The organism is Actinomadura geliboluensis (assembly GCF_043197915.1).
In the GTDB taxonomy this organism is placed as follows: Bacteria; Actinomycetota; Actinomycetes; order Streptosporangiales; family Streptosporangiaceae; genus Spirillospora; species Spirillospora geliboluensis.
Map to the genome: position 1 here is coordinate 817,062 of NZ_JBICUA010000003.1, position 53,694 is coordinate 870,755.

Here is a 53,694-nt window from a genome sequence, read left to right on the forward strand (position 1 = left end):
AGGCGCCGCTGGTCTACCAGGGCGACGAGTCCGACCATGTGATCGTCATCGAGCGCGGCTGGGCGAAGGTCACCTCGTCCACGGCCGACGGCCACGACGTGGTGCTGGCCGTCCGCGGCCCCGGCGACCTCATCGCCGAGAGCGCGGTGCTGGGCGGCCGGCCGCGCGCCGCGACCGTCACCGCGCTGTCGCCGATCCGCGCGCTGGTGGTGCCCGCCGCCCGCTTCACCGGCTTCCTCGACGAGCACCCGGACGTGTGGATGCTGGTCACCGGCACCTTCGTGCAGCGGATGGACGACTCCGACCGGCGCCTCACCGCGCACGTCGCGAGCCGCGGTCCGCAGCGCCTCGCCGCGCTGCTGACGCATCTCGCGGAGCTGTCGGCCCACCACGCCCCGCCCGCGCCGGACGGGTCGATCGAGATCGGCCCGCCGCTGTCGCAGGAGGAGCTCGGCAGTTGGATGGACGCGTCCCGGGAGACCGTCGCGCGCGCCCTCAACGGCCTGCGCCGCCAGGGCCTGATCCGCACCGGCTGGCGCAAGATCACCGTGGTCGACCTGCCCGGGCTCCGCGAGTTCGCCAAAGAAGAAGACTGACGCGGGGCAATCGGGGCCGGTGGGGGCGCGCGCTCTAGGATCTCCGGCGTGAGCGGCGACGGGTACCACCACGGGGATCTGCGGCGGACGGTCATGGCCGCCGCCGTCGCGGCGATCGCCGAGTCGGGCCCGGCCGGGTGGAGCCTGCGCGAGCTGGCCCGCCGCGCGGGGGTGTCGCACGCCGCGCCCGCGCACCACTTCGGCGACAAGACGGGCCTGCTGACCGCCGTCGCCGCCGAGGGGTACGCGCTGTTCGCGGACGCCCTCGAAGCGGCCGGCGACGACCTGCACGCGGTCGGGCTGGCCTACGTCCGCTTCGCCGTCGAGCACCGGGCGCACTTCGAGGTGATGTTCAGCCCCGGCCTCTACCGCGCCGGCGACCCGGAGGTGACCGCCGCCCGCGACCGGGCGGGCCGGGTGCTCGCAGCGAGCGTCCGGGGCACCGCACATGGCGGAGAACAGGACGGCGAACAGGACGGGGCACAGGGCGCCGCGCCCGGGGACGGGGACGACCGGACGCGGGGCATCGCGGCCTGGTCCATCGTGCACGGCTTCGCGCACCTGTGGCTGAGCGGCGCGCTGCCGCCCGAGCTCGGCGACGACCCGGTGGCCGCCGCCGCGCCCGTGATAGCGCACCTCTTCCGTCCCTGAGCGCGGCCCCGCCGCGCCGGTATCAGTGCCGCGAGGCGGCTTCGTCGACGGCCCGCCGGTCGCCATCGCCGTCGCCGTTGCCTGCGTTCAGCTCGGGACGGCGTTCGGGGACGACGGCCAGGTCGGCCCTGAACCGGCGGTTGAGCGCGGCGCGCAGCCGGCCCCGCGAGGTGCGGCCGCGCGGGCTGTCGATCCCGTCCACCGGCGGCGGGACGTCCAGGTCGACGGCCACCGCCGGGCGCGGATCGGTGATCGCGGCGATCGCCTCGTCCGGCATCGGCCGCTCCACCTCGCTGTACCCGCCCTCCACCGACCGCCGGATGATGCCGGTCTCCAGCCCGTGCCGGGCCAGGCCGAGGTCGCGGCGCTGCAGGCCGACGCAGATCCGGTAGGTGATGATGTAGGCCAGCACCGGGCCCAGGATGATCAGGCCGCGGAAGAACCAGGTCGTCCAGAACAGCGAGACGTGGAACCGGTCGGCGAGGACGTCGTTGCCGCCCGCGAGCCACAGCGTCCCGTAGAAGACGACCCCGGCGACGCCGATGCCGGTCCGCGGCGGGACGTCGCGCGGCCGGTCCAGCAGGTGGTGGATCCGGTCGTCGCCGGTCACCCAGCGTTCCAGGAACGGGTAGGCGGCGAGGCCCGTGAACAGCACCCCCGGCACCACGAGCGCGGGAACGAGCACGCTGAGCGCCACGGTGTGGCCCCAGAGGGTGATCTCCCACGACGGCATGATCCGCAGCGCGCCCTCCAGCCAGCCCATGTACCAGTCGGGCTGCGAGCCGGAGCTGATCGCGCCCGGATCGTACGGGCCGAACAGCCAGATCGGGTTGATCTGGACGAACGCCGCCAGCAGCGTCGTCACGCCCAGCAGCCACAGGAAGAACGCGGTGGTCTTGGCGATGAACACCGGGAAGAACGGGTAGCCGTGGACGGTGCCGTTGGAGCTGCCCTTGCCGGGGAACTGCGTGTGCGTCTGCCGCCAGGTCAGCACGATGGCGTGCAGCGGGATGAGCGCCGCGAGCAGGCCCGGGATCAGCAGGATGTGGATGACGTACAGGCGGGGGATGATGTCGGTCCCGGGGAACTCCCCGCCGAACAGGAACATCACCGTGTACGACCCGACGAGCGGGATGGAGGCGGTGACGCCCTCCAGGATGCGCAGGCCGGTGCCCGACAGCAGGTCGTCCGGCAGCGTGTAGCCGAACAGCCCGTTGAACATGACGAGCACGAGCATGAGGACGCCGATCAGCCAGTTCAGCTCGCGCGGCTTGCGGAACGCCCCCGTGAAGAAGTTCCGCAGCATGTGCACGAGGATCGCGGCCATGAACAGCAGCGTCGACCAGTGGTGCAGCTGCCGGACGAGCAGCCCGCCCCGCACGTCGAAGCTGATGTTGAGCGTCGACGCGTACGCCTCGCTCATCTCGACGCCGCGCAGCTTCGTGTAGGAGCCGTTGTAGACGACCTCCTGCATGCTCGGCTTGTAGAACAGCGTCAGGTAGACCCCGGTGAGCAGGATGATCACGAACGAGTACATCGCGATCTCGCCGAGCAGGAAGCTCCAGTGGTCCGGAAACGCCTTGCGCAGCGCCCTGCGCGCGAAGCCGGTGGTGCCGAGCCGATCGTCCAGGGCTCGCGCCGAGCGGTCCACTGCCCTGCCCCGGGCCTGGGGCCTCGTCGTCCCCGCCATCGTGAGCATCCCTCCGTCGCACATTCGCGGATGTTCCGCATCTGCGAATAAGACGGGGATTTGATGGCGGATGTGACATCCCGGGATGTGCACCGCGTCACAGCGCGCCGGTGTCGACCGGGGCGCTCCGCCCGGAGGTCAGCAGGCGGGCACGGCCAGGTGGGTGCGCCGCTGGTAGCGGGGCCGCCAGGTGGTCCGGTAGGCGAGCCGGATCGGCGGCGGCAGCAGGCGCAGCACCGCGCGGCGGGTGGCGTCGGGGGCGCCGTCCAGCAGCCAGGGCAGGAACGTGCCGAGCCCCCGGACGCCCAGCTCGCGGCGCAGTTCGACGTCGTAGGTGCCCCACTCGTAGGGCGTCAGGGTCTCCTGGATCAGCGGCAGGACGTCGGACTCCTTGAAGTCCAGCAGGGCGCCGAGCCGCGTGCGGAGGTCGCGCGCGCACTGCGTGAACGTGCGGAGGTCATGGTGCTCCAGCGCGGCGTCCAGGCCGTCGATCAGCGGGACGACCCGCAGCGTCCGCAGCGCCAGGTCGTCGAGGACGGCGCTGACGCGCCCGAGCCGGCCAGGAGAGCGGACGCCCGCGTCCTTGGCGTACATCACCGTCCAGAGGGCGCGCTTCTCCGCGTTGTCCTGGAGCTGCCAGTGGTGGGCGAACAGCGACCAGCTGTTCGCGACGGCCGCCCCGTTCGGCCCCGGCGCGGCCTCCAGGCGGGCCGCGTCACGGCGGAACGCGTCGTCCACGGCGTACAGCATCGTCAGGTCGTACTTCCTGGCCACGCCTTCCATGCCGCCTCCTCGACCTCCGCACCGGTGCCGTCGCGGACGGCCGTCCCACAGCCGGCCGTCGCACAGATAGACGCGCGGGACGCCTCCGAACGTGACGTGATCTGGAGTCTGACCCTTGTGACGTGCCCCACGCCGGCCGATCTATGCGGTGCGGACGGCGGTGAGCGGAGGGCCGCCGGAGCCGGGCTCCCGGCGTTTCCGAATCTCCTGGGGCTTCCCTTCGGGAGTTCGGGGCCTGTACTGATGGGTGCCGACATGGTGGACCGGCTGACCTGGGGCGAGATGCGGACGGGATGAGGAAGGCCGTCCGGAGGGTTGGCACCGGTACGCGTAAAGCGCAGATCGTCCGTACGGTGCGGGAACGGCGGAGGGAAGGGCCATAAATGGCTGTTGAGGCGGTTGGTGGCGATATCGCGGCGCTGGTGCTGCGGGTCTCCGTGGGCGGCACCCTGCTCGCGCACGGCTGGAACCACGCGTTCGGCGGCGGGAAGATCGAGGGCACGGCGGGCTGGTTCGAGTCGATGGGGCTGCGGCCGGGCCGCCTGCACGCGCTGATGGCGACCGGCACCGAGCTGGGCGCCGGGATCCTGCTGATCCTCGGCCTGCTCACGCCGCTGGCCGCGGCCGGGGCGGTCGGCACGATGGCGGTCGCGTTCATCACCGCGCACCTGCGCAACGGCTTCTTCATCTTCCGGCCCGGGCAGGGCTACGAGTACGTCCTGATGATCATCATGGTGGCGTGCGCGGCCGGCGCGCTCGGCGGCGGCGCCGTGTCCCTGGACCGCGCGCTCGGCGTCGACGGCGACCTGTCCGGCTGGACGGGCCTGGCGGTCACCGCGCTCGCCGGCGGCATCGGCGCCGCGCTGCTGCTGGCGGTCTTCTGGCGCCCGGCCAAGGAGCCGGCCGGGGAGTCGGATGGGGAGTCGGATGGGGCGTCGGTCGGGGAGCCTGCGGGAGAAGGCGCCGCGGAGTAGCGGGCGGTGAGCCGGCGGTGAGTTGGGCGCGGCCGGCCTCCGCATACGAGGAGGCCGGCCGCGCGCCGCGGGGGCGGCTATCTCCAGGTGTCGTTCGCGATGTGCGGGGACGTCCCCGTCGTGTAGCTGCGGTTCGCGCCGTTCTCCCAGGTGACGGCGCCCGCGTCGGTCTTCTTGATGTACTTGTACTCGATCCTCGTACCGGTCGGCAGCGACACCGTCCCGCTCCAGGTCGGGTACCGGTCGGGGGAGAGCTTGACGGCCTTGGAGGTGTCCCAGGAGCCGAGCGCCGGGATGTCGCCGACGATGTAGACGCTCGTCCCCCATGTGGTGGTGGCGTAGACGTTGAACGCGTCCGACACGGTCGCGGGCGTCGTGGTGGGTGTGGCTGTGGGCGTGGCGGTGGGTGTGGCGGTGGGGGTGGCGCCCGTCTTGGCGTCCGCGTGGATCGCGACCGCGCCGTGCGCGGGGACGGTCACCGTCGCGGTGCCGCCCGACACCGGCACCGCCGTCCCCGCGCAGCCGTCCCCGGTGACCGGTGAGGCGCCGCCGGTGATGACGTCGCAGTAGACGCCGTCCGCGAGCCCGGTCCGGTAGGAGGCGGTGGACGGGCTCGCGGTGTCGTTGAGCCCGACCCAGCCCCGGTCGCCGCGCCGGAACCCGATGACGCCGCCGGCGGTGGCGGTGAAGTCGGAGACCACCGTGGCGGACGCGGTCGCGTTGTGCCAGGCGACCATGCCCTTCATCCCGGTCGACTGCGTGAGGCACTGCCAGCCGCCCGAGCAGGAGGCGTCCGTGACGAAGCCGCGGGAGTCGGCCGGCGGCGACTGCCCGGCCGACGACCACGCGAACCCGTCGTACAGCGACGGCCTCCCGTACGGGTAGGCCAGCAGGAAGTAGTTGGCCAGCACGTAGTCGGCGCCGTTCTTGTAACTGAGCGTCGACCCGTCCCGCTCGGTGTCATGGTTGGTGATCATCGTGAATGTGCGGTCGCCGCTCGCGTCCAGCGACCACGACGGGATGCCCGCCAGGTTCGCCAGCGTGCCGTTCTGGAACTGGGTCTTCAGCCCCCGCGCGTAGGAGAAGCCGAGCACGTCGCCGTTCTGGGTGAACGCGGACGGCTTCAGCGCGTCGGTGGTCGCCCCCGGGACGACCTCCTGAGCGATGTAGGGCGCCCTGCCCTCGGCGGTCGTTGTCCTTAGCGCGCCCTTGATGGCGGCGAAGTCGCTCTGCGCGATGTGCTTGGCGGCGTCGATCCGGAACCCGTCCACGCCGAGCCCGATCAGGTCGTTGAGATATCCGGTGATCTTGTCGCGGACGTAGGCCGACTGCGTCTTGAGGTCCGACAGCGACACCAGTTCGCAGTTCTGCACCTCGGACGTGTCGTTCCAGTCGTCGATGCCCGCGTCGTCGTCGTTGCAGTACCCGTCGTTCGCGTGGTGGAAGTCGCCGTACCCGTACGGGACGGCCGGGTAGGAGAAGCCAGCGGGATCGAACGACGATCCGCCGTAGGTGGTGCTGACCGTGTTGTTGTGGCCCGCCATGTGGTTGATGACCGCGTCCACGTATACGCGGACGCCCGCGCCGTGGCAGGCCGCGACCATCGCGGCGAACTGGGCGCGGGTGCCGAGCCGGCCGGTCAGGCCGTAGGAGACGGGCTGGTACACCTCCCACCACGGGTGCGCGCCGTCGCTCGTACTGGCGAGGCTGACCGATTCGGCGGGCGGCGCGACCTGGACGGCCCCGTACCCGGCGGGACCGAGGTGGCCGGTGCAGGCCGCCGCGACCGACGGCCAGTTCCATTCCCAGAGGTTGGCGGTGACGTCGCTCGCGTTGAGCGCGGCGGCGGCGCGGGCCTCTGAGCGGGGGAGCACGGAGTCGGGGAGCAGGGCGGCGGCGGGCGCCAGCCCGCCGAGGACGAGCGCACCGGCGGCGAGCAGGGACCGGCCGCGGGGTAGGCGCGGGTGTCGTGTGGGCGGGCGTGGGGCGAGTGCGCGTTGCATGGCGGCGAACTCCTGACACGAGGCGCCTCGGCGGGCGCCTGAGGGGGTGGGGGACGGCCGTCCGCGAGCAAGCCGAGAATGCTCTCTTCTTGCAGTCAGGTCAAGAGCTTGCGCAAGATTTCAATTGACTTGCAGAAAGATGGCAGGGTCGCGCACGGCAGATGCCCGCATGGCGACTGCCGGCACTGCAGGTGTCAGCACTGCAGGTGTCAGCACTGCAGGTGTCAGCACTGCAGGTGTCAGCACTGCAGGTGTCAGCACTGCAGGTATGAGCACGGCAGGTGTCAGGTGTGCTGCGACTCCGCCTCGCGTGCGTTCACGCGTTCGCGCTGGGGGATCACGGTGTACTTGGGGTCCCGCGCCGACTGCATGCCCGCGTGGAAGATGCCGAAGCGCGTGCAGGCCGAGCCCGCCAGCAGTGCCGTCCCGCTGAGCGCCGCCGCCGCGCGGCTGCGCCCGCCGAGCAGGACGGCTCCGGCGGTGCCCGCGGCCGACAGGATCTCGCCTGCGCGCATGAACCGGCCGGCCTTGCCCACCTTGTACGGTTCGGCGGCCAGTCCGGCGCGGCGCTCGATCGTCTTCGCCGCGGCCAGTTCCAGGGCGCCGCCGATCAGCGCAGCGGTGCGCATCGGCCCGGTCTCGCGGACGGGTGCCACGGCCAGCGCCATGCCGGCCGCGGCGGACGTCGCCGACCCGGCGAACACGAACGGCAGCTCCCGCCGCCCCTCGTGCCAGGCCGGCACCGCGGTGTCGGCGATCAGCACGGCGGTGTAGGTGGTGACGGCCGGGCCGAGCGCGGCGGCCGCGGCGGTGGCGGCGGCGCCGAGGCGCGGGAACCTGCCGGTCGCGTCGAGGACGGCGGCGGCGCCCGCGGCGGGTCCGTAGCCGGCCAGGATCCAGGAGCCCATGCTCATCGGCGACGTCGGCTTCATGACCCGCAGCATGTTGGCGAACCGCTCGGGCCGCCCGAGGTCGTGGATGAGCGCCGCCGTGGACCCGGTGATGGCGGCCAGCGAGGAGATCTTCAGGGCCCGCGCCGCGGCCGGGCGCCCGGTGAGCTGCGCGCCCGCGGCCAGCACCGACCCGGCGCCGGCGAGCCCGCCGAGGAACAGGTAGGCGGCCACGTCGTACGCCTTCCAGGTCGGCGGCTTCAGAATCGGCCTGCCGTAGTAGGAGGAGAACTCGGCCTCCGGCACCATCGCCGTCTCGCCGCGCCGGCCGCGCCGCCTGCGCCCGCCGCCGCCCCCGCCCGGCAGGCCCTTGCCGACCAGCGCCTCCCGGTCCGGCCGCGCGCCGTGCACGCCGTCCTTGCGCACCTCCGACTCGCTCATCGTGCTCCTCCCTCGCGGCCGTGCGCGGCGAAGACGGCGGCGAGGCCGCCGAGCATGGCGGCGGCGGCCACCCCGGCGTGCCGCCACATGGAGGGCATGTCGCGCGTGGTGACGACCGGGTCCGGCGGCAGCCCGTACACCTCCGGTTCGTCCAGCAGCAGGAAGAACGCGCCGTCGCCGCCGACGCCGTCGTCCGGGTCGTGGCCGTAGAGGCGGGCGTCCTCCACACCGATGTCGTGCAGCTGCTCGACCCGCAGCGCGGCCCGCTCGCGCAGCTCGTCCAGCGGCCCGTACTGGATCGAGTCGGTCGGGCACGCCTTCGCGCAGGCCGGCTCCAGCCCGCCGCCGATCCGGTCGTAGCACAGCGTGCACTTCCAGACCCGCCCGTCCTCCTTGCGCTGGTCGATGACGCCGTACGGGCAGGCGGGGACGCAGTAGCCGCAGCCGTTGCAGATGTCCTCCTGGACGACGACCGTGCCGAACTCCGTGCGGAACAGCGAACCGGTCGGGCAGACGTCCAGGCATGCGGCGTGCGTGCAGTGCTTGCACACGTCGGACGCCATCAGCCAGCGCATGTCCGTGCCGGTCCCGTCCGACGCGGCGCCCGGGGAGCCGCCGTGGTCGGTGCCCGGTTCGGCCCGCCCCATCGGCTTGCTCTGCTCGATGAACGCGACGTGCCGCCAGGTGTCGGCGCCGAGCTGCTGGGTGTTGTCGTAGGACATGCCGGTGAACTCCAGGCCGTCCTCGGGCACGGAGTTCCACTCCTTGCAGGCCACCTCGCACGCCTTGCAGCCGATGCACACGGACGTGTCGGTGAAGAAGCCCATCCGGGGCGGCGGGTCGGTGTAGCCCGCGTCGGCCGCGACGTGCGGCTCGGCTCCGGCGAGCAGGTTCCGTCCCACCAAGCCGCTCATCCCAGGCCCTCCCATCCGTGCCGCCGACCCTTCTCCGACTTCCCGGCGAGGCGGCTCCTACACACCTCTCCCGCCCGTTGACGCGGATTTCGGCGCATCGATAGCGTCAGGGGATGACCGCTGAGTTCACCGGTTACGCCGGCCCGCTGGACCAGACGCTCGGGCTGCTGGTGACCGAGGCGTCCGAGCAGGGGGTCGTGGCCGAGCTGGAGGTCACCGACAAGCTCATGCAGGCGTACGGGATCGTGCACGGCGGCGTGTACTGCGCGATCACCGAGACGGTGTGCAGCATCGGCGCGGCCCTCACCGTCGGGCTCGACCAGCAGGTGGTCGGGGTCAGCAACCACACGCGGTTCATCCGCGCCGTGCGCGCCGGGCGGCTGACGGCCCGCGCCCGCCCGGTCGACCGGGTCGGCGACCACGTCACCTGGCAGTCGACGATCAGCGACGAGCGCGACCGCGTCGTCGCCGAGGGCACCGTGAACCTGCTGCGGCTCTCCCCGCCCGCCCAGCCCGCCCCGCCGGCTTAGCCCGGCCGCCCGGCGGGACTCCGCTCACTCGCCGGACATCGCCTTCCACTGCCGGTCGGCGGCGGGACGCCAGGCGTCGTGGCGCTCGTGGAACAGCGCGAACGCCTGCGAGCCGCTCCAGTCGTCCGGCAGCAGCTCCGCCGGAAGGGCCGGGTCGAGGAACGGGAACCGGCGCCACTCCTGGACGAGCCTCGTGTGCGCGGCGAACGTGCCCGGCTCGTCGGCGGGGCGCAGCGCGCGGACGGCGTCGAGAAAGTCCTCGTAGGCGAGCTCGATCTCGTCGAGGTCCCACGCCTGGCGGGCCACGCGGCGCGCCTCGGCCAGGTCGCCGAGGCCGCCGGTGAACAGCGTGGAGGTGTCGGCGACGCCGATCTCGGCGAGGACGCCGCGCACCTCGGGCTCGCGGCCGGGGTGCGGGCTCACCCACACGCCGGGGGACAGGTTGCCGAGCCCGCTCCAGGCGAGCCGGGTGCGCAGCAGGTGCCGGAGCCGCCGGCTGGTCTCCGGGACGGTCGCGAGGACCAGCAGCCACCGCCCGTCCCACGGGCCGACCGGGCCGCCGAACCCGTAGATCCGCTCGGTGCCGTCGGTCAGCAGCCGCTCGCCGGCCGGGGTGAGCCGCCAGGCGGTGCGGCGGCCGCGCCGCTCCCCGGCGAGCCAGCCCTCGGCGGCGCTGCGCGCGAGCGCCTGCCGGACGGCCTTCTCCTCCACGCCGAGCAGCCCGAGCGCGCGCAGGAACGTCGCCGTCCAGACCGCTTCGCCGCCGGGCAGGACGAACTCGCCGAGCACGGTCAGCAGCAGCGACCGGGCGCTCGCCGCGCCCAGCTCGCGCCGGCGCCGGAACTCGGGCCGGGGCGGCGCCGCGTCCCCGCCGGATCGGGCCATGTGCTTCTCCTTCTGAGCCCTTCAGGGGCGCGGCGGTCCATGGAACGCTGTCCAGTATCGCGCCACCGCCGCGCGCCTCGTGCGCGGTCCGCGCGACCCGAGCCTCATTCCACAAGTCTATTGACTGGCGTTTCATCCATGTAGAGCATAAGTGCCACGGTTCCCGGCGACTGGAGACCCCGATGACCGCTGAAACGGCGACCGCACCGGCCGCGTCCGACACGTTCAACGCATCCGACTACCTCCTCCAGGCGGCCGGACGGGCCGACACCGCCGGCCGGACGGCGCTCACCGGGCCCGGGGGCGACCTCGCCTACGCGGAACTGGCGGAGCTCGCCGGGCACGTCGCGGCCGGGCTGGCGAGCCGGGGGCTGCGCGGCGAGGAGCGCGTGGTGCTGTTCATGGCGGACGGGCCGCTCATGGCCGCCGCGATCCTCGGCGCGATGCGGCTCGGCGCCGTCCCGGTGCCGGTGTCGACGATGCTGACGGGCGGCGAGCTGGCCGCGCTGCTCAACGACGCGCGGGCCAGGGTGCTGCTGGTCAGCGACGCGTTCGCGGTGACGGCGGAGGCGGCGCTCGCGCTGGCGCCGGGCGTGCGGCACGTGGCGGTGGAGGGCGGCGCCGCGCTCCAGGCGCCGCCCGGCGTGCGGGTGACCACCTTCGACGCGCTGGTCCGGGACGGCCGCGAGCGCGGCGGCGAACCGCCCGAGCCCGACGCGACCCCCTACGCGACCTCGGACGACTCCAGCGCGCTGTGGCTCTACACGTCCGGGACGACCGGCAAACCGAAAGGCGCGATGCACCGGCACGCCAACATCCGGCACGTCGTGGAGACCTACGGCCGCCAGGTCCTCGGCATCACGCCCGAGGACCGCTGCTACTCGGTCGCCAAGCTGTTCTTCGCCTACGGGATCGGCAACTCGCTGTTCTTCCCGCTCGCGGTCGGCGCCACCGCGATCCTGGACCCCGACCGGCCGACGCCCGCGTCCGTCGCGGAGCGGCTGGCCGAGTACCGCCCGACGCTGTTCTTCGCCGTCCCGACCTTCTTCGCCGCGATCCTGAACGCGGACGTGCCGGTGGAGGCGTTCGCGTCCGTGCGGCTGGCGGTGTCGGCGGGCGAGCCGCTGCCCGCCGAGCTGTGCCGCCGCTTCACCGCCCGGTACGGGGTGGAGATCATCGACGGGATCGGCTCGACGGAGTGCCTGCACATCTTCCTGTCGAACCGCCCGGGCCAGGTGCGGCCGGGCACGACGGGCACCGCCGTCCCCGGGTACGAGCTGCGGGTCGTGGACGACGACGGGGCCGACGTGCGGCCGGGCACGCCCGGTTCGCTGCTGGTGAAGGGCGAGTCGATCGCGACGGGCTACTGGTGCCGCACCGACACCACCCGCAAGGTGTTCCAGGGGGAGTGGCTGCGCACCGGCGACACCTACGTGGTGGACGAGGACGGCTACTACACCTGCCTCGGCCGGACCGGCGACATGCTCAAGGCCGGCGGGATCTGGGTGTCGCCCGCCGAGGTCGAGGCGCGGCTGCTGGAGCACCCGGCGGTGGCGATGGCCGCGGTCGTGGGGCTGCCGGACGCCGACGGCCTGGACAAGCCGGTCGCCGCGGTCGTCCTCAAGGAGGGGGCCGTCGCCGAGCCGGCGGAGCTGATCGGCTTCTGCCGGGCCGGGCTCGCCTCGTTCAAGCGCCCCCGCGAGGTGCTGGTCGTGGACAAGCTGCCGACCACCCCCACCGGCAAGCTCCGCCGCTTCGCCGTCCGGGACCTGGCCGCCGCCCTGCTGGCCGCCGACTAGCCCCGGCCCGGAGTCACGGTGCGGAGGCGTCCGCCGTGCGGTTGGGCGGGCTGGTCGGCGCCGCGGCCGGTCTCTGGTTCTCCTCGGCCCTGGGGTGACCCGGGGGTGACGGGTCCGTCCATGTGCTACAAACTCTTGACGTACTGACCGTGTTCTGTGGAGCATGTGGGTACGGACAGAGCGGAGGAGCGCGCATGCACGTCGAGTTCCGGACGGACCCGGCCCGCTACCGGCACTGGCGCCTGGACGTCGACGGGCCGGTCGCCACGCTCACCATGGCGGTGGACGAGCGGGGCGGCCTGGTTCCCGGCTACGAGTTGAAGCTCAACTCCTACGACCTCGGCGTGGACATCGAGTTGTACGACGCCGTCCAGCGGCTCCGGTTCGAGCACCCCGGCGTCCGCACCGTGGTGATCACCAGCGGCAAGGAGAAGGTCTTCTGCGCGGGCGCCAACATCCGGATGCTGGCCGCGTCGCCGCACTCCTGGAAGGTGAACTTCTGCAAGTTCACCAACGAGACCCGCAACGGGATCGAGGACGCGACGGAACACTCGGGGCAGACCTACCTCGCGGCGCTCAACGGCACCGCGTCCGGCGGCGGCTACGAGCTCGCCCTCGCCTGCGAGCACATCATGCTGGTGGACGACCGGTCCTCGGCGGTGTCGCTGCCGGAGCTGCCGCTGCTCGGCGTCCTGCCCGGCACCGGCGGCCTGACCCGGGTGTCGGACAAGCGGCACGTCCGCCGCGACCGCGCCGACTACTTCTCCACCAAGGCCGAGGGGCTCGGCGGCAAGAAGGCGGTGGCGTGGCGGCTGGTGGACGAGGCCGTACCGCGCACGGCCTGGGACGCGACGGTCGCCGAGCGCGCGCGGGAGCTGGCGGCGCGCTCGTCCCGTCCCGCCGATGCCGAGGGCGTCGCGCTGGTGCCGCTCGCCAAGGAGCGCACCGACACCTCGATCTCCTACCGGCACGTGACGGCGGCGCTCGACCGCGACGCCGGCACCGTCGAGATCACCATCGCCGGTCCGGAGGCGCCCCCGGACGGCGGCTTCCACCGGGAGGACTTCTGGACGCTCGCCATGACCCGCGAGCTGGACGACCTGATCCTCGACCTGCGCACCAACGAGCTCGAACTCGGCACCTGGGTGCTCCGCACGCGCGGCGACGCCGAGCACGTCCTCGCGCACGACCGGCTGCTGCTCGACAACGCCGGCGACTGGCTCGCCAACGAGATCGTCCTCTACCTCAAGCGGACCCTGAAGCGCCTCGACGTCACCAGCCGCAGCCTCATCGCCCTGGTCGAGCCGGGGTCGTGCTTCGCGGGCTCGCTGCTGGAGGTCGCGCTCGCGGCCGACCGCACCTACCACCTCGACGGCGTCTTCGAGGACGTCGACCCGGACGCCGACCCGGCCGCGGTCACCGTGGCCGCGATGAACCTCGGCCCGCTGCCGATGGCCAACGGCCTCACCCGCCTGGAGACCCGGCTGCTCGGCGACGAGGAGACCCTCGCCGCCGTCCGCGACGCCGCGGGCAAGCCCCTGGAGGCCGCCGACGCCGAGCGCCTCGGCCTGGCCACCTTCGCGCCCGACGACATCGACTGGGACGAGGAGGTCCGCATCGCGATCGAGGAGCGGGCCGGCTTCAGCCCCGACGCGCTGACCGGGCTGGAGGCCAACTACCGCTTCCCCGGCCCGGAGACCCTGGAGACCAAGATCTTCGGACGGCTCACCGCCTGGCAGAACTGGATCTTCACCCGCCCGAACGCGTCCGGACCCGACGGCGCGCTGCGCCGCTACGGCACCGGCCGCCGCGCCGACTTCGACCGAAAGCGAGTCTGACCCCATGCCGACCACGGCCGACTACGGCGAGAAGATCCCCAACAACGTCGGCCTGCATGAGGACCGGCGCCTCCAGCGGGCGCTGGAGTCGTGGCAGCCCGACTTCCTGAACTGGTGGGAGTCGATGGGCCCGACCCTGCCCACCCAGGACGTCTACCTGCGGACCGCCGTGAACGTCGGCCGCGAAGGCTGGGCGCACTTCGGGCACGTCGCCATGAAGGACTACCGCTGGGGCATCTTCCTCGCCGAGCGGGACGGCGACCGGCGCATCGGCTTCGGCGCGCACAAGGGCGAGCCCGCCTGGCAGAAGGTCCCCGGCGAGTACCGCGCGGACCTGCAGCGCCTCATCGTCATCCAGGGCGACACCGAGCCCGCGTCCGTGGAGCAGCAGCGCAACCTCGGGGCGACCGCGCCGAGCCTGTACGACCTGCGCAACCTCTTCCAGGTGAACGTGGAGGAGGGCCGCCACCTGTGGGCGATGGTCTACCTCCTGCACGCCTACTTCGGACGCGAGGGCCGCGAGGAGGCCGAGGAGCTGCTGCACCGCAACTCCGGCAGCGAGGAGTCGCCGCGCATCCTCGGCGCGTTCAACGAGGAGACCCCCGACTGGCTGTCGTTCTTCATGTTCACCTACTTCACCGACCGGGACGGCAAGTTCCAGCTCGGCACGCTGAAGGAGTCGGGCTTCGACCCGCTGTCGCGGACCTGCGAGTTCATGCTCAAGGAGGAGGCCCACCACATGATGGTCGGCACCACGGGCATCGACCGCGTCGTGGAGCGGACCGTCCAGCTGATGAAGGAGCACGACACCGACGACGTCACGGCGCACGGCGCGATCTCGCTCGACGTCGTCCAGAAGTACCTGAACTTCCACTACTCGGTGTCGCTCGACTTGTTCGGGTCCGAGACGTCCAGCAACGTCGCCAACTACTACACGGCCGGGCTCAAGGGCCGCTGGATGGAGGGCCGCCGCAAGGACGACCACCGCCTCACCGACGACGCCGCCCTCGTGGACGCCCTGGTGGACGGCGCCGTCGGGCAGACCGAGGTCGCCGCCCTCACCGGCCTGAACACCGACCTGCGCCGCGAGTACATCTCCGACTGCCAGAGCGGCGTCAACCGGTGGAACCGCATCCTGGCGGACGCGGGCCTGCCGCAGCGCCTCTACCTGCCGAGCGTCGCGTTCAACCGCAAGGTCGGCGCGTTCGCCGGCATCGAGGCCACCCCGGACGGCGAGGTCGTCCCCGCCGAGGAGTGGGAGCGGCGCAAGGGCGCCTGGCTGCCGACGGAGGTCGACAAGACCCATGTCCGGTCGCTGATGCGGCCCGTCCACGAGCGCGGCAAGATCGCCGCCTGGATCGCCCCGCCCCGCAACGGCATCAACGGCAAGCCCTTCAACTACGAGTACGTCCGCCTCTAGGACGCGCCGTTCACGAACGCGACGCCGCCGCGCGCCCGTCCTGGGCCGGCCCGTCCGATGTCAGCGGGCGAGGTGGCGGGAGATGACCAGGCGCTGGATCTGGTTCGTGCCCTCGAAGATCTGCATGACCTTGGCCTCGCGCATGTAGCGCTCCACCGGGAAGTCGCGGGTGTAGCCGGCGCCGCCGAGGACCTGGACGGCGTCGGTCGTCACCTTCATCGCGTTGTCGGTGGCGACCAGCTTGGCGATGGACGCCTCGCGGCCGTAGGGGAGGCCGGCGTCCTTGAGGCGGGCGGCGGACAGGTAGGTGGCGCGGGCCGACTCGACGGCGGCGGCCATGTCGGCGAGGACGAACGCCAGGCCCTGGTGGTCGATGATGGCCTTGCCGAACGCCTCGCGCTCCTTGGCGTAGGCGACGGCGGTGTCCAGCGCGCCCTGGGACAGGCCCGTGGCGACGGCGGCGATGCCGAGGCGGCCCGCGTCGAGGCCGGCGAGGGCGATGGACAGGCCCTGGCCCTCGTGGCCGATCAGGTTCGCGGCCGGGACGCGGGCGTCCACCAGGCGGACGGTCGCCGTGGTGGAGCCCATCAGGCCCATCTTGTCCTCGGGCTCGTCGAACTCCAGGCCCGGGGTGCCGGCGGGGACGTGGAAGCAGGAGATGCCGCGGGAGCCGGTGTCGGCGGTGCGGGCCATGACCGTGTAGAAGTCGGCCTCGCCGCCGTGGGTCGTCCACGCCTTGGCGCCGTTGAGGACGTAGGAGTCGCCGTCCCGGACGGCCTTCGCGCGCATCGCGGCGGGGTCGGAGCCGGCGTGCGCCTCGGAGAGGCAGTACGCGCCGAGCTGCTCGCCCGACAGCATGCCGGGCAGCCACTCCGCGCGCTGCTCGTCGGTGCCGTAGGCGAACAGGGGGAAGCAGGAGAGGGCGTGGACGCTGACGCCGACGCCGACGCTCGCCCACACCGCGCCGATCTCCTCCAGCACCTGGAGGTAGACCTCGTACGGCTGGGCGCCGCCGCCGAACTCCTCCGGGTAGGGGAGGGTGAGCAGCCCGGCCCGGCCGAGCGTCGCGAACACCTCGCGCGGGAACGTCTCGGTGCGCTCCGCGTCGGCGGCGTTCGGGGCCAGCTCCTTGGTCGCGATCTCGCGGGTCAGCGCGATCAGGTCCGCGGACTCGGGGTTCGGCAGGTGCCGGGTGGCGGGCATGGGCGACTCCTTTCGGCCGCTCCAGAGTACCAAGACCGGTACCGGCGAACCCGTTTCGGTACTGCCCTTTGGTAGCGTCTCCCGCATGGACGAGCGGGTCACCCGGGCGGCGCGGCGGCGGGAGGCGCTGATCGGGCGGCTCATGGACGTCTTCCTCGACCGCGGGTTCGCCGAGCTGAGCGTCGCCGACCTCGCCGCGCTGCTGCGCTGCTCCAAGAGCACGCTGTACGCGGTCGCGGCGAGCCGGGAGCAGATCATCGTCGCCGTGGTGCGCGCGTTCTTCCGGCGGGCGACCGAGCGGGTGGAGGCCGCGCTCGACCCGGCCGCCGATCCGCGCGAGCGGGTCGGCGCCTACCTGCGGGCGATCTCGCGGGAGCTGGCCCCGGCGTCGCCCGCGTTCTTCGCCGACCTGGACGCGTTCGCGCCCGCACGGGAGATCTACAAGCAGAACACCGGGTTCGCGGTCCGCCGGGTGCGGGGGCTCGTCCGGGAGGCCGACGGGCGGATGCCCGGCGCCGACGCGGACTTCGTCGGCGTCGTCGCGGGGCAGGTGATGGAGTCCATCCACCGCGGCGAGATCAAGGCGCAGACCGGTCTGGACGACTCCGCCGCCTACGCCGCGCTGGCCTCGCTGATCGTCGCCCGGATGCGGCCGTCCGGCGCCGGCCCCGAGTAGCGCCGCCGGCTAGCGCCGCGCCGTCTGGAGCGCGTGCTCCACGAGGGCGACCAGCACGCCGCGCGCCACCTCCCGGCTCCGCACGTCGCACATCAGGACGGGCACGTCCGGGTCGACGTCGAGGGCGTCGCGGATCTCCTCGACGGCGTAGCGGCGGGCGCCGTCGAACTGGTTCGCGGCGACCACGAACGGGATCTCCCGCTGCTCGAAGAAGTCGATCGAGGCGAAGCTCGACGACAGCCGGCGGGTGTCGACCAGGACGATCGCGCCGACGGCGCCGTAGGCGATCTGGTCCCACATGAACCAGAACCGCTCCTGGCCGGGCGTCCCGAACAGGTACAGCCGGACGCCGCCGGAGAACGTCAGCCGGCCGAAGTCCATCGCGACGGTCGTGGTGGTCTTGCCCTCGACGCCGCCGAGGTCGTCCACCCCGATCGAGGCGTCGGTGAGGGTCTCCTCGGTGCGCAGCGGGCGGATCTCGCTCACCGCGCCGACCAGCGTCGTCTTGCCGACGCCGAAGCCCCCGGCCACCAGCACCTTCAGCGTGTGCATGGGGACGTCGTCGGCCGGCGCGTACGGCGTCGCGGACGGGTCAGAGGCGGCGAAGTTCATCGAGGACTCTCATCAGGATGCGGGGGTCGGGGCGTTCGGACGGTTCCGCCGCCTGCGGGACCTCCTCGATCAGGCCGTACTGGTGCAGGTCCTCCAGCAGGATCTGCACGACCCGGAACGGAAGGTCGGTCTCCGAGGCCAGGTCGGCCGGCGTCGACGGCCGCCGGCACAGCTCCAGCAGCCGCCGCTGCTCGCGGGACAGCCACACCCGGTCACCCGGGGTGCGGCCGGTCGCGACCAGGATCGTCACCAGGTCGACGACGAGCCCGCGCGGGCGGGTGCGCCCGCGGGTCACCGCGTACGGCCGGACGACCGGGCCGGCGTCCCGGCCGATCCAGCGCTCTCTCGGCGTCTCCACGGTCGCTCAGCCCGACGCACCCGGCCGTACCGACGCGTCCTCGGCCTCGGCGCGCGGCGACGCCGACAGCGCCCGCCGCACCCGCTTGATCAGCATGGTGGTCTCGTAGGCGACGAGCCCGGCGTTGCCGCCCGCGTCGCTGAGCACCGCGAGGCAGCTGCCGTTCCCGGCCGGCATGACGAAGAACAGCCGGTCGTCGAGCTCCACCACCGTCTGCCGCACCTGCTTGGCCTGGAAGTGCTCGCGGGCGCCGTTGGCGAGGCTGTGGAAGCCCGACGACAGCGCCGCGAGGAACTCGGCGTCCTTGCGGGTGACGTCGCCCGAGGCGCCCATGACCAGCCCGTCGCGGGACAGCAGCACGGCCTGGCGGACCTCGCCGACCCGTTGCACCAGATCCTCCAGCAGCCAGTCGAGCTCGCCGGTGGCGTGGCCCTGCCGAGTCATGCTTCCCCCCATTCATCGCGTGGTTCGAGATCGCCCGGTTCGTCGTCGGCGATCCTGCCGCGCAGCCATCCCGACTGTAGCGAGGCCATCAGATCGCGGCTGAGCTCCGGACTCGGCTCCTCGAAGTCCTCGTCCGCCGGGGCGGCCTCCTTCGGCCGCCCGTTCAGCGGGCGTTTGCGCAGCTGAGGAGCGAGGTTGCGCTGCCGGACGCGGCGCGGGAGCCGCCCGGTGACCTCGCTGTCCTCGACCGCGCCCGGTTCCGGATCCTCGTCCAGCGGCCGGGTTCGGCCATTGGCCCGCCCGGGCGGGTCGAAGGACACCGGCGAATCGGCGGCCCCGTCGGAGGAGACCTGCGCGTCGTAGGAGACCCGAGCTTCGTAGGAGGCTCGCGCGTCGGCGGCGGGCGGTGCGAAGGCCGGCGGCGTCTCGAAGGAGACCGGCGTGTTGAAGGCGACCGGGGCGGGCGGGCCGTCCGGCGGCCCGGTGCGCGCCGGCGGGCTCGCCGGGCCGGGCAGTGCGCGGCGGACCGGGCGGCCGAGCCGCGGCGCGCCCGCGCCGACCGGCTGCGCCGCGGCGGTGCCCTCGCCGATCGGCTGCCACTGCTCGTCCAGGACCACCAGGGCGTGCGGGACGAGGACGATCGCGGTCGTGCCGCCGTACGCCGAGGGCTGCAGCGAGACCTTGATGTCGTGCCGGGCGGCGAGCCGCGCGACGACGAACAGGCCGAGCCGCTCGGTGTCGACCAGGTCGAACTCGACGGCGCTGGCGAGGCGCCGGTTGAGCGAGTCCAGCTCCTCCGGGGCGAGGCCGATGCCGCGGTCGACGACCTCCACCGCGAGCCCGTTGGCGACGGTCTCGACCTTGACGGTGACCTCGGTGGTCGGCGGGGAGTAGGCGGTGGCGTTCTCGATCAGCTCGGCGAGCAGGTGGATGACGTCGGCGACCACGTCCCCGCTGACCGCGGCCGACGTCGCGCCGGTCACCTCGATGCGGGTGTAGTCCTCGACCTCGGCGATCGCGGCGCGCACCACGTCCTCGGCGGCGACGGGGTGGTCCCAGGCGCGCACGGTGGGCGACCCGGACAGGATGACCAGGCCCTCGGCGTGCCGCCGCATGCGGGTGGTGAGGTGGTCGAGGCGGAACAGGTCGTCCAGCTCCTCGGGGCTGGACGCGCGCCGCTCCATCTGGTCCAGCAGCCGCAGCTGCCGGTGCAGCAGCGACTGGCTGCGCCACGACAGGTTCACGAAGACCCGGTTGATGCTGGCGCGCAGCTCCGCCTCGCCGATCGCGGTGCTGATCGCCTGCCGCTGGACGGTCTCGAACGCCTCGCTGACCAGCGCGACCTCGCGGGTCTTCCCGGAGGCGGGGCGGGGCGTCTCGGCGTCCAGGTCCACCCGCTCGCCGCGCCGCAGCCGCGCCACGACGCGGGGCAGCCGCTCGTTGGCCAGCTCCTGCGCCGACCGCTGCAGCCGCCGCAGCTCGCCGGCGTGCCGGCGGGCGAACAGCAGCGACAGCACGATGGACGCGATCACGGCGAGCAGCCCGACGCCGCCCGCGAGGTAGACCCGCAGCATGATCCGGTCGCCGGCGGGCTCGACCTCGTCATGCTGGAGCTGCTGGCCGGCCTTGTAGGTGGTGCCGAGCCACAGCTGCCCGGCGGCCTGGACGGCGGCCTGCCACCGCTGCGGGGCCGGGGCGCGGCCCTGCCGCACGATCGCGGTCTCCAGCGCGACGAAGTCGGCGTAGGCGGGGGAGTTCACGAGGCCGCTCATGGTCTTGGCGACCGAGCCGCTGAGCCCGGCGTGCCCGAGCTCGATCAGCTCGGCGCGGGCGCCCGCCCACTCGGAGAAGGCGGCCCGGCCGCCGGCCTTCAGCCGACCGCCGCCGAGCCCCGTCAGCAGCAGGTCCTCGCGGAGCATGAAGTCGCGCGCCCAGTACATGTAGAGGACGCCGTTGGTCTGCTGGTAGACGTCGACGTCGTCGATGGTGACCAGCGTGGTGAGCAGCCGGACGGTCTTGTCGAAGGCGTCGCTGTAGGCGTTGATGGCCTCCAGCGCCGTGACGTTCCGCGCGGTGATCTGCGACCGGATACTGGCGAGCTGGTCGAACTGGTTGCCGACGTCCCGGGTGCGCTGGATCCCGCCCTCGGCCATGTGCTCGGTGGCCTGGGGCGAGAGCCCGAGCTTGCGGAACAGGGCCACCGCGCGCTGGGTCTTGGCGACGGCGTCATGGAACTTCCGCTCGTTCGCCGCCGACGGTGCCACCAGCGCGGCGACGGCCGCGCCGCGCTCCTCCTGCACCGCCTGCATGGCGAGGTTCGCGGGCTGGCCGACCCGGTCGTGGTTGTCGGCGTACTGGTTGCGCAGGAGCGCGTCGTTCAGCGCCGGGACCGCCGAGTACGTCCACAGGGCCACGAGCGAGACCAGCGGGATGGCGAGGAGCAGGACGATCCGCCGCCCGATCGGGCGCGTGCGCGGGCGCCCGTGGGATCTGGGCTCCTGTTCGGGACTCGACAACGGCCCACTCCTGATCGTCGGCGGCCACCTTCAAGGGTGACGAAGCATACTCACGCCGATTTGTCCGGGGCCAGTGCCCTCACCTGCTGGAACTCGCGTCCAGTGGAATGCGGTTCGGGTCGCCGGAGCGAATCGGCGGACGGTGCGCGCCGATGCCCCCGCAGTGCCGGGCTTTTCGGTGTCTTCGCAGGTCAGCGCGTTCTGATTGGCGCCATTCCGGGCTGACCTCGCGGAATGCGTTCCGGTTCTCCCGGTGATGATCGACACGAGCCGTGCAGGCGGTCGGGACGGACCGTGATGGCGCGCCGAAAGTCGATCTTGTAAAACGAGGGGAGAATGAGGCCAATATTGGCCGTTTTGATGCAGAGTCGTGTCTTGTTGCGGGAATTGACGCGTGTCAGGCTTCGGGTTGCTTCGTCCCCCCACAAACGGAGACCTGGTATGCGCAGAGCCGCGCTCGCAACCCTCACCGGGCTGTCGCTCGCAGCCGCCACCCTGGCCGCGGTGCCGACCGCAGCGGCGGCCGGACCGGCCGACGCGAAACTGGCCCGGCTGGTCACGCTGAAGAACGTCCGCCACCACCAGCTGAACCTGCAGAAGATCGCGGACGCCAACGGCGGCAACCGGGCCGCCGGGCTGCCCGGCAACACGGTCACCATCAAGTACCTCGCCGACCAGCTCAAACGGGCCGGCTACAGCCCGGTCGTGCAGAAGTTCACCTTCGATTTCTGGCAACAGACGGCCGAGCCGGTCTTCGCCGAGACCGCCCCCGAGCAGAAGACGTTCGCGCCGGACACCGACTACGCGACCCTCCAGTACTCCGGGTCCGGCGACGTCACCGCGCCCGCCGCCCCCGTCGACAGCGGGGCCACCGGGCTCGGCAGCGGCTGCGAGGCCGACGACTTCGCGGGCTTCCCGGCGGGCGCCATCGCGCTGATCCAGCGCGGCGGGTGCTTCTTCTCCGTCAAGGCCGACAACGCCGTCGCGGCGGGCGCGTCCGCCGTGGTCATCTACCAACTCCCCGACCAGCCCGGACCCGTCGGGGGCACGCTGACCAAACCGTACGGCATCCCGGTGGTCGGCCCGACCAACGCGGTCGGCAAGGCGCTCGTCGACCAGGCGAACAACGGCGGCGTGACGCTGCGGGTGAAGACGCAGACGCTCAACGAGAAGCGCGAGACCGCCAACGTCATCGCCGACACCAAGCGCGGCAGGCCGGGCAACATCGTGGTCGTCGGCGCCCACAACGACAGCGTCACCGACGGCCCCGGCATCAACGACGACGGCTCCGGCACCGCGACGCTGCTGGAGATGGCCAAGCAGATCAACAAGCTCGGCTCCAAGGTCCGCAACAAGGTGCGGTTCGCGTTCTGGGGCGCCGAGGAGGAGGGCCTGCTCGGCTCGCAGTACTACGTCGACACCCTCCCGCAGGCCGAGCGCGACAAGATCGCGCTGATGCTCGACTTCGACATGCTCGCCTCGCCCAACTACGTGAACTTCGTGTACGACGGCGACGACAGCGCGGGCGAGAACAACGTCGAGCCGCCCGCGGGGTCCGGCGCGATCGAGAAGGCGTTCACCGACTACTTCGCGGGCCGGGGCCTCGCCACCGACCCGACGCCGTTCAACGGGCGGTCGGACTACAACGCGTTCATCACCGCGGGCATCCCCGCCGGCGGCGTCTTCACCGGCGCCGAGGGCATCAAGACGCCCGCGCAGGCGGCCGTCTACGGCGGCACCGCCGGGGTGGCCTACGACCCCTGCTACCACGCGGCCTGCGACCGCTACGACAACGTGAACCTCAAGGGCTTCGACCAGATGATCGACGCCACGGCCGCGGTGACGCAGCTGTTCGCGCACAGCACGCTGACGGTCAACGGCAACGAGCTGGCCAGACGCGCTCCTGCCCAGGCCGCCAAGCGCACCGTGCCGGACGAGATCGGCACCTACGCGACCCGGTGACCCGGTAGCCGAGTCTCGGTGAGGGGCGCGCCCGGCAGCGGGCGCGCCCCTCTCACGTCCGCTCCCTCAGCCGAGCGCCTCGGCGATCTCGCGCAGCGCCGGGCGCGGGTCGTCGTCGCCCAGGACCTGTACCGCCACTTGGTCGGCGCCCGCGTCCAGGTGCCCCCGCACCCGCGCGGCCAGCGCCGCCGCGTCGCCCTGCGCGACCAGCGCGTCGATGAGCGCGTCGCTGCCGCCGCCGGCCACGTCGGCGTCGGTGAAGCCGAGCCGCTTGAAGTTGCCGACGTAGTTGCGCAGCCCCAGGTACATCTTCGCGGCCTCCCGCGCCGTCGCGCGGGCGCGCGCGGCGTCGGTGTCGAGCACGACCTTCTGCTCGGGGACGAGCAGCGGCCCGGCGCCGAGCGTCTCCCGGGCCTGCTGGGTGTGCTCGGGCGTCGTGAAGTACGGGTGCGCGCCCGCCGTGCGCTCCGCCGCCAGCCGCAGCACCTTCGGCCCGAGCGCGGCCAGCACCCGCCCGCCGGCCGGGACGCCCGCGGCGTCCAGGTCGTCCAGGTAGCGGACGATCGTCTCGTACGGGCTGCGGTACTCCTGCGTCGCCTCCGGGTGGCCGATGCCGACGCCGAGGAGGAACCGGCCGCCGTGCGCCTCGTTCAGCCGGTGGTAGGACGCGGCGACCTCCGCGGCCGGCGTGGCCCACATGTTCACGATGCCGGTCGCGATCACGAGCCGGTCGGTGCCGGCCAGCAGCCGCTCGGCGATCTTCAGGTCGCCGCGCGGCGACCCGCCGATCCAGATGGCGCCGTAGCCGAGGTCCTCGACGTCCTTGGCCAGCTCCGGATCCAGCATGCTCCACGGCCGCCAGATCCCGAGCCGGCCCAGTTCGATCTTGTCCATGTCGCCCCCAACACTCGCCGCGGCCGTTTCATGCCCCCTTCCCCGGTGCCAGGATGTGAACATGACCGACCGGCCGCTCCTGCTGCTCCTGGACGGCCACTCGCTGGCCTACCGGGCGTTCTACGCGCTGCCGGTGGAGAACTTCACCACCACGTCCGGGCAGCCCACCAACGTCGTGTACGGGTTCGCGAACATGCTGGCGAACGTGCTGCGGGACGAGCGCCCGACGCACGCGGCCGTCGCGTTCGACGTGGGGCGGCGGACGTTCCGCGCCGAGGCGTTCCCGGAGTACAAGGCGACCCGGACCCGGTCGCCGGAGGAGTTCGGCGCCCAGCTGCCCGTCCTGGACCGGCTGCTCGGCGCGATGAGCGTCCCGGTGCTGCGGGCGCCCGGCTACGAGGCCGACGACGTGATCGCGACGCTCACCGCGGCGGCGGTGGCCGACGGCATGGCCGTGCTGATCGTCACCGGCGACCGCGACGCGCTCCAGCTCGTCGGTGACGACGTCACCGTCCTGTACTTCTACCGGACGGCCGCCGAGATGGTCCGGTACACGCCGGAGGCGGTGCGGGAGAAGTACGGGCTGACCCCGGCGCAGTACCCCGACTTCGCGGCGCTGCGCGGCGACCCGTCCGACAACCTGCCGAGCATCCCCGGCATCGGGGAGAAGACGGCCGCGAAGTGGGTCCGCGAGTTCGGCACCCTCGACGCGCTGCTGGAGCGGGCCGGCGAGGTGAAGGGCAAGGCGGGGGAGAGGCTGCGCGGCGCGCTCGGCACGGTGCGGCTGAACCGGCGGCTCACCGAGCTCGTCCGCGACGTGGACCTGCCGGTCGGGCCCGCCGACCTGCGGCGCCGCCCCTACGACCTGTCCGCGTTCACCGCGCTGCTGGACGAGCTGGAGTTCCGCAACGCCAGCCTCCGGCAGCGCCTGTTCGCCGCCGACCCGGGCGGGGGACGTCCCGCGGAGGCGGCGCGGCCCGAGCCGGTGAAGGGCCGCGAGCTGGGCCCGGACGAGCTGCCCGGCTGGCTGCGCGCCCATGGCACGGGCCTGATGGGGCTGGCCGCCGACTGGACGTGGGCGCGCGGCGCCGGCGACATCGCGCGGATCGCGCTGGCGTCCGGCGACGACCACGCGGCCTCGTTCGAGCCGTCCGCGCTCACCGAGGCCGACGAGCGCGCTTTCGCGGACTGGCTCGCCGACCCGTCCCGCCCCAAGGCGCTGCACGATGTGAAGGCGCTGCTGCGCGTGTTCGGCGAGCGCGGCTGGCGCCTGGACGGCGTGGCCACCGACACGGCGATGGCCGCCTACCTGCTGCTCCCCGGCCTGGCCGCCTACGGGATCGCCGACCTCGCGGGCCGCCACCTCGGCCGCCGCCCGCCCGCCGAAGGGGCCGCCGGGCTGATGCTCAGCGCGCGCGCCGTCCTCGACCTGGCCGACAAGTTCACCGCCGACCTCGCCTCCACCGGCATGGACGCGGTCCTCCGCGACGTCGAGCTGCCGCTGTCGGACCTGCTCGCCCGCGCCGAACGCGCCGGGATCCACGTGGACGCCGCCCTCCTGGACGAGCTGGAGCGCCACTTCGCCGAAGGCATGGAGCGCGCCGCCGACGACGCGGCGGAGATCGCCGGGCGGCGGTTCAACCCCGGCTCGACCAAGCAGCTCCAGGAGGTGCTGTTCGGCGAGCTGGACCTGCCCCGCACCAAGAAGATCAAATCCGGCTACTCCACCGACGTGGACGCGCTGACCTGGCTCGCGACGCAGACCGGCAACGGGCTGCCGGAGGTGCTGCTGCGCCACCGCGACCAGGCGCGGCTGCGCACGACCGTCGCCGGGCTGATCCGGGAGATCGGCGCGGACGGCCGGATCCACACCACCTTCCAGCAGACCGTCGCCGCCACCGGCCGGCTCACCTCGACCGAGCCGAACCTCCAGGTCATCCCCGTCCGCACCGAGGAGGGGCGGCGCATCCGGCGCGCGTTCCTGCCCGGGCGCGGCTACGAGTCGCTGCTGACCGCCGACTACGGCCAGCTCGAACTGCGCGTCATGGCGCACCTGTCGCAGGACCCGACGCTGCTGGCCGCGTTCGCGTCCGGCGAGGACCTCCACGCCACGATGGCGGCGCAGGTCTTCCAGGTCGCCGCCGCGGACGTCACCCCCGACATGCGCCGCAAGATCAAGGCGATGTCGTACGGGCTGGCGTACGGCCTGTCGGCGTTCGGGCTGGCCAAGCAGCTCGGCATCCCGCAGGCGGAGGCGCGCCCGCTGATGGACGCCTACTTCGCGCGGCTCGGCGGCGTCCGCGACTACCTCGACCACGTCGTCGCCGAGGCCCGCGCCACCGGCTACACCCGGACCGTCCTCGGCCGCCGCCGCTACCTGCCGCACCTGACCAGCGACAACCGGCAGCGCCGCGAGACCGCCGAGCGGATGGCGCTGAACGCGCCGGTCCAGGGCTCGGCCGCCGACATCGTCAAGATCGCGATGCTGCGGGTGGACGAGGCGCTCACCGCGGCCGGGCTGCGCAGCCGGCTGCTGCTCCAGGTGCACGACGAGATCGTCCTGGAAGTGGCGCCGGGGGAGCGGGACGCGGTCGAGGCGCTCGTCCGCGACCGCATGACGACCGCCTACCCGCTCACGGTCGGCCTGGAGGTCGCCATCGGCGCCGGCGCCGACTGGAACGCCGCCGCGCACTAGGCGCTCGGCGGGCGGCCCTCCCACGCGTCACCGAGCAGGACCCGCAGGCCCGCCTCCTCCACCGGGCGCGGGTTCGCGAAGCCCCCGGCGGCGGCCCGCGCGACCACATCGTCCAGGTGGGCGGGGTCGGCGCCGAGGTCCTTGAGCGAACGCGGCAGGCCCAGCGAACCGGACAGCTCCCACAGCGCGCGGGCCGGATCGCCGCCGCCGAGCGCCCGGCGCAGCGCCCGCACGGCGTCCGGCGCGGCCGGGGCGTTGTAGGCGAGGGCGTGCGGCAGCAGGACGGTGTGGGTCTCGGCATGCGGCAGGTTCAGCGACCCGCCGAGGATGTGGCACAGCTTGTGGTGCAGGCCCATCGTCGTCGCGCTGAGGCAGGTGCCGCACAGCCACGCCCCGTACAGGGCGCGGGTGCGCGCGGGCAGGTCGCCGGGCGACCGCACGACCTCCGGCAGCGCCTCCGCCAGCACCCGGACGGCCTCCTCCGCCATCAGCGACACCACCGGCGACGCGTCGGGGGCGTACAGCGCCTCGACGGCGTGCGCCATCGCGTTCATCCCCGACGCCGCCGACACCGCGGGCGGCAGGCCCAGCGTCAGGGACGGGTCGTAGAGGACCGTCCGTGCCAGCACGCGCTCGTCGCGCCCGGTGCGTTTGACGCCGTCCTCCGTCATGCCCCACACCGGCGTCATCTCCGACCCGGCGTACGTCGTCGGGACGGCCACGATCGGCAGCCCCGTCTCCTTCGCGACCGCCTTGGCCAGGCCGACCGCCGACCCGCCGCCGACCGCGACCAGCCCGTCCGCGCCCGCCGCCGCGGCGGCCCGGCACGCCTCCGCCGCCGCGTCCGCCGGGACGTGCATCACCGCCCCGGCGTGCACGCCGGCCAGCCGGTCCCCGAGCGCCGCCGCGGCGCGTTCGGCGTCCGCGCGCCGCCCCGGCGTCGCGAGGACCAGCACCCGGGACAGCCCGAGCGCGGCCGCCTCGGCGGGCAGGCCGGCGAGCGCGCCCGCGCCGAAGACGACCCGCACGGGCAGCGGCCGGTAGGTGAATCGCAGCGCGTCCATGGCCCGACTCTACGGTCGCCGATTGTCCCGGCGGCGCCCCGATGGGGTAGGGATGTGACGGGGGAGGTACGCATGGAGATCGAAATGGTCGTCGAGATCCCCGGGGGATCGCGCAACAAGTACGAGATGGACCACCGGCTGGGCCGCATCCGCCTCGACCGGATGCTGTTCACCGCGACCCGGTACCCGCACGACTACGGCTACATCCCGGACACGTGCGCGGAGGACGGCGACCCGCTGGACGCGATGGTGCTGCTGGAGGAGCCCACGTTCCCCGGCTGCCAGATCACGGTCCGCAGCGTCGGCGTGTTCTGGATGCACGACGAGAAGGGGCCCGACGCCAAGGTCCTCACCGTCCCGTCGCGGGACGTCCGCTACGAGGCCATCCGCGACCTGCGCGACGTGCACGAGCACATCCTCGACGAGATCGCGCACTTCTTCGACATCTACAAGAGCCTGGAGCCGGGCAAGAGCGCCGACGTGCGCGGCTGGCAGGACCGGCAGGTCGCCGACCGGACGATCGTCGAGGCCGCCGAGCGCGCGCGGTCGACCGGAAGCCCGACGGCCTGACCGGGCCTTCACGGCGGGGGAGGGGGCGGCGCACCATGGCGGGCGTGGGCTCCACCGCGGATCCGGTCGTGGTCGCCGGCGCCGGGCCGGTCGGCCTGGTCGCGGCGCTGCTGCTGGCCCGGCACGGGGTGCCGAGCGTGGTGCTGGAGGCCGCCGCGCACCGCGACCCGGCCGGGTCGCGGGCCATCTGCTTCCAGCGGGACGTCCTGGACGTCCTCGACCGGGCCGGCTGCGCCGAGCGGATGATCGCCCGCGGCGTGACCTGGACGACCGGCCGCACCTACCACCGCGGGGACGAGCTGTTCGCCGTCACCTTCCCCGGCGCCGGGAGCGGCGAGGTCCCGCCGTGGATCAACATCTCGCAGGCCGAGGTGGAGGCGTACCTGCGCGACCTCGCCGCCGCGGAGCCGCTGGTCGAGGTCCGGTACGGGCACCGGGTCCGCGCGGTGCGCCAGGACGGGGGCGGCGTCGAGGCCGACGCCGAGACCGGCGCGGGCGCCGCCACCGTGCGCGGCACGCACCTGGTCGGCGCGGACGGCGGGCACGGCGCGGTCCGGGAGCTGCTCGGCATCGGCTTCCCCGGCCGCACCTTCGCCGACAAGTTCCTCATCTGCGACATCCGGGCCGAGCTGCCGTTCCCGAACGAGCGGCGGTTCTTCTTCGACCCCGAGTGGAACCCCGGGCGGCAGGTCCTCGTCCACCAGTGCCCGGACGGGACGTGGCGCATCGACTGGCAGGTGCCCGCCGATCACGACCTGGCCGCCGAGCGGGCGTCGGGGGCGCTCGACGCCCGGATCCGGAAGATCACCGGGGACGTGCCGTACGAGATCGTGTGGGCCACCGTGTACCGGTTCCACGAGCGGTGCGCCGAGGCGTTCGGGTCCGGCCGCGCGTTCCTGGCGGGCGACGCCGCCCACCTGTACGCGCCGTTCGGGGCCCGCGGGCTGAACTCCGGCGTCCAGGACGCGGAGAACCTCGCCTGGAAGCTCGCGTTCGTCCGGCACGGCTGGGCGCCCCCGGAGCTGCTGCGCAGCTACGACCTCGAGCGCCGCGCCGCCGCGCTGGAGAACCTGCGCGTCACCACACGGACGATGGAGTTCCTCGTCCCGCGGACGCCGGCGCAGCGGGCGCACCGCCTGGAGTCGCTGGAGCGGGCCCGGAGCCATCCCGACCCGCGCGCGATCATCGACTCCGGCCGGCTCGCCGAGCCGTACTGGTACCTGGACTCGCCGCTCACCACCCCGTCCGGCCCGGTGGACGGCTTCCCGCGCGAGCCCGGCGCGGTCCGCCCGCCGGTGCCGGGGGTGCTCTGCCCGGACGGCCCGTGCACCGTCGGAGGCGAGCGCACCCGCCTGCGCCGCCTCTTCGGCACGCGGTTCGTGATCCTTGGCCCTGCCGTTGTGGAGCCGCCCGGCGGCATCCCCTGCGACAGCTATGCGCTGGACGACATCGACACCGAAGGGGTGCTCCGGTCGGCTCTGGAGGCGGGCCCGGACACGGTCCATGTCGTCCGCCCGGACGGGCACCTCGCCGCGGTCCTGCCGGACGGCGACCCCGGCGCCGTGGCCGCCGCCGTGCGCCGCGCCTGCGGACGGCCGTGACCGACGTCACCCGTCGCCACCGCCGCCGCCGTGTACCGTCGGTCCTCCCGGGGCGGACGCGTCCCGGCGACCGGAGGTGAGAGCGCATGGGCACCGCTGGCAGGGAGGGCGCGGACGACGGGATCCGCGCGGACCGTCCGGTGTCGGCGCGGGTCTGGGACTACTGGCTCGGCGGCAAGGACCACTACGAGGTGGACCGGATGGCCGGCGAGACGGTCGCCCGGCAGGTCCCCGGCATCGTCGCCGCCGCCCGCACCGACCGGCTGTTCCTCGGCCGCTGCGTCCGCCACCTGGCGGGCGAGGAGGGCGTCCGGCAGTTCCTCGACATCGGCACCGGGCTCCCGACCGCCGACAACACGCACGAGATCGCGCAGCGCGTCGCGCCGGAGTCGCGCATCGTCTACGTCGACAACGACCCGCTCGTGCTCGCCCACGCGCGGGCCCTGCTCACCAGCTCGCCGGAGGGCGCGACCGACTACATCGACGCCGACGTCCGCGACCCCGGCCGCATCCTCGCGCAGGCCGCCGCGACGCTCGACTTCGACCGGCCGGTCGGGCTGATGATGCTCGCCCTGCTGCACCTCATCACCGACGACGAGGAGGCCCGCGCCATCCTGGACCGGCTCGTCGGCGCGCTCGCCCCGGGCAGCTTCGTGGCGCTGTCGCACGCCTGCCTGGACGTGGACGTCACGCACACCGCCGTCAAGGCGTGGAACGAGAGCGGCACCCCGCACCCGCTCAGGGCCCGGACCGCCGCGGAGATCGAGGCGCTGTTCGACGGCCTGGAGCTGGTGGAGCCGGGCGTCGTGTCGTGCTCCCGGTGGCGCCCCGAGCCCAATCCGTGGGGCGAGCCGCAGGAGACCATGACCTTTTGTGGAGTGGCGAGAAAACTGGCCGCCTGACGAACTTCGTACGAAGATCGGGGGAATTGTCCGACACCATTTCCCGGAGGCAGTCCTTGGCGCATATCGAACTGGACGAGAACGTCCCGGGGCTGCCGTCCCTGCTCCGGTTCCGGCCGGAGACCGCGGGGCCGCTGACCGCGCTCGCGGAGGCCCTGCTGCGCGGCCCGAGCCCGCTCCCGCCCGGCGAGCGGGAGCTGATCGCCGCCTACGTGTCCGAGCTGAACGGCTGCCGGTTCTGCGCGTCGTCGCACGGCGCGTGCGCCGCGGCGCAGCTGCCCGGCGGGATGACGCTCGTCCAGCAGGTCCACGCCGACCCCGAGGCGGCGCCGGTCTCCGCCAAGCTGCGCGCCCTGCTCGGCATCGCCGCCGCCGTCCAGCGCGGCGGCAACGAGGTCGGCGCGGGGCATGTCGCGGCCGCGCGGGACGCCGGCGCCACCGACGTCGAGATCCACGACACCGTGCTCATCGCCGCCGCGTTCTGCATGTACAACCGGTACGTGGACGGCCTCGGCACCAGCGCCCCGGAGGACCCGGCCGCCTACGCGCGGATGGCCGAGCGGCTCGTCGCCGACGGCTACGGGATCGCCGCGGGCCCCCGCTGAAACCCGGTCGACCCGGGCGCCCCCGGCCGGGATCATGGGTCGGGTGAAGATCCGGCTCACCGGCGGTGTGGTGGCGTCGGGCCGGCATGCCTGGGTCGCCGGGCCCTCCGGCCCGGTGCGGCTGATGGCGCAGGCGGACGCGCCGCCCGGCGCCGCCGTCGCGCTCGGCCCCGAGGATGCGCCGGACGCGGCCGCGGCCGGCGCCGTCCGCGAGCTGGCCCGCCTCGTCGCCGACGGCGGCATCGCCGCGGCGGGCGCGGGCGTCGACCTCGGCGCCGGCTTCCGCTCCGCGCGGCTGGACGGCGCGCACGGCGACCAGCGCGACGCCGTCATCGCGGCGCTGCGCGCCGTCGGCATGGGCGAGGCGCACCGGCTGGGGCCGCGCGCCGGGCTGCTGGTGGCGATGTTCGGCCCGGCGGTGACGAAGCCGGTCGGCGCCGCCGCCGCGCGGGCCGTGGAGGAGCGGCGCTGGGCGGCGCTGCACCTGGCGTCGGCGGCCAGCGACGTCCTCGGCCCCGAGCAGCTCGAACGGGTCCTCGCCCTGGAGGCGCCCGAGGAGGCCGGGCTCACCCCCGACGGCCCGCCCTCGGCGCTCGCGCGGTACTTCCGGCAGGTGTTCGCGGACGTGCCGGGCCCGCGCAGGCTCCACCTCGTCCTGGACCTGTGGGAGCGGGTGCTGGAGCACCGGGGCGCGCGCGGCGTCCGCGAGCGGAGGCTGGCGACGCAGGCCCGCCGCGACCGCCTGGCCGACCTGCGCGAGCGCCGCCGCCACCACGAGGACCAGCGGGTGCTGTTCTGGCTGCGGGTCGCGCACGACGACCTCGCCTTCGAACCGTCCCTGGCCGACGCGGCGCGCTGGGTGCCGACCGAGCCGTACTGGCGCGACCGCCTCGACCGGCTGCTCCAGGACGCGCTCGGCGCCACCGCCCTGCTGCGGACCGCGGCCGCCGTCGCCGACCACGGTCTCGACGCCGGGCTCGACCGCTCGCTGCCGCTGCTGCGCGCCGCCGCCGGCCGGGTCGACGACGCGGTCGCGGCGCATTCGGCGCGGCGGGTCCCGGGCCTCACCGGCCTGCCGGCGCGCCCCGCCGCCCACGTGCGCGACCTCGCGCGCAGGGTCGGCAAGGACGGGCCCCGGGACGCGAAGTTCAGCGCCTACGTCCGGCCCCGGCTGTCCCACGCCCGCGACTACGCGCTCCTGGTCGTCGAGGACGCGCGGGCGCTGCTGGACGACGTGTGCGGCATCGACCCCGACGCGCCACTGGTGCCGGAGGGGGTGGTGCGCGTATGGGCGGGCTCCGGGCTGGCGCGCTGGCGCCAGGACGCCGGGTACGGCGCGGCCCGCCCGCCCGCCGAATGGTCCGGCATCCAGCCCTGGACGACCCCGCTGCTGAACTTCACGGCCCCGCTGCTGAACGGCGCCGCCCCGCTGCGCGAGCGGCTCGGCTCCGCCGCGGACCCCGCCGGCGGCGGCGCCGCCGACCCGGCCGCCGTGGAGAGGGTCGGCGACCTGCTCTGGTACGCCGACCTGATCGACGCGCTCGCCCAGCTGCACGGGCACGAGCGGGCGCGGCCCACCCCGGGCACCGGCGCGCCCTGGTACGACCACGATCCGCCGCCCCCGGAGGACGACCCGCTGCGGCCCGGCCTGGACTCGGTGGCCCTCGCCGTCTCCGGCGCCGCGCAGCTCGTCGCGCTCGGCGGCGTCCCGCCCCGGGCGCCGCGCGGCTGGACGGAGTTCACCGAGGGCCTCATGTCGGCCACCGCGATCGCCACGGCCCTCACCGGCGACTTCGCCGTCCCGCCGCCGTTCGCCGCGCTGGACGGGAGCACCGTCCCCGGCGCGGGCGTGCGCGTCAGGGTGGCGCGCAGCGCCCGCGACCTCGCCGAGTGGGCCGCCTACATGGGCAACTGCATCGCCGAATACGCCGACGAGGCCAGGACGGGCCGCAGCGTGCTGCTCGGCCTCTACGGCGGGGACGGACTGCTCGCCGCCAACGCCGAACTGGCGGCGCTGAAGCCCGCGCCGCGCGGCTGGCGGGTCGTCGAGATCAGGGCGCGGTTCAACGACGACCCTCCCGCGGAGCTGGAGCGGGCGTTCGAGGAGTGGGTCGCCGCGATCCCCGGCACCGTCCGCGCCGAGCCCGACCCGGCACCGGAGGAGCCGCCGCCCGCCCGGGCCGCGCGCCGCCGCGCCGCGCCCCGCCTCGTCGAGGAGGCCGGCCCGGCGCTCGCCCCGCTCGCCCGGCGGGCGTTCCTCGCCGTCCCGCCCGGGGCGTCCGCCGCGCTCGCCGCCGTGGCCGGGACCGCGCCGGACGCCGCGCCCGCCCGGCTGCGCCGCCTCGGTGCAGCGCAGCTGGCCGGGGCGGTCCGCCGCGCGCTCGACGGCGGCGCCACCGACCTCGTCGCGCTCTGGACGGCCACCGGGCACCGCCCGCTGGCGTCCGCGCTCGACGCCCTGGACCCCGCCCTGCGCGACCGCTTCGACCGGCTCGGGCTGCTCCTGGGGGAGCCACCGCTGCCGAAGGCGCTGCGCAGGCTCGTCAAGGACCCGGACATCGCCGCCGCGCACGCCCTCGACCTGGCGGCGCGCCGGGTCCGCCGCGCGATCGGGCGGCTCGCCGCGGACGACGACCCGGTGATCGCCGCCGCCCTCGCGCGGCCGTCGGCCGAGCCGCTGCTCTGCGCGCTCGCCGTCGCGGCCACCTGCGCCGCGCCCGGAGCGGCCCTCGCCCCGGTGACGCGGCCGCGCGGCGTCACCGTCCCCGGCTACCCCGCCACCGCGCTCGGCGACGAGGACGGCCCCTGGCGCCGCGCCCTGCCGGCCGCCCGCGAACTCGGCGCCGACACCTCGGTGTTCTGGGACGAGGTCGCCGAGCACGGCCTGCGCGTCCCCGCGTCCTGGCTCGCCCACGGCGGCTGGCCGGCGCTGTGGTCGCGCGCCCACGTCCGCCGCAGGTAGACCGGGGCCGCCGCCGGGTCACGGCCGGCGGAAGATCGTGATGGAGTGGCCGACCTCGTCGACCGGCTCGCTGGAGGCGATCAGCGGGACGAGGCGCGGGTCGTCCTTGGCGATCCAGCTGTCGGAGACGACCAGCAGGCCGCGCACCCGGTCCGGCGGCGCGGTGAGCGGATCGGACGCGCGGATGCCGTAGTAGGACGGGACGCCGCTGCCCTTGTAGGCGAGCCACACCGCCTCGCCGGGGTAGCGGTCGCGGAGGCGGTCGGCGAGCCGACCGAGGTCCTGGCCCCAGTCGGCGTTGGAGTCGTGCAGGTACCGGTGCGTCCCCGCCGGGCCGCCGAACGCCTCGTTGGAGTACGGCAGGTAGTACGGGAAGGCGCGCAGCGAGCTGACCGCGACGAACAGCACGAGCGCCGCCGTCGTCGCCCTGGTCCACCTCCGCCGGACGGCCGTCGCCCCGGCCGCCGCCACCGCCAGGAACATCGGCAGGAAGATCACGTACCGGACGCCGAGGTCGCGGGCGCCGGTCATCGCCACCGCCAGCAGCACGGCCGGGGGCGCGAGGACGTACGGCGCGGCGGGCCGCAGCCGGGGCAGCGCCGCCGGCGCCGCCGCCCCCGCCGCCCACAGGGCGAGCGCCCCGAGCGGCGTCTTCACCAGCAGCGCGGCGGGCAGGTAGTACCAGCGCGACCCCCGGTAGGTGTCGCCGAACAGGAAGCTCGTCCAGGTCAGGTCCTCGAAGCCGAACTGGACGCGCATCCCGTCCCGGAACGGCCTCGGGAACGGCAGCAGATCGACGGCCGGCCCCCGCAGGCCGCCGATGGCGGGGACGCCGCCGGGTGCCGTCCACCGCAGGCGCGGATCGACGGCCAGGTAGCTCGCCCACACCACCGCGACCGCGAGTACCGCGACGCCGCCCGCCGCCAGCACACCCGCGAGGACGGGCCGTCCGGCGCCTCGCGACCGCCGCGACCACCAGACCGACAGCGCGACCAGCACCAGCAGCACCGGCACGGCGGGAAGCGCGCTCATCTTGGTCGCGACGGCCGCGCCGAGCGCCGCCCCCGCGAGAGGCGCGCAGAGCCGGGGCCGTCGCCGTGCCCGCCAAGCCAGCCACACCGACGTCAGCAGCAGACCGGCCGCGGGGACGTCGAGCGTCGCCAGCGACCCGTGCGCGATGACGCCGGGGGAGAACGCGTAGAGGGCCAGCGCCGCCACACCACCGGCCGGACCCGCGAGGTCGCGGGCGAACGCGAACACGACCAGCCCGAACAGCAGGGTCAGCGCGATGACCGGCAGCCGCGCCGCCAGCAGCACCCGCTGCGCGTCGTTGCCCGACTCGTACAGGAGGTGCCGTCCGACGTCCTGCTGCGTACCGGTGAAGGACGGGTCCAGGCGGGCGCCGCCGAGCACCGCCCCGGCGCCGATGAGCAGCTTGCCGAGCGGCGGGTGCTCCGCGTTGTACCGCAGGTCGTGCTCGCGCAGGTAGACGACGCCCGTGCCGACGTACACGGGCTCGTCGATGGTCGGGGACTGCCGGACGGCCGTGGCCGCCATCGCCACCGCCATCTGCGCCAGCAGCGCCGCGACGACGACGGCGAGGAGGGTCAGCCGCCGAACGCGGTGAGGAAGCGGTCCCGGAACGCGCTCATCGGCCACACCGGGGTGTCCTTGCCGGGGCGCAGCCCGTCCTGCCAGTTCCATCCCGAGATCCTGTTCAGTACGGCCTTGTCCTTCGCGACGATCGTGATCGGCACGTCCCGGCTCGCGCCCGCACCCGTGATCAGCGGCGCGGGCTGGTGGTCGCCGAGGAACACCAGCACCGTCCTGTCGTTGCCGTAGGTCTCCACGTACGACACGAGCGTGTTCAGCGTGTACTCGATCGACTTGCGGTACTCGGTCCGGATCCGGCCACCGGCGGGCCACGGCGCGTCATAGCCCTTGCCCATCCCGGTGAAGACCGAACCGTCCCCGACCTGGTCCCACGGGACCAGCCGGGGGATCGACGCCCACGGCGCGTGGCTCGACACCAGCGCCGTCTCCGCCATCACCGCCGGGCGGTCCTTCGCCGCCAGCTCGGTGCGCTGCAGGGTCGACAGCGTGTACTGGTCCGGCATGGTCGCGAAGCTGAACCGGGGGCCGCGGTATCCGAGGTTGCGGTCGTCGTAGACCTTGTCGTAGCCGAAGAACTTCCCCTCCGGCCACGCCCGGGTGATCGCGGGCATCAGCGCGACCGTCCGGGCGTCCGCCCGGTGGAACGCCCCGTTCAGCGTCAGCCGGTCGCTGTTCACCAGCGTCCGGTACCGCTGCTGGTTGTCGACCCACAGCCCGGACAGCAGGGTCGCGTGGGCGAGCCAGCTCCCGCCGCCCGCCGTGGACGAGGTGAGCCATCCGCTGCGGGCGCCGAACCCTGCCTTGCGGAGGCGCTCCGACCCCTGGTCCAGGACGGTGCCGACCTGCGGCGCGTACTGCGGGCTCTCCACCGCCGAGCGCCCGTAGCTCTCCACGAACGCGAGCACGACGTCCTTGCCGCGCAGCCCGGTCAGCAGCTTGTCGTCGGGGGTGTTCCGGAACCGGTCGACAGCGGCGGCCTTCGCGAACTCCTCCCGGTCGTTCAGGCTCTCCCGCACCTGCCGCGCGTGGTCGTAAGCGAGCACCGCCGCGCTCCGGGACGCGACCGGCACGCCGTCCACGAGCTGCGCGCCGAGCACGGCGCACACCACCCAGACCACGCCCAGCACCGCCGCCGCGCGCGCCGCCGCCCGGTCGTGCCGGACGGCGACGCCGCCGAGCCGCAGCGCCGACAGCGACATCAGCGCCACCACCCCGGCCGCCAGGACGATCGTGACGACGACCGCCGCGATCGCCCCCGCGGGCCCGGCCGACTCGCCCACGAACTCCACGGCCGGGCGCAGCAGCGGCCAGTCCAGGACCAGGTCGAACGGCCGGACGAGGACCGCGTCGAACCCGATGTCGAGCACCTTCAGCACGAACACCACGCCGAGGACGGCCCCCGCCGTCCCCGCCGCGTAGCGCCTCGCCCGCGCCGGGACCACGAGGATCAGGACGACGCCGAGCACGCCCTCGATCGGGACGCGCACGAACGCGCCCGGTGTCAGCCGGGCGTACTCCGCCGGGGTGACCAGCGCGACCAGTACCAGCAGGAAGGCCGCCACGGTCAACGCCCGCGCCGCGATCCGGCGGCGCCGCCCGGCCCGGCCGTCCTGCTCCTGCGGCCCCGTGTCCTGCTCCTGCGGACCGGTGTCCTGCGCGTTCTCGTCTGTCACCCGCTTCGCGCGGCTATCGGTGGTCAGCTCGTCCTCCAAGGGCTCGGTCCCCCCGCCGCGTACGCGACACCAACAGCACGTCCGCTCGGAGCCCGCCGGTTCAACCTTCCCGGCCGGGATCGTGCCGGTGCCGATGAGTTTTTTGCACGGGGGATGTCGAGAACACGGGGGCGGCTCCGATCCACTGGTGAGCGGCGCCGGAGGGGCGCCCCGACAGGGAGGCAACGCCATGGGAAAGGTCACCTGCGACATCGGCATCTCCGTGGACGGCTTCGTCGCCGGCCCGGACCAGCGGCTGGAGGTGCCGCTCGGCGAGGGCGCCGAGCGGCTGCACCGGTGGATGTTCGAGCAGCCCGAGGAGAACGCCGAGGTGATCGAGAAGATCACCGCGGCGGGCGCGTTCATCATGGGCCGCAACATGTTCGGCCCGGTGCGCGGCACCTGGGGCGACTCGGACTGGACCGGCTGGTGGGGCGAGGAGCCGCCCTACCACGCGCCCGTGTTCGTCCTGACCCACCACCCGCGCGAGAGCGTGACGATGAAGGGCGGCACCACGTTCAACTTCGTCACCGACGGCATCGAGGCCGCCATGGAGCGGGCGCAGCAGGCCGCCGGGGACGAGGACGTGGCCGTCGCCGGCGGCGCGCAGACCGTGAACCAGTACCTGAAGGCCGGGCTGATCGACGAGCTGCGGCTGCACATCGCGCCGGTCGTGCTCGGCGCGGGGGAGCGGCTGTTCGAGGGCGTCGGCGACCTCCCCCTCGAACCGGTCGCGGTCTCCCGCACCGACCTGGTCACCCACGTGACCTACCGGTTCAACCGGTAGCGGCCCCGGCTTCCGGCGGTTCGGCCGCCCGGATCACCGTGAGGAGCCGGGCCACCTCGGCGGCGACCGCGTCCCGCCCCGCGGCGATGTAGCGGCGCGGGTCCACCAGGGCCGGGTCGGCGCCGAGCCGGTCCCGGACGGCGCCGGTGTAGACCTTGTTGAGGTGCGTCGCGATGTTGATCTTCGTCATGCCGTGCTCGACGGCGGCGGTGAGCGCGCCGTCGGGCACGCCGGACGAGCCGTGCAGCACCAGCGGGACGGGCACGGCCGCCGCCAGCCGGGCGATGAGCGGCAGGTCCAGGACGGTGTCGCGGGTGAGCATCGCGTGCGAGGTGCCGACCGCGACGGCGAGGGCGTCCACGCCCGTCGCGGCCACGTAGCCGGCGGCCTCGCCGGGGTCGGTGCGGGCGTGCGGGGCGTGGACGCCGTCCTTGCCGCCGATCTCGCCGAGCTCCGCCTCCACCCAGACCCCGGCGGCGTGGCAGCGCGCCGCGACCTCGGCGGTGGCGGTCACGTTCGCGTCGTGGGGCAGCCGGGACGCGTCGAACATCACCGACCCGAACCCCAGCTCGACGGCCTCCCGGACCAGGCCCGCCGACGTCGCGTGGTCCAGGTGCGCCACCACCGGCACGGCGGCGGCGCGCCCGACCGCGAGCACGGCCTGCGCGATCGGCGCGAGCGCGCCGTGGTAGGCGGCGCAGTTCTCGCTGACCTGGAGCACCACCGGCGCGCCCGCCCGCTCCGCGCCGGCGACGATCGCCTCGGCGTGCTCCAGCTGGATCACGTTGAACGCGCCGAGGCCGCGCCCCCGCGCGGGGACGGCCTCAGCCATGGGGACGAGCGGCATGGCTCTCCTCGGATCGGAGGGTGACGCGCGCGAGGAGCGCGGGGAGGGCGGCGGCGTCGAGCTCGCCGGCGACGGGGGAGCGGACCGCGCAGGCGGCGAGGGCGACCGCGCGGCGCAGCCGGTCCGGCCACGGCAGGCCGCCCGCGAGGCCCGCCGCCAGCGCGGCCACGAGCGCGTCGCCCGCGCCCGTCGGGTTGCCCGGCTCCGGGCGGTCGAGCGCGGCGCGCAGGACCCCGTCGGGGGTGTGGGCGAGGACGCCGTCCGGGCCGAGGGAGGCGACGACCGCGCCGGCGCCCGCCGCGCGCAGCGCCCGGATCCCGGCGGCGGTGTCGCCGGTGCCGCTCGCGCGGGCCAGCTCCTCGGCGTTCGGCTTCACCACGTCGGGACGTCCCGCGACGCCGAGCCGCAGCGCCTCGCCGTCGGCGTCCAGGACGACCGGGCCGGGGGCGCGGCGGGCCAGCTCGGCGTAGGCGTCCGCCGGGACGCCCGGCGGCAGGCTCCCCGACAGGACGACCACGGCGGCGTCCGCGGCGAGGGCGTCGTAGCGGCCGAGGAACGCGGCCCATTCCGGGCCGGTGACGGCGGGGCCCGGCTCGCAGTACATCGTCACCTCGGGGCCGACGACCGTGACCGTCCGGCGCGACTCCGCGGCGACCGGGCTGAACGCGGCGGGGACGCCGAACGCGGCGAGCCCCTCCTCGATCTGCCGGCCCGCCGCGCCGCCGGCCAGCCCGGTCGCGACCACGTCGTGGCCGAGGCCGTGCAGCACCCGGGCGACGTTGACGCCCTTGCCGCCGGGGCGGCGGTGCACCGCCGCGACCCGGTTGACCTCCCCGGAGCGCGCGTCCGGCACCTCGTAGGTGTCGTCGAGCGCCGCGTTCAGCGTGACCGTGACGATCATCCGTCGGCGTCCAGGATCACCGAGCGGGTCAGGTGCCGGGGGCGCTCGGGGTCCAGGCCCGCCGCCTCCGCCAGCGCCACCGCGAGCCGCTGCGCCCGGACCAGGTCGGCCAGCGGGTCGGCGGCGGACGCGCGCAGCGTCCCGCCGGTCGCGGCGACCTGGCCGGCGAGGCCGTCCGGCAGCTCGCCGAACATCCACACGGCGCGGCCGGGGCCGGTGATGCTGATCGGGCCGTGCCGGTACTCCATCGCCGGGTACGCCTCGGTCCAGAAGCCCGCCGCCTCGCGCATCTTCAGCGCGGCCTCCTGCGCGATCCCGACCGTCCAGCCGCGGCCGAGGAAGGTGATCTGCCCGGCGGCGAGCAGTTCGGGCGGCAGTGGGTCGGCCGCGGCCGCCTCCGCGTCGGCGATCGCGGCGTCCAGGTCCTCGCCCAGGTGGGCGCGCAGCAGCGCGAGCTGGGTGGTCGCGAACCGGGTCTGGACGACCGACTCCTCGTCGGCGAACTCCAGCGCGATCACCCGGCCGGCGCTGGCCGACACCGGGGTGTCCGGGTCGGCGGTGATCGCGGTGGTGGGCACGGTGCCGGCGAGCCGGTCGAGGAGCTCCAGAACCTCCGTCGTGGTTCCGGACCGGGTCAGCGCGAGCACCCGGTCGTAGCGGCGGCCGGCCGGCATCTCCGAGGCGGCGAACGCGTCGGTCTCGCCGTGCCCGGCGCCCTCCCGCAGCGCCGCGTACGCCTGCGCCATGTACAGCGAGGTGCCGCATCCGACGACCGCGACCCGCTCCCCGCGGGCCGGCAGCGCGTCCCCGGCCCCCGCCGCCAGCCCGGCGGCCCGCCGCCAGCACTCGGGCTGCGCGGCGATCTCGGACATGATGCGGGTGCCGGCCATGGAATCTCCTGACGTGAGTCGACCTGTTCCGAGCACGGGGGAGCAGCCGCGCGGCCCGCCCGGACCGCCGGTCCTCCCCGAGGGGTGCTGTGCGGTTTGAGACTCTATGCTTACTTCTGCTCATAAGTGAAGAGAAAGAAGCAGAATCCATCATCTGAGATAGGAAACCATGCCTTGTGTGCGCGAACCGTGCTGGAAGGCGCTGCGCGAAGGCGACGGGATCGGGCGGCTTGCGCGCAGCCTTGAGAGCCCACGGGCACTCGGTGCGCGCAGGGGCCGGAGCTACTCGTCAGCCGTTGCTCGGCTGGTTCTGCCGCACCACCCGGACGAACCGGACGTCAAGGTCGTCGCCGTCGCCGGTGGTGATCCGGAAGTCGGTGCCGCCGGCCAGCTGACCGGCGAACGCGGCCCGGGGGATCCGGAACGTCGCGGTCTTCCACGCCCCGTCGCCGGTACGCCGCACCTGCGCCGTACGGCCGTCCTCATGCTCGATCCACCAGGCGCCCTTGCCCGCGTCCCGGTACGTCACCTTGATCTGCACCGGCTCGTCGCGTCCGTGCAGGAACCGGTCGTCCAGGTCGAAGTACAGCGACGTCTGCCCGTGCGCCCGGTCGGTGCTCAGCCCCTCGTAGGCGGTGCCGTTCTCCTTGGACAGGACGTTCTTGTGGACGTCCGCCGTCGAGCGGCGGGCCTTGCCGTCCGGCCGGACGTCGCGCTGCACGAGCCAGCGCTCCAGGTTGCGCACCCAGGGCCGCGCGGCCCACGCACGTTCACCGGTGAAGGGACCGGTCTTGTCGCGCCAGTAGGTGTCCTCGGCGTCGCGCAGCGCCGCCCACGCGTCCGGTGACGTGGACGCGGTCTTGCCGATGCTCAGCCGCACCCACTCCCAGTGGTCGCGGTACTGCCTCATGTAGGACGGCCCCGGCACCACGTAGACCCAGTTCATCCGCAGCTGGAGCGCCTTGAGGTTCGACTGCCGCACCGCGTAGTACGGGTCACCGGTCTTGTATCCGCAGTCGTTGTAGCACTCGTTCTCGGTCGCGACGATGTGCTTCCCATCGTGGACGGGCAGGCTCTCGTCCACCGTCATGTGGCCGTCGGGCTGAATGCGGCTCCCGTACGAGGGCGCCTCGTTCAGGTGGACGTTGAACTCCTCGGTGATGCCGGTGCGGATGCCCAGGCCCGCGTCCACGGCCTGCTTGGCGAACAGGTCCGTCTTCGAGCCCCACGGCCCCCACGGATAGTCCTCGCCGGTGAACACGAGCTTGCCGCTGTACGGGCCGAAGATCCCGGCCAGGTCCCGCCAGGCGTGCCGGTACCACGACTGGTACCTCTCGAACGTCAGCCCCTTCTCGACGGCCTGGGCGACGACGTCGTAGTCGTACTCCGCCCAGGTGAACGCGCCCGGCACGTAGACGAACTTCAGCCGGGGGTCCGCGCGCAGGCCCTTGTCGGCGAACAGCTTCCGGTAGAGGCCGAGGAGCCGCCCCCAGACGCACTCGTCCCAGATCGGCAGGTGGTACTGGCCGTCGTAGTCGGGGCCGATCGGCTCCACCCGGCACTCTGCGGCGACCCAGCCGGGCGCCCAGTCCGTCCCGCCGGCGAAGACGCGCATCCAGAACGGCCGGCGGTCGGCGAGCTGCTCGCCGAGCGGGGCGAGGTCCATCTCCTGCGCGCTGCCGGTCGTGCCGGACGACACCTGCCCGGGGCCGTCCGGCTGGAGCTGCCGCCAGGTCACGTCCAGGCCGCGCGTGTCGACATGGGCGCCCGGCGCGGCCTCCTCGGAGAAGAACCCGGAGTTCGGGGAAGGCCGGACCCAGCCCGGTAGCGTCCAGTCGTCACCTGCCCGCACCTGGACGCCGCCGGTCACCTCATCGTCCCCGGAGCACGCGCTGGTGACGGTGAACGCCACCACGAGGCTCATCAGGGCAGCGACCGCCCGTTTCACGACGGACCGGTCCGGCGCAGCGGCGGGCCCTCGTGCGCCTTCCCCAATGCGTCGCACAGTTTCCTGATCTCCTCCAAAGTGAGCGTAGCGGTCTCACCGGGACGGCCGAGCCGGGCGCCCCGCGGTCAGGGCCAGCCCTGTATTCCGGCGCCGTACGGGTAGAGCGGGTCGCCGTAGCCGGTGGGCGGCGGCTGGCCCGCGTCGATGTGCGCGCGGATGTCGGCGCGCTGCCCGGCGGTCGCGCCGAGGTCAAAGGGGATGTTCCAGTCCTCGACGGCGTCCTCGGGCCGGTCGATGCCGCCGGGTTTGAGGATCTGGTCCACGCTGCGAGGGAGCTGCCACGGCAGCCGCCCGCGCGGCGCGTAGTCGCCGAAGAGCAGGCCCGCCGTCGCCGGCCCCACCTCCTCGCCGCCCCGGTAGGTCATCACGATGGCGTCGGCCAGGCCGTTCCATTCGCTGATCACCGTCGGGCGCGGCAGGTCCATCACCACGACCACCGGGACGCCCTGGTCGTGGAACTGCCTGATGAGCGCGAGCTGGTCGGGCGGCAGGTAGGGCTGCTCGTTCACCCAGGCCGTCCGGTGCGTGTAGGAGGGTTCGCCGACCGCGACGATCGCGAGATCGGGTGCGGGGGCGCTGTCCTGGTGGACGGTCACGCCCGCCTTCGCCGCCCGCGCCTTGATCGCGTCCAGCAGAGTGAGCGAGCCGTGGTCCGGGTGGAAGTAGCTCGTCCAGATGCAGCACGCGGTGCCGTCGGTGGCGCGCGGCCCGGCCACCACGATGTCGTCGCCCTCCCGCAGCCTGATCGGCAGGACGCCGCCGTTCTTCAGCAGGGTGATCGACTCCCGCGCCGCCTGGTTCGCGAGGGCGGTGTAGGACGGCTGGTGGAACCGGTAGGGACCGTTCACCGGGTCGCCGTACGGGCGGTCGAAGATCCCGAGCTTGAACTTCAGCCGCAGCACGCGCCGGACCGCGTCGTCGATCCGGCCGATGGGCACCTGCGCGGTGAAGTCGGCCAGCGAGAACCCGGCCGCGCCCGGGTCGGCGCCGCCCATCACGTCCGACCCGGCGTTGGCCGCGCTGATCCACGCCGACGACGGCAGCCAGTCCGTGGTGATCAGGCCCGTGTAGCCGAGCCGGTCGCGCAGGTACCGCAGGATCGGGGCGCTGTTCCCGGCGCCGGGACCGCCCGGGTCGAGGTACGCGCTGCCCGCGTACCCGGGCATGATGTTGACGGCCCCCGCGTCGAGCGCGGCCCGCCACGGGATCATGTGGTACTTGATCGTCACGGCGTCGTAGGTGATGCCGGCCTCGCCGCCGGCGCCCTCGCCCGGCCAGTGCTTGACGGTCGCGAGGACGGAGCCGGGGTTCAGCTCCGGCCCGCCCTGCAACCCGGCGACCAGCGCGCGCACCTGCGCCGCGGCGACCTCGGCGTTCTCGCCGTTGCCCTCCTGGATGCGCGGGTACAGCACCTTGGTGCCGACCTCGGCGAGCGGCCCGAGCACGCCGCGCGTCCCGACCTCCAGCTGCTCGCGGCGCTGCATGTCGCCGAGCCGGTAGTCGAGCGGGTAGTCCTTCGCGGCGGCCAGGGCGCTCTGCAGCGGATAGGTGGTCTCGTACCCGGCGATGGTGTCGCCCGCCGACACCGGCGGGATCCCGAGGCGCGTACCGGCCGCGCCGCGCAGCACCGCGTCCAGGTCGTTCGGCTGCGCCGGGCCGAAATGCCAGCCCGACCGCGGGTACGCCTGCGCGTTGTAGAACATCTGGTACGCCTTCTCCTCGGCGGTCATCCGCCCGAGGAGGTCGGCGACGCGCTCCTCCACAGGACGCCGCCAGTCCTCGTACGGCTCGATCGAGCCGTTCTTGTTGAGGTCGCGCGCGCCGTTCACGACGGCCACGCCGTCGTCGACGGTCTCGATCTCCGGGAGGTAGACGCTGAACGTGCGGATGCCGGACGTGGTCCGGGCACCGGACCCGCTCACCGCGACGACGAACCACCGGTACGTCCACCGGTCGCCGATGTCCCAGGACGGGGTGTAGCCCGTCCTGGTCGTCTCGGCGACCTTGGTGTAGAGGTCCAGCAGCGGGCCGGACGCGGTGAAGTCGTAGTCGGTGCGGCTGACGTTGAGCCACACCTCGTAGCGCGCGGTGCCGGACACGGCCGCCCATGACAGTGCCGGGCGGCGGGTGCTCGTCACCATCGCGCGATCGGCGGGCGCCGCCAGCGCGAACTGGCCGGTCGTGGCCGGTGCCCTGGTGGGCGGCGACAGCAGTGGGGGAGTGGTGGACGAGGAGTCGACGCTGCCGAAGACCTGGAACTCCCACAGCGAGTAGCCGTAGCCGGTGGCGCGGGCCGTCCCGGTGAACCGGATGTAGCGGCCCCTGCCGGTGACGGCGAGCCGCTCGGTTCCGCCCTTGCCGGTGGTCGTGGAGTAGACGGTCGTCCAGGACGTCCCGTCGTCGGAGACGTCGAGGCGGTAGCCGGTCGCGTAGGCCGCCTCCCAGTCGAGCGTCACACCGGTGATGGCGGCCGTGCCGCCCAGGTCGACACGCAGCCACTGGTCGTCGCTGAACCCGCTCGACCAGCGTGTGTTGGCGCGCCCGTCCAGCGCCGCCGCCGGGGCGTTGCCGCCCTCCCATGAGGACGCCGCCACCTGCTTGAACGCCGAGATCGGCGTCGTCCCGGGCGGCGGCGGCTCCGTCCCGCCGTCGCCGTACACCGAGAACTCCCAGAGGGAGTAGCCGTAACCGGTGGCGCGGGCAGTGCCGTACATGCGGATGTAGCGACCAGTGCCCGTGACATTGAGGGTCTGGTTCCCGCCAGTGGCATTGGCGGTGGCATACACGGTCGTCCAGTCACTTCCATCACCAGACACCTGAATCTGAAAGGCGGTCGCATAGGCCGCCTCCCAGTTCAGGACAACCTGGCTGATGCTCTTGCTCTCACCCAGGTCGATCCGCACCCACTGCGGGTCGCTGAAAGCGCTCGACCAGCGGGTTCCGGTGTCGCCGTCCACGACGGCGGAGGCGGGGTAGGCGGCGCCCTCGGTGGACGAGGCCGTCGCGGGCTTGTTCAGCGAGAGCAGTGTGGCCGCATGCGCGGTGCCGGGCGGAACGGCCAGGAGCGCGGCAAGCACCGCTAACACCGAGAAGGCGCTAGCGATCCGTTGAGTCAGCGTCATCGGACCCACCCCGCCTACCAGCCGACGGCGACGAGCAGGTACTGCGGGTCGCCGTGCGAGACGAAGGACGAGCGGCCGGCGTAGTCGTCGTACGGGAAGCCGTACGCGAGACCGCCGATCGCGTGGTCGTGCCAGAACTTCGCGTAGTAGTTCGCAGGCGCCGCCTTGTAGAACAGCGACGGGTCGGACCACTGCGACCGCGGCAGCTGCGCCACATGCCGGTTGATCGCCGAGCACGTGGCGGCGTCCTCCCGCAGCGGCCCCGCGCAGCCGGTGACCTCGGCGGTGGTGGCGGAGACGCCGACGGACGCGGCGTACCCGGTGAAGTAGTCGGCGTGGGCACCGCCGGGCCGGAACACGGCCGCGTTCCCGGGCGACGGGATCCGGTACGGCGCCTCGACCCCGGCGAGCGAGTCGAACTCGGCCGGGACCTCGTCGATGAACCGCTGGAAGGTGGCGGCGCGGTCCTCGGCGAAGGTGGCCCGGTCCTCGCCCACCGACACGTCGTACCCGTCATGGGCGTGCAGCCGCATGGCGAGCTTCAGCCCGAACCCGTCGACACGGGTGGTGTTGCCGTTGAACACGTCGGAGCCGACCGTGAACTCGATGAAGTCCTGGTAGCGACTGGTGGGCGAGCCGAGGTAGAAGTACATCCGCCCGGCCGAGTTGACCGGCATGTCCAGGTAGGGCTGCTCGGCGATCGAGTGGGTCTGCCCGTTGAAGCTCCAGTAGACCTGGCCGTCGGGGTATTTCCCGTTCGTGCGGTTGAGGACCTTGACCGTGAGGACGTTCCGCGCCGGTGGAATGGTCGAGGTGTCACCCCAGAAATCGTCCGCCGGCGGCGTCGAATCCGCCGTATGGACGCCGAACGTCCACAGCGAATAGCCCCACTGAGTGGCGCGACCAGTCCCGTACATACGGATGTAGCGACCAGTGCCCGTGACATTGAGGATCTGGTTCCCGCCGGCGGCATTGGCGGCGGTGTATACGGTCGTCCAGGCGTTGCCATCCCCAGAGACCTGGATCTGAAAGGCAGTCGCATACGCCGCCTCCCAGTTCAAAACGACCTGGCAGACGTCCTTGCTGGCCCCCAGATCGACTTGGAGCCATTGAGGGTCGCTGAAGGCGCTGGACCAGCGGGTTCCAGTGTTGCCGTCGACGGCGGCGGAGGCGGGGAAGGAGGCGTTCTCGGTGGACGAGGCGGTGGCCGGGCGGTTCAGCGCCGCGTCCGCCGACCCGCACGCCGCCGCGGTGGCGGGAGCGGTCAGCGCCAGGCAGCCCGGGACGATTAGGGCGAGGGCGGTCATTGCCGAGGGGAGCTTCACTGGCATCTCCACTTCGAGGGAGTGGTCAGGAGATGTGAGGGACCCCCTTCGGGCCCGCCCGAGGCGCGGGCCCGAAGGGAGGAAGACCGGTCGTCAGGGGAAGCTGACGACGTTGGCCGGGACGGTGGCCGTGCCGGACGCCTCCGGCCCGGTGTCGTTGATGACGTGCCGGATGACGCCGTTGCCGCCCAGCGACACGGTCAGCAGGTCGTGGAACCGCACGCCGGACCGGTTCGGCACCTCGAACCCGCGCGCCGCCACGATCGACGGGTTGACGTTGAAGTAGCAGTAGCTCCCGAGGCCCCAGCCCTCGTGGGCGGTCACCGAGTCGGCGACCTTGTAGGCGGCGTAGCCGTCGGGCGAGTCGCTCCGCCACGCCGACTGGCTCGGCGGGTCGTACGGCATCTCGTTCTGGAAGAAGACCGTCCGGCCGCGCTCGCCGTTCCACACCAGCTGGTACTTCTGGTAGTGCTCGACGAACAGCCCGTACGCGGTGACGTCGTCGCCGTTGACGATGACGCCGTTGTCGGCGGTGTTGACCGTCCAGCCGACGCCGGAGCCGTGGTCGGCGCGCCACGCCCAGATGTGGTCGAGGAGCGCGTCGTCGCTGTTGACGACCAGGCTCTTGGACGCCTTGCCGGCCCCGGCGCCGCCGATCCGGAAGAACACGTCCTGCACCGACGCCGGATCTCCCGCGTGGTCGGCGGACGAGCCGTCCGGGCCGAGCCGCAGCAGCACCGGCGAGTTGACCGGCCCGGCGTCGAACAGCAGCCCGGCGAGCTTGACGCCGTCCACGTCGGCGACCGTCATCGCCGTGACGCCGTTGTCGGGGATGAGCGTCGGGTAGCCGATGCCCAGCACCACCGTGTCGGGCCGCTTCACGTCGATCGTCTGGCCGAGGTGGTAGATGCCGGGCGTGAACAGCAGGTTCAGGCCCTGGTCCAGCGCCGTGTTGATGGTCGCCGCGGAGTCGCCCGGCTTGGCGACGTAGAACCGCGACAGCGGGATCGACGTCCCGGGCGTGGCGCCGCCGGACCAGGTCGTCCCGCGCGAGTTGCGCCGCAGCGCCGGGACGAACACCTGGTAGGCGCCGGCGGAATCGACGTACAGGTACGGCTTCTCCCGCGTCACCGGGCTGGTGTCCAGCGTCGTGTAGGGCGGGTTCGGGAAGCCCTGCGCGGGCGCGCCCTCCACACCGGAGAACACCATGTTCCACACGCCGTTGAGGTTGCCGCCGATGCGGCTGTCCCGCGTCAGCCACTGCTGCTGCGAGTACGGCTGCACCTGCCCGTCGATCCGCGAGTCGGCGATGTAGCCGCCGCTCGCCCAGCCGTAGCCGGTGGGCGCGAGGTTGAGGTCGCCGCGCACGTGGATGCGGCGGAACGGCGCAGCCTGCGACACCGCCCACCGGTCCGCTCCGCCCGTCGGGGTGATCGACAGGTTCTCGGCGGACCGCCAGAAGTTCTGCGTCGCGTTGCCGCCGAACCAGCCGGCGTCCACCGTGACGCCGCCGTTGATGGTGACGTCGTCGGGGTTGCGGCCGAGGCCGGCGATCGAGGTGTAGAAGCCGATGTTCGCGTTGACGTTGTAGCTGCCGGGCTTGAACAGCAGCGCGTACCGGGCCGTCCCGAACTGGTTGCCCTCCTGCTCGCGGAAGACCGCGTCGAGCCTGCCCTGGATGTCGGACGCGCTCATCGACGGGTCGAACACGATCACGTTGGGCCCGAGGTCACCGCCGCCGGGCAGCGTGCCGCCGGAGCCGGTGTGCACGGCCATGCCGAACAGCGAGTAGCCCCACTGAGTGGCGCGGGCGGTGCCGTACATGCGGATGTAGCGACCAGTGCCCGTGACGTTGAGCGTCTGGTTCCCGCCGGCGGCATTGGCGGCGGTGTATACGGTCGTCCAGTCACTGCCATCTCCAGAGACCTGGATCTGAAAGGCAGTCGCATAGGCCGCCTCCCAGTTCAGAACAACCTGGCAGACGTCCTGGCTCGCACCGAGATCGACTTGGAGCCATTGAGGGTCGCTGAAGGCGCTGGACCAGCGTGTGCCGGGGTTGCCGTCGACGGCGGCGGAGGCGGGGAAGGAGGCGTTCTCGGTGGACGAGGCGGTGGCCGGGCGGTTCAGCGCCGCGTCCGCCGACCCACACGCCGCCGCGGTGGCGCGTCCGGCGGGGACGGCGAGGGCGACGGCGAGCAGCAGGGCGAAGACGCCCGCGGACCAGGATCTCCTGGCCGGCGCGCGCGGTGGGACGGGATGCATGCGCATCTCCTTCGAGGGTGGGGTGGTGAGCGGGGGCCCCTCAGATCCGCGTTATTTCACAGCATGATTTAAAGCGTGGATTATGTACCCGTCAAGGGCGGACCGCGGCCGGCCGCGCCGGAGCGGCGCCCGGACGGATTGAACTCCCTCCCACCGGGGCGCGTATCCCCACGCGTAGATCGAGGCCCCGGAACCGGGAGGGTTCATGAGCGTGAGGAACAGCCGGCTGCGCACGGCGGTGACGACGGCCGCCGCGGCCGCCGGATCCGCCGGGCTCCTGGCCGGCGCGCTGTACGTGGTGCACGCCCAGTCGGACTCCGGCGACCGCGCGGCGAGCCTCGCCGGCGACGCCCAGGCCGGCCGCCGCACGACCGCCCAGGGCACCGACCGGGCCGCGGCCACGGCCGCCCGGCTCGCGGACCGGCTCGGCGACCGCACCGCCGGCGCCTACATCGACTCCGCGGGACGGCCCGTCGTGACGGTCACCAACGAGACCGACGCCGCCACCGTCCGTGCGGCGGGCGCCGTCCCCGAGATGACGCGCCGCAGCCCCGCGCGGCTGCGCGAGGTCACCGCCGACCTGCGCCGCTCGTTCGCCGACATCCCCGGCACCGGCTGGGCCGTCGACCCGGCCACCTCGAAGGTCACCGTCTGGACCGACGCGTCGGTCACCGGCGCCCGGATGGCGGCCGTCCAGCGCACCGCCGAGCGGATGGGCACGGCGGTCCGGATGGTCCGCTTCCCCGGCCGCCTGCACACCCTCGCCCTAGGCGGCGACCCGATCTTCGGCCAGGGCGCCCGCTGCTCGCTCGGCTTCAACGTCGAACGGGACGGGCAGCCGTTCTTCCTGACCGCGGGGCACTGCGGCAACGCCGTGCAGACCTGGACTTCCGACCAGCAGGGCGGGCAGCCCCTCGGTACCACCGTGCAGAGCAGCTTCCCCGGCAACGACTTCGCGCTCGTCCGCGCGGAGGAGGGCGCCGCAGGCGAGGGCGCGGTCAACCTCTACAACGGGCAGGCGGTGGACATCACGCAGGCGGGCGAGGCCGTCGTCGGCCAGCGCGTCGTCCGCAGCGGTAGCACCACCGGCGTCCACACCGGCCGCGTCCTCGCCACCGGCGCCACGGTGAACTTCGCGGAGGGCACCGTCACCGGCATGATCCAGACCAGCGTCTGCGCCGAGCCCGGCGACAGCGGCGGCCCGCTCTTCGCCGGCGACACCGCCCTCGGCCTCACCTCCGGCGGCTCCGGCGACTGCCAGAGCGGAGGCGTCACGTTCTTCCAGCCGGTGACCGAGGCCCTCCAGGTCTTCGGCGCCGACGTCACCTGACCCACCCCCACGCGCCCCCCGCCAAAACCTCGGCAGGGGGCGCGGCGCCACCACGACACCGAGACCATCCCAAGCTCCCCAATTCGACACCCAGCCCAGTGAAGTCCAACGACTGCCGAATCGCGCAAACACCACACGTTCGTCGTCGAATAAGAAGATGCGCGCCGACGGCGTGACCCCCTGCGCAACCTCGTGCACACTCCTATTCCGAGCTCACCGCCGATATGCCGGCCGCCCCCCGGCGCAAAGCGACGATCCCCCTCGGCAACGAATTTGTCCATAAACACGCGCGGACGATGCATGAGCCGCGAACCCTCGCAGGATGACATGTCCCCACTCCTGGCGCCGGTGCGGAGCCGACTGCCATAGTTCAGTCCACCGCGCCCCCGACCGATCGAGGAACATGATGAGGATCGTCATCGCCAGTGCATCGGGGCAACTCGCCCGCGCCACCGCGCAAAGCGCACTGGAAAAGGTGCCGCCCGGTGACGTAGTCATGGTGACTCGCGATCCAACCGCGCTCGCCGAGTTCACGGACCGCGGCGTGACCATCCGGTACGGCGACTATGACCGCCCGGAGTCGCTGCCCGCCGCATTCGAGGGCGGCGACCGGCTCCTCCTCGTCAGCCTCCATGAACTGGGCCATCGCGTCGCCCAGCACAAGAACGCCATAAACGCGGCCAAAAGTGCAGGTATCCGGCATATCGTCTACACGTCGTACATCATGGTCGATCCCGACTGCCCGTCCACGGTCGTCCCCGACCACCTGCGGACACACGAACTCCTCGACGAGTCCGGCCTCGACGTCACCTATCTGCGCAACGGCCTCTACGCGGAGACTCCCGTCACCCAGATCCTCCCGCCCGCGATCGCCCGCGGTGTCCTGGTGGACAACACCGACCACGCCCGCGGCGCCTTCGTCCACCGCGACGACTGCGCCGCCGTCGCCGCCGAGGTGCTGACCTCCAGTGGCCACGAGGGCAGGACCTACGACGTCACCGGTCCCGAACTGCTCAGCTTCGCCGACCTGACCGCCCTGGCGGCCAAGGTCTCCGGCCGTCCCGTCGCCTACCAGAGCGTGGACGACGAGAGCTTCGATGCCGGTCTGCGTGAGGCCGGCGTCCCCGACGACGTCCGCGGCATGATCGTCTCCTTCGGCACCGCTCTCCGCGCCGGTTACGGCGAGCCCCTCACCGACACCGTCGAGCGCCTCACGGGCCGCCCGCCCCGCCCGATCGCCGACCTGATGGAGCGCCACCGCGACCTGCTGGCCGGAGCGTGACCGCAAACGGCCCAATTCCCACATTGACCGGCAAGACGCCACGCACCACGATTTCCTCCAACAAAGGGGGAATTCATGAAACGCATTATCGCCGGCCTGGCGACCGGCGGCCTTCTGCTGCTGGGCGCCTGCGACTCGAACTCCGCCGCTCCCGTCGAAGCGGCGGCGTCCGGATCACCGTCGTCCGCGAGCACGGCACCGGCGACCGCCCCCGCCACGACAGCGCCCACCACCACGCCCACTACTCCGGCGATGGTGAAACGCAAGATCACCACCACCCGCAAGATCCCGTTCAAGACCACGAAAACGAACGACCCCACCCTCGCCGCGGGCAAGACCCGCGTGCGCAGAAAGGGCGTCGCCGGGGTGAAGACGCTGACCTACGAGGTCACGTACAAAGACGGCACGGAGACGTCCCGCAAACTGCTCGGCGAGAAGATCACCAGACCTCCGGTGACCCGGATCATCGCCGTGGGCACCAAGCGAGCCCGCTCGTGCGACCCGAACTACAGCGGCGCCTGCGTCCCGATCGCGAGCGACGTCGACTGCGCAGGGGGCAGCGGCAACGGCCCCGCCTACGTCCAGGGCCCGGTCCGCGTGGTCGGCTCCGACATCTACGACCTGGACCGCGACGGCGACGGCATCGCCTGCGACACCTAACCCCCACCACCCGCACCCCGCCCAGGAACGACCCCAGTTCGCCGAGCCATGGCCCCACCCCAACACGTCGCCAAAGCAGCGACACCGACCAGTCCGCGCACACCCCGCCGCCACCACAAGAACCTGAGCCGGCAGGGGACGAGGGGGCGGAGCCCAAAAAACAGAAGCCCGCGCGATGCGGCACGAAAGGAAGACCTGAGCCGAGGCGAGGGGGCGGAGCCCCGCAAAACAGGGCCCCGCGGGAAAGGAAGACCTGAACTGGGAGGCCCCTGTCAGCACCACTCGAACCCGAGCCGGGCGGGGGGCGAGGGGCGGAGCCCCAAAAAAACAGACCCCCGCGCCACCCGGTACGGAAAGAGAGACCTGAGCCGGGAGGGGGGCGTGGGGGGGGGGGCCCCCCCCCCCGGGGGGGCGGGGGGGGGCCCCCCGGGGGAAATACCACAGGGTGGGGGGGGGGGGGCCCCCAAGGGGGCGGG

At 73.5% G+C, this 53,694-nt stretch carries 41 protein-coding genes (1 of these 41 cut by a window edge); 19 read left to right on the plus strand and 22 right to left on the minus strand.

Annotated features, from left to right (window positions below):
- Both ACGFI1_RS13955 and ACGFI1_RS13960 read left to right on the plus strand, forming a co-directional pair.
- On the plus strand, nucleotides 1-596 hold the 3' portion of the coding sequence (locus ACGFI1_RS13955; protein ID WP_240808346.1) for a Crp/Fnr family transcriptional regulator. Its footprint begins 109 nt before the window's first position; only the last 596 of its 705 coding nucleotides appear in the window; its start codon lies off the left edge, out of view; its stop codon occupies nucleotides 594-596.
- 48 nt (nucleotides 597-644) lie between these two features.
- Nucleotides 645-1,247, plus strand: coding sequence for a TetR/AcrR family transcriptional regulator (locus ACGFI1_RS13960; RefSeq protein WP_392785441.1), 603 nt, complete (start codon nucleotides 645-647; stop codon nucleotides 1,245-1,247).
- A gap of 22 nt (nucleotides 1,248-1,269) precedes the next feature.
- Here the strand turns inward: ACGFI1_RS13960 and qcrB are convergent, their stop codons facing one another.
- Nucleotides 1,270-2,937, minus strand: a complete 1,668-nt coding sequence (gene qcrB / locus ACGFI1_RS13965; protein WP_392785545.1) for a cytochrome bc1 complex cytochrome b subunit — start codon at nucleotides 2,935-2,937, stop codon at nucleotides 1,270-1,272.
- Between the two features lie 138 nt (nucleotides 2,938-3,075).
- On the minus strand, nucleotides 3,076-3,720 hold the full coding sequence (locus ACGFI1_RS13970) for a hypothetical protein (RefSeq protein WP_138640001.1): 645 nt from the start codon (nucleotides 3,718-3,720) through the stop codon (nucleotides 3,076-3,078).
- 383 nt (nucleotides 3,721-4,103) lie between these two features.
- Here ACGFI1_RS13970 and ACGFI1_RS13975 point away from each other — a divergent pair, with 383 nt between their 5' ends.
- Nucleotides 4,104-4,694 (plus strand): DoxX family protein, encoded by a 591-nt coding sequence (locus ACGFI1_RS13975; protein WP_392785444.1) that lies wholly within the window; start codon nucleotides 4,104-4,106, stop codon nucleotides 4,692-4,694.
- Nucleotides 4,695-4,771: 77 nt separating this feature from the next.
- On the opposite strand, the gene ACGFI1_RS13980 is transcribed toward ACGFI1_RS13975, so the two are convergent.
- The 3 genes from ACGFI1_RS13980 to ACGFI1_RS13990 all read right to left on the minus strand — a co-directional run bounded on the left by ACGFI1_RS13980 (nucleotide 4,772) and on the right by ACGFI1_RS13990 (nucleotide 8,855).
- Nucleotides 4,772-6,697: a carbohydrate-binding module family 20 domain-containing protein gene (locus ACGFI1_RS13980; RefSeq protein WP_392785446.1), complete on the minus strand. Its 1,926-nt coding sequence runs from the start codon at nucleotides 6,695-6,697 to the stop codon at nucleotides 4,772-4,774.
- Nucleotides 6,698-6,981: 284 nt separating this feature from the next.
- Complete coding sequence (gene nrfD, locus ACGFI1_RS13985; RefSeq protein WP_392785448.1) at nucleotides 6,982-8,028, minus strand: NrfD/PsrC family molybdoenzyme membrane anchor subunit; 1,047 nt, start codon at nucleotides 8,026-8,028, stop codon at nucleotides 6,982-6,984.
- Nucleotides 8,025-8,855, minus strand: a complete 831-nt coding sequence (locus ACGFI1_RS13990) for a 4Fe-4S dicluster domain-containing protein (protein ID WP_301176828.1) — start codon at nucleotides 8,853-8,855, stop codon at nucleotides 8,025-8,027. Before ACGFI1_RS13990 ends, nrfD begins: the two co-directional genes overlap by 4 nt.
- Before the next feature lie 200 nt (nucleotides 8,856-9,055).
- Here ACGFI1_RS13990 and ACGFI1_RS13995 point away from each other — a divergent pair, with 200 nt between their 5' ends.
- Entirely contained in the window at nucleotides 9,056-9,472 is a 417-nt protein-coding gene (locus ACGFI1_RS13995) for a PaaI family thioesterase (RefSeq protein WP_392785450.1), read from the plus strand.
- A gap of 24 nt (nucleotides 9,473-9,496) precedes the next feature.
- Here ACGFI1_RS13995 and ACGFI1_RS14000 read toward each other — a convergent pair whose 3' ends face one another.
- Entirely contained in the window at nucleotides 9,497-10,357 is an 861-nt protein-coding gene (locus ACGFI1_RS14000; RefSeq protein ID WP_386869187.1) for a PaaX family transcriptional regulator, read from the minus strand.
- Nucleotides 10,358-10,539: 182 nt separating this feature from the next.
- On the opposite strand from ACGFI1_RS14000, the gene ACGFI1_RS14005 reads away from it, so the two are divergent.
- From ACGFI1_RS14005 to boxB, 3 genes are all read left to right on the plus strand, one after another.
- Nucleotides 10,540-12,156: a benzoate-CoA ligase family protein gene (locus ACGFI1_RS14005; RefSeq protein ID WP_392785452.1), complete on the plus strand. Its 1,617-nt coding sequence runs from the start codon at nucleotides 10,540-10,542 to the stop codon at nucleotides 12,154-12,156.
- 194 nt (nucleotides 12,157-12,350) lie between these two features.
- Nucleotides 12,351-13,994, plus strand: a complete 1,644-nt coding sequence (boxC, locus tag ACGFI1_RS14010; protein ID WP_386869183.1) for a 2,3-epoxybenzoyl-CoA dihydrolase — start codon at nucleotides 12,351-12,353, stop codon at nucleotides 13,992-13,994.
- 4 nt (nucleotides 13,995-13,998) lie between these two features.
- Entirely contained in the window at nucleotides 13,999-15,414 is a 1,416-nt protein-coding gene (gene boxB, locus ACGFI1_RS14015) for a benzoyl-CoA 2,3-epoxidase subunit BoxB (RefSeq protein ID WP_392785455.1), read from the plus strand.
- Nucleotides 15,415-15,474: 60 nt separating this feature from the next.
- On the opposite strand, the gene ACGFI1_RS14020 is transcribed toward boxB, so the two are convergent.
- Complete coding sequence (locus tag ACGFI1_RS14020) at nucleotides 15,475-16,617, minus strand: acyl-CoA dehydrogenase family protein (RefSeq protein WP_392785457.1); 1,143 nt, start codon at nucleotides 16,615-16,617, stop codon at nucleotides 15,475-15,477.
- Between the two features lie 85 nt (nucleotides 16,618-16,702).
- Here ACGFI1_RS14020 and ACGFI1_RS14025 point away from each other — a divergent pair, with 85 nt between their 5' ends.
- Complete coding sequence (locus tag ACGFI1_RS14025) at nucleotides 16,703-17,293, plus strand: TetR/AcrR family transcriptional regulator (protein WP_392785459.1); 591 nt, start codon at nucleotides 16,703-16,705, stop codon at nucleotides 17,291-17,293.
- A gap of 9 nt (nucleotides 17,294-17,302) precedes the next feature.
- On the opposite strand, the gene ACGFI1_RS14030 is transcribed toward ACGFI1_RS14025, so the two are convergent.
- Genes ACGFI1_RS14030 through ACGFI1_RS14045 form a run of 4 tightly spaced genes read right to left on the minus strand, consistent with a single transcriptional unit; the run spans nucleotide 17,303 to nucleotide 21,223 of the window.
- Nucleotides 17,303-17,905 (minus strand): GTP-binding protein, encoded by a 603-nt coding sequence (locus tag ACGFI1_RS14030; protein ID WP_138635380.1) that lies wholly within the window; start codon nucleotides 17,903-17,905, stop codon nucleotides 17,303-17,305.
- Nucleotides 17,886-18,263: a DUF742 domain-containing protein gene (locus ACGFI1_RS14035; protein WP_138635379.1), complete on the minus strand. Its 378-nt coding sequence runs from the start codon at nucleotides 18,261-18,263 to the stop codon at nucleotides 17,886-17,888. The genes ACGFI1_RS14030 and ACGFI1_RS14035 overlap by 20 nt, the downstream gene beginning before the upstream one ends.
- A gap of 6 nt (nucleotides 18,264-18,269) precedes the next feature.
- Complete coding sequence (locus ACGFI1_RS14040; RefSeq protein ID WP_138635378.1) at nucleotides 18,270-18,707, minus strand: roadblock/LC7 domain-containing protein; 438 nt, start codon at nucleotides 18,705-18,707, stop codon at nucleotides 18,270-18,272.
- Nucleotides 18,704-21,223, minus strand: coding sequence for a sensor histidine kinase (locus ACGFI1_RS14045; protein WP_392785461.1), 2,520 nt, complete (start codon nucleotides 21,221-21,223; stop codon nucleotides 18,704-18,706). Before ACGFI1_RS14045 ends, ACGFI1_RS14040 begins: the two co-directional genes overlap by 4 nt.
- 441 nt (nucleotides 21,224-21,664) lie before the next feature.
- Between ACGFI1_RS14045 and ACGFI1_RS14050 the strand changes: the two genes are divergently transcribed.
- Complete coding sequence (locus ACGFI1_RS14050; protein ID WP_392734594.1) at nucleotides 21,665-23,185, plus strand: M20/M25/M40 family metallo-hydrolase; 1,521 nt, start codon at nucleotides 21,665-21,667, stop codon at nucleotides 23,183-23,185.
- A 66-nt stretch (nucleotides 23,186-23,251) separates the two neighbouring features.
- Here the strand turns inward: ACGFI1_RS14050 and ACGFI1_RS14055 are convergent, their stop codons facing one another.
- Nucleotides 23,252-24,079, minus strand: a complete 828-nt coding sequence (locus tag ACGFI1_RS14055; protein WP_392785463.1) for an LLM class F420-dependent oxidoreductase — start codon at nucleotides 24,077-24,079, stop codon at nucleotides 23,252-23,254.
- 61 nt (nucleotides 24,080-24,140) lie between these two features.
- Here ACGFI1_RS14055 and polA point away from each other — a divergent pair, with 61 nt between their 5' ends.
- On the plus strand, nucleotides 24,141-26,774 hold the full coding sequence (polA, locus tag ACGFI1_RS14060; protein WP_392785465.1) for a DNA polymerase I: 2,634 nt from the start codon (nucleotides 24,141-24,143) through the stop codon (nucleotides 26,772-26,774).
- On the opposite strand, the gene ACGFI1_RS14065 is transcribed toward polA, so the two are convergent.
- Nucleotides 26,771-27,838 (minus strand): maleylacetate reductase, encoded by a 1,068-nt coding sequence (locus ACGFI1_RS14065; RefSeq protein ID WP_392785467.1) that lies wholly within the window; start codon nucleotides 27,836-27,838, stop codon nucleotides 26,771-26,773. The genes polA and ACGFI1_RS14065 overlap by 4 nt on opposite strands.
- Nucleotides 27,839-27,910: 72 nt before the next feature.
- Here ACGFI1_RS14065 and ACGFI1_RS14070 point away from each other — a divergent pair, with 72 nt between their 5' ends.
- The 5 genes from ACGFI1_RS14070 to ACGFI1_RS14090 all read left to right on the plus strand — a co-directional run bounded on the left by ACGFI1_RS14070 (nucleotide 27,911) and on the right by ACGFI1_RS14090 (nucleotide 34,478).
- Complete coding sequence (locus tag ACGFI1_RS14070) at nucleotides 27,911-28,408, plus strand: inorganic diphosphatase (protein ID WP_138635372.1); 498 nt, start codon at nucleotides 27,911-27,913, stop codon at nucleotides 28,406-28,408.
- Between the two features lie 35 nt (nucleotides 28,409-28,443).
- Nucleotides 28,444-30,009, plus strand: a complete 1,566-nt coding sequence (locus ACGFI1_RS14075) for an FAD-dependent monooxygenase (protein WP_392785470.1) — start codon at nucleotides 28,444-28,446, stop codon at nucleotides 30,007-30,009.
- Nucleotides 30,010-30,095: 86 nt separating this feature from the next.
- On the plus strand, nucleotides 30,096-30,911 hold the full coding sequence (locus ACGFI1_RS14080; protein WP_392734609.1) for an SAM-dependent methyltransferase: 816 nt from the start codon (nucleotides 30,096-30,098) through the stop codon (nucleotides 30,909-30,911).
- Between the two features lie 56 nt (nucleotides 30,912-30,967).
- Entirely contained in the window at nucleotides 30,968-31,516 is a 549-nt protein-coding gene (locus ACGFI1_RS14085) for a carboxymuconolactone decarboxylase family protein (protein WP_392785472.1), read from the plus strand.
- Nucleotides 31,517-31,559: 43 nt separating this feature from the next.
- The gene (locus ACGFI1_RS14090) at nucleotides 31,560-34,478 is read left to right on the plus strand and encodes a hypothetical protein (protein WP_392785474.1); all 2,919 of its coding nucleotides are present in this window, start codon (nucleotides 31,560-31,562) and stop codon (nucleotides 34,476-34,478) included.
- An 18-nt stretch (nucleotides 34,479-34,496) separates the two neighbouring features.
- Here ACGFI1_RS14090 and ACGFI1_RS14095 read toward each other — a convergent pair whose 3' ends face one another.
- Nucleotides 34,497-36,137, minus strand: a complete 1,641-nt coding sequence (locus tag ACGFI1_RS14095) for an ArnT family glycosyltransferase (protein WP_392785476.1) — start codon at nucleotides 36,135-36,137, stop codon at nucleotides 34,497-34,499.
- Nucleotides 36,086-37,804, minus strand: a complete 1,719-nt coding sequence (locus tag ACGFI1_RS14100; protein ID WP_392785478.1) for a sulfatase — start codon at nucleotides 37,802-37,804, stop codon at nucleotides 36,086-36,088. The genes ACGFI1_RS14095 and ACGFI1_RS14100 overlap by 52 nt, the downstream gene beginning before the upstream one ends.
- A 190-nt stretch (nucleotides 37,805-37,994) precedes the next feature.
- Between ACGFI1_RS14100 and ACGFI1_RS14105 the strand changes: the two genes are divergently transcribed.
- A complete protein-coding gene (locus tag ACGFI1_RS14105) occupies nucleotides 37,995-38,591 on the plus strand; it encodes a dihydrofolate reductase family protein (protein ID WP_138635366.1) in 597 nt (198 codons plus the stop codon).
- Here ACGFI1_RS14105 and ACGFI1_RS14110 read toward each other — a convergent pair.
- From ACGFI1_RS14110 to ACGFI1_RS14140, 7 genes are all read right to left on the minus strand, one after another.
- Entirely contained in the window at nucleotides 38,581-39,438 is an 858-nt protein-coding gene (locus ACGFI1_RS14110; RefSeq protein ID WP_387076269.1) for a class II fructose-bisphosphate aldolase, read from the minus strand. The genes ACGFI1_RS14105 and ACGFI1_RS14110 overlap by 11 nt on opposite strands.
- Entirely contained in the window at nucleotides 39,416-40,339 is a 924-nt protein-coding gene (locus tag ACGFI1_RS14115; protein ID WP_386869146.1) for a 1-phosphofructokinase family hexose kinase, read from the minus strand. Before ACGFI1_RS14115 ends, ACGFI1_RS14110 begins: the two co-directional genes overlap by 23 nt.
- Nucleotides 40,336-41,229, minus strand: coding sequence for an SIS domain-containing protein (locus ACGFI1_RS14120; protein ID WP_392785481.1), 894 nt, complete (start codon nucleotides 41,227-41,229; stop codon nucleotides 40,336-40,338). The genes ACGFI1_RS14115 and ACGFI1_RS14120 overlap by 4 nt, the downstream gene beginning before the upstream one ends.
- A gap of 289 nt (nucleotides 41,230-41,518) precedes the next feature.
- Nucleotides 41,519-43,153, minus strand: coding sequence for a hypothetical protein (locus ACGFI1_RS14125; protein ID WP_392785483.1), 1,635 nt, complete (start codon nucleotides 43,151-43,153; stop codon nucleotides 41,519-41,521).
- Nucleotides 43,154-43,302: 149 nt separating this feature from the next.
- On the minus strand, nucleotides 43,303-46,323 hold the full coding sequence (locus tag ACGFI1_RS14130; RefSeq protein ID WP_392785485.1) for a discoidin domain-containing protein: 3,021 nt from the start codon (nucleotides 46,321-46,323) through the stop codon (nucleotides 43,303-43,305).
- Between the two features lie 50 nt (nucleotides 46,324-46,373).
- Nucleotides 46,374-47,684: a beta-1,3-glucanase family protein gene (locus ACGFI1_RS14135; RefSeq protein WP_392785487.1), complete on the minus strand. Its 1,311-nt coding sequence runs from the start codon at nucleotides 47,682-47,684 to the stop codon at nucleotides 46,374-46,376.
- A 93-nt stretch (nucleotides 47,685-47,777) separates the two neighbouring features.
- Nucleotides 47,778-49,946, minus strand: a complete 2,169-nt coding sequence (locus ACGFI1_RS14140; protein ID WP_392785489.1) for a discoidin domain-containing protein — start codon at nucleotides 49,944-49,946, stop codon at nucleotides 47,778-47,780.
- Nucleotides 49,947-50,151: 205 nt separating this feature from the next.
- Here ACGFI1_RS14140 and ACGFI1_RS14145 point away from each other — a divergent pair, with 205 nt between their 5' ends.
- The 3 genes from ACGFI1_RS14145 to ACGFI1_RS14155 all read left to right on the plus strand — a co-directional run bounded on the left by ACGFI1_RS14145 (nucleotide 50,152) and on the right by ACGFI1_RS14155 (nucleotide 53,218).
- Entirely contained in the window at nucleotides 50,152-51,276 is a 1,125-nt protein-coding gene (locus tag ACGFI1_RS14145; protein WP_392785491.1) for a S1 family peptidase, read from the plus strand.
- A 406-nt stretch (nucleotides 51,277-51,682) separates the two neighbouring features.
- Nucleotides 51,683-52,558 carry an SDR family oxidoreductase gene (locus ACGFI1_RS14150; RefSeq protein ID WP_392785547.1) on the plus strand — a complete coding sequence of 292 codons (876 nt, stop codon included), beginning with the start codon at nucleotides 51,683-51,685 and terminating at the stop codon, nucleotides 52,556-52,558.
- Between the two features lie 75 nt (nucleotides 52,559-52,633).
- Nucleotides 52,634-53,218: a G5 domain-containing protein gene (locus tag ACGFI1_RS14155; protein ID WP_392785493.1), complete on the plus strand. Its 585-nt coding sequence runs from the start codon at nucleotides 52,634-52,636 to the stop codon at nucleotides 53,216-53,218.
- The last annotated feature ends 476 nt before the right edge of the window (nucleotides 53,219-53,694 follow it).

Coding starts and splice junctions, on each gene's coding strand:
- qcrB (WP_392785545.1), bottom strand. CDS start 2,937: ATGGCGGGGACGACGAGGCCCCAGGCCCGGGGCAGGGCAGTGGACCGC.
- ACGFI1_RS13970 (WP_138640001.1), bottom strand. CDS start 3,720: ATGGAAGGCGTGGCCAGGAAGTACGACCTGACGATGCTGTACGCCGTG.
- ACGFI1_RS13975 (WP_392785444.1), top strand. CDS start 4,104: ATGGCTGTTGAGGCGGTTGGTGGCGATATCGCGGCGCTGGTGCTGCGG.
- ACGFI1_RS13980 (WP_392785446.1), bottom strand. CDS start 6,697: ATGCAACGCGCACTCGCCCCACGCCCGCCCACACGACACCCGCGCCTA.
- nrfD (WP_392785448.1), bottom strand. CDS start 8,028: ATGAGCGAGTCGGAGGTGCGCAAGGACGGCGTGCACGGCGCGCGGCCG.
- ACGFI1_RS13990 (WP_301176828.1), bottom strand. CDS start 8,855: ATGGGCTTCTTCACCGACACGTCCGTGTGCATCGGCTGCAAGGCGTGC.
- ACGFI1_RS13995 (WP_392785450.1), top strand. CDS start 9,056: ATGACCGCTGAGTTCACCGGTTACGCCGGCCCGCTGGACCAGACGCTC.
- ACGFI1_RS14000 (WP_386869187.1), bottom strand. CDS start 10,357: ATGGCCCGATCCGGCGGGGACGCGGCGCCGCCCCGGCCCGAGTTCCGG.
- ACGFI1_RS14005 (WP_392785452.1), top strand. CDS start 10,540: ATGACCGCTGAAACGGCGACCGCACCGGCCGCGTCCGACACGTTCAAC.
- boxC (WP_386869183.1), top strand. CDS start 12,351: ATGCACGTCGAGTTCCGGACGGACCCGGCCCGCTACCGGCACTGGCGC.
- boxB (WP_392785455.1), top strand. CDS start 13,999: ATGCCGACCACGGCCGACTACGGCGAGAAGATCCCCAACAACGTCGGC.
- ACGFI1_RS14020 (WP_392785457.1), bottom strand. CDS start 16,617: ATGCCCGCCACCCGGCACCTGCCGAACCCCGAGTCCGCGGACCTGATC.
- ACGFI1_RS14025 (WP_392785459.1), top strand. CDS start 16,703: ATGGACGAGCGGGTCACCCGGGCGGCGCGGCGGCGGGAGGCGCTGATC.
- ACGFI1_RS14030 (WP_138635380.1), bottom strand. CDS start 17,905: ATGAACTTCGCCGCCTCTGACCCGTCCGCGACGCCGTACGCGCCGGCC.
- ACGFI1_RS14040 (WP_138635378.1), bottom strand. CDS start 18,707: ATGACTCGGCAGGGCCACGCCACCGGCGAGCTCGACTGGCTGCTGGAG.
- ACGFI1_RS14050 (WP_392734594.1), top strand. CDS start 21,665: ATGCGCAGAGCCGCGCTCGCAACCCTCACCGGGCTGTCGCTCGCAGCC.
- ACGFI1_RS14055 (WP_392785463.1), bottom strand. CDS start 24,079: ATGGACAAGATCGAACTGGGCCGGCTCGGGATCTGGCGGCCGTGGAGC.
- polA (WP_392785465.1), top strand. CDS start 24,141: ATGACCGACCGGCCGCTCCTGCTGCTCCTGGACGGCCACTCGCTGGCC.
- ACGFI1_RS14065 (WP_392785467.1), bottom strand. CDS start 27,838: ATGGACGCGCTGCGATTCACCTACCGGCCGCTGCCCGTGCGGGTCGTC.
- ACGFI1_RS14070 (WP_138635372.1), top strand. CDS start 27,911: ATGGAGATCGAAATGGTCGTCGAGATCCCCGGGGGATCGCGCAACAAG.
- ACGFI1_RS14075 (WP_392785470.1), top strand. CDS start 28,444: ATGGCGGGCGTGGGCTCCACCGCGGATCCGGTCGTGGTCGCCGGCGCC.
- ACGFI1_RS14080 (WP_392734609.1), top strand. CDS start 30,096: ATGGGCACCGCTGGCAGGGAGGGCGCGGACGACGGGATCCGCGCGGAC.
- ACGFI1_RS14105 (WP_138635366.1), top strand. CDS start 37,995: ATGGGAAAGGTCACCTGCGACATCGGCATCTCCGTGGACGGCTTCGTC.
- ACGFI1_RS14110 (WP_387076269.1), bottom strand. CDS start 39,438: ATGCCGCTCGTCCCCATGGCTGAGGCCGTCCCCGCGCGGGGGCGCGGC.
- ACGFI1_RS14115 (WP_386869146.1), bottom strand. CDS start 40,339: ATGATCGTCACGGTCACGCTGAACGCGGCGCTCGACGACACCTACGAG.
- ACGFI1_RS14120 (WP_392785481.1), bottom strand. CDS start 41,229: ATGGCCGGCACCCGCATCATGTCCGAGATCGCCGCGCAGCCCGAGTGC.
- ACGFI1_RS14125 (WP_392785483.1), bottom strand. CDS start 43,153: ATGAGCCTCGTGGTGGCGTTCACCGTCACCAGCGCGTGCTCCGGGGAC.
- ACGFI1_RS14140 (WP_392785489.1), bottom strand. CDS start 49,946: ATGCATCCCGTCCCACCGCGCGCGCCGGCCAGGAGATCCTGGTCCGCG.
- ACGFI1_RS14145 (WP_392785491.1), top strand. CDS start 50,152: ATGAGCGTGAGGAACAGCCGGCTGCGCACGGCGGTGACGACGGCCGCC.
- ACGFI1_RS14150 (WP_392785547.1), top strand. CDS start 51,683: ATGAGGATCGTCATCGCCAGTGCATCGGGGCAACTCGCCCGCGCCACC.
- ACGFI1_RS14155 (WP_392785493.1), top strand. CDS start 52,634: ATGAAACGCATTATCGCCGGCCTGGCGACCGGCGGCCTTCTGCTGCTG.